Source organism: Micromonospora sp. NPDC004336 (assembly GCF_053602615.1).
The window spans coordinates 1-57474 of the sequence record NZ_JBSGDY010000002.1 but is presented as its reverse complement, the minus strand read 5'-3'; the positions used below and the strand labels follow the sequence as shown (position 1 = coordinate 57474).

General features: G+C 75.2%; 47 protein-coding genes, 1 tRNA gene and 3 pseudogenes (1 of these 51 only partly in view). 18 read left to right on the top strand and 33 right to left on the bottom strand.

The genetic code is table 11. The features are described 5' to 3' along the window. Positions 1–398 carry the 3' portion of a UDP-glucose dehydrogenase family protein gene (locus ACWENR_RS00880; protein WP_452275001.1) on the top strand. 1030 nt of this gene lie to the left of the window's left edge, so only the last 398 of its 1428 coding nucleotides appear in the window; its start codon lies beyond the left edge, outside the window; it ends in the stop codon at positions 396–398. 163 nt (positions 399–561) lie between these two features. Beyond that, a complete protein-coding gene (locus tag ACWENR_RS00875; protein WP_452275000.1) occupies positions 562–5469 on the top strand; it encodes an SCO7613 C-terminal domain-containing membrane protein in 4908 nt (1635 codons plus the stop codon). A 267-nt stretch (positions 5470–5736) separates the two neighbouring features. Here ACWENR_RS00875 and ACWENR_RS00870 read toward each other — a convergent pair whose 3' ends face one another. From ACWENR_RS00870 to ACWENR_RS00855, 4 genes are all read right to left on the bottom strand, one after another. Then, on the bottom strand, positions 5737–6165 hold the full coding sequence (locus ACWENR_RS00870) for a protein-tyrosine phosphatase family protein (protein ID WP_452274999.1): 429 nt from the start codon (positions 6163–6165) through the stop codon (positions 5737–5739). 129 nt (positions 6166–6294) lie between these two features. Next, positions 6295–8556 (bottom strand): MMPL family transporter, encoded by a 2262-nt coding sequence (locus ACWENR_RS00865; RefSeq protein ID WP_452274998.1) that lies wholly within the window; start codon positions 8554–8556, stop codon positions 6295–6297. 397 nt (positions 8557–8953) lie between these two features. After that, a complete protein-coding gene (gene purE / locus ACWENR_RS00860; protein ID WP_452275057.1) occupies positions 8954–9424 on the bottom strand; it encodes a 5-(carboxyamino)imidazole ribonucleotide mutase in 471 nt (156 codons plus the stop codon). A gap of 41 nt (positions 9425–9465) precedes the next feature. Further along, positions 9466–10647: a 5-(carboxyamino)imidazole ribonucleotide synthase gene (locus tag ACWENR_RS00855; protein WP_452274997.1), complete on the bottom strand. Its 1182-nt coding sequence runs from the start codon at positions 10645–10647 to the stop codon at positions 9466–9468. A gap of 88 nt (positions 10648–10735) precedes the next feature. Here ACWENR_RS00855 and ACWENR_RS00850 point away from each other — a divergent pair, with 88 nt between their 5' ends. Then, a complete protein-coding gene (locus tag ACWENR_RS00850) occupies positions 10736–11386 on the top strand; it encodes a pyridoxine/pyridoxamine 5'-phosphate oxidase (protein ID WP_452274996.1) in 651 nt (216 codons plus the stop codon). Between the two features lie 3 nt (positions 11387–11389). Here the strand turns inward: ACWENR_RS00850 and ACWENR_RS00845 are convergent. The 5 genes and pseudogenes from ACWENR_RS00845 to mca form a co-directional block, all read right to left on the bottom strand. Then, positions 11390–12094 (bottom strand): annotated as a pseudogene (locus ACWENR_RS00845) (hypothetical protein); the annotation flags it as partial. 59 nt (positions 12095–12153) lie between these two features. Beyond that, a pseudogene (locus tag ACWENR_RS00840) lies at positions 12154–13441 on the bottom strand (thioredoxin domain-containing protein); the annotation flags it as partial. A gap of 40 nt (positions 13442–13481) precedes the next feature. Beyond that, a complete protein-coding gene (locus ACWENR_RS00835; RefSeq protein WP_452274995.1) occupies positions 13482–16013 on the bottom strand; it encodes a putative bifunctional diguanylate cyclase/phosphodiesterase in 2532 nt (843 codons plus the stop codon). Positions 16014–16191: 178 nt separating this feature from the next. Further along, a complete protein-coding gene (locus ACWENR_RS00830) occupies positions 16192–16485 on the bottom strand; it encodes a hypothetical protein (protein WP_452274994.1) in 294 nt (97 codons plus the stop codon). A 48-nt stretch (positions 16486–16533) separates the two neighbouring features. Next, positions 16534–17415 carry a mycothiol conjugate amidase Mca gene (mca, locus tag ACWENR_RS00825; protein WP_452274993.1) on the bottom strand — a complete coding sequence of 294 codons (882 nt, stop codon included), beginning with the start codon at positions 17413–17415 and terminating at the stop codon, positions 16534–16536. Between the two features lie 192 nt (positions 17416–17607). On the opposite strand from mca, the gene ACWENR_RS00820 reads away from it, so the two are divergent. Beyond that, on the top strand, positions 17608–18039 hold the full coding sequence (locus tag ACWENR_RS00820; RefSeq protein WP_452274992.1) for a DUF4307 domain-containing protein: 432 nt from the start codon (positions 17608–17610) through the stop codon (positions 18037–18039). Positions 18040–18189: 150 nt separating this feature from the next. Further along, entirely contained in the window at positions 18190–18687 is a 498-nt protein-coding gene (greA, locus tag ACWENR_RS00815) for a transcription elongation factor GreA (protein ID WP_091097597.1), read from the top strand. A 69-nt stretch (positions 18688–18756) separates the two neighbouring features. Here greA and ilvA read toward each other — a convergent pair whose 3' ends face one another. The 3 genes from ilvA to ACWENR_RS00800 are packed head-to-tail and all read right to left on the bottom strand — an operon-like array spanning position 18757 to position 22584. Then, a complete protein-coding gene (ilvA, locus tag ACWENR_RS00810) occupies positions 18757–19977 on the bottom strand; it encodes a threonine ammonia-lyase (protein ID WP_452274991.1) in 1221 nt (406 codons plus the stop codon). A 50-nt stretch (positions 19978–20027) separates the two neighbouring features. Next, complete coding sequence (locus tag ACWENR_RS00805) at positions 20028–21425, bottom strand: amidase (protein ID WP_452274990.1); 1398 nt, start codon at positions 21423–21425, stop codon at positions 20028–20030. A 16-nt stretch (positions 21426–21441) separates the two neighbouring features. Further along, positions 21442–22584, bottom strand: a complete 1143-nt coding sequence (locus ACWENR_RS00800) for a cystathionine gamma-synthase (RefSeq protein ID WP_452274989.1) — start codon at positions 22582–22584, stop codon at positions 21442–21444. Between the two features lie 153 nt (positions 22585–22737). Between ACWENR_RS00800 and ACWENR_RS00795 the strand changes: the two genes are divergently transcribed. From ACWENR_RS00795 to ACWENR_RS00765, 7 genes are all read left to right on the top strand, one after another. Further along, complete coding sequence (locus tag ACWENR_RS00795) at positions 22738–23148, top strand: HIT family protein (RefSeq protein WP_452274988.1); 411 nt, start codon at positions 22738–22740, stop codon at positions 23146–23148. Positions 23149–23308: 160 nt separating this feature from the next. After that, on the top strand, positions 23309–23971 hold the full coding sequence (gene msrA / locus ACWENR_RS00790) for a peptide-methionine (S)-S-oxide reductase MsrA (protein WP_452274987.1): 663 nt from the start codon (positions 23309–23311) through the stop codon (positions 23969–23971). Between the two features lie 280 nt (positions 23972–24251). Continuing rightward, complete coding sequence (locus tag ACWENR_RS00785) at positions 24252–26036, top strand: N-acetylglutaminylglutamine amidotransferase (RefSeq protein ID WP_452274986.1); 1785 nt, start codon at positions 24252–24254, stop codon at positions 26034–26036. Between the two features lie 2 nt (positions 26037–26038). Beyond that, the gene (gene ngg / locus ACWENR_RS00780; protein ID WP_452274985.1) at positions 26039–27850 is read left to right on the top strand and encodes an N-acetylglutaminylglutamine synthetase; all 1812 of its coding nucleotides are present in this window, start codon (positions 26039–26041) and stop codon (positions 27848–27850) included. Then, positions 27847–29031 carry an osmoprotectant NAGGN system M42 family peptidase gene (locus tag ACWENR_RS00775; protein WP_452274984.1) on the top strand — a complete coding sequence of 395 codons (1185 nt, stop codon included), beginning with the start codon at positions 27847–27849 and terminating at the stop codon, positions 29029–29031. Before ngg ends, ACWENR_RS00775 begins: the two co-directional genes overlap by 4 nt. A 366-nt stretch (positions 29032–29397) precedes the next feature. Beyond that, the gene (locus ACWENR_RS00770; protein ID WP_452274983.1) at positions 29398–30327 is read left to right on the top strand and encodes a ribonuclease Z; all 930 of its coding nucleotides are present in this window, start codon (positions 29398–29400) and stop codon (positions 30325–30327) included. Next, a complete protein-coding gene (locus ACWENR_RS00765) occupies positions 30324–30833 on the top strand; it encodes an N-acetyltransferase family protein (protein ID WP_452274982.1) in 510 nt (169 codons plus the stop codon). The genes ACWENR_RS00770 and ACWENR_RS00765 overlap by 4 nt, the downstream gene beginning before the upstream one ends. Before the next feature lie 37 nt (positions 30834–30870). On the opposite strand, the gene ACWENR_RS00760 is transcribed toward ACWENR_RS00765, so the two are convergent. From ACWENR_RS00760 to ACWENR_RS00750, 3 genes are all read right to left on the bottom strand, one after another. Then, positions 30871–31932, bottom strand: a complete 1062-nt coding sequence (locus tag ACWENR_RS00760) for a tetratricopeptide repeat protein (protein ID WP_452274981.1) — start codon at positions 31930–31932, stop codon at positions 30871–30873. Positions 31933–32063: 131 nt separating this feature from the next. Beyond that, positions 32064–33434: a cystathionine beta-synthase gene (locus ACWENR_RS00755; RefSeq protein WP_452274980.1), complete on the bottom strand. Its 1371-nt coding sequence runs from the start codon at positions 33432–33434 to the stop codon at positions 32064–32066. A 77-nt stretch (positions 33435–33511) separates the two neighbouring features. Then, positions 33512–33868 (bottom strand): YkvA family protein, encoded by a 357-nt coding sequence (locus tag ACWENR_RS00750; protein WP_452274979.1) that lies wholly within the window; start codon positions 33866–33868, stop codon positions 33512–33514. Between the two features lie 148 nt (positions 33869–34016). On the opposite strand from ACWENR_RS00750, the pseudogene ACWENR_RS00745 reads away from it, so the two are divergent. The 3 genes and pseudogenes from ACWENR_RS00745 to ACWENR_RS00735 all read left to right on the top strand — a co-directional run. Then, positions 34017–35071 (top strand): annotated as a pseudogene (locus ACWENR_RS00745) (SGNH/GDSL hydrolase family protein); the annotation flags it as partial. Beyond that, positions 35060–35863, top strand: coding sequence for an SGNH/GDSL hydrolase family protein (locus tag ACWENR_RS00740; RefSeq protein ID WP_452275056.1), 804 nt, complete (start codon positions 35060–35062; stop codon positions 35861–35863). The pseudogene ACWENR_RS00745 and the gene ACWENR_RS00740, both read left to right, overlap by 12 nt. Before the next feature lie 326 nt (positions 35864–36189). Then, complete coding sequence (locus tag ACWENR_RS00735; protein ID WP_452274978.1) at positions 36190–37452, top strand: acetyl-CoA C-acetyltransferase; 1263 nt, start codon at positions 36190–36192, stop codon at positions 37450–37452. A gap of 49 nt (positions 37453–37501) precedes the next feature. Here ACWENR_RS00735 and ACWENR_RS00730 read toward each other — a convergent pair whose 3' ends face one another. From ACWENR_RS00730 to ACWENR_RS00720, 3 genes are all read right to left on the bottom strand, one after another. Further along, complete coding sequence (locus tag ACWENR_RS00730) at positions 37502–37822, bottom strand: hypothetical protein (protein WP_452274977.1); 321 nt, start codon at positions 37820–37822, stop codon at positions 37502–37504. Positions 37823–38033: 211 nt separating this feature from the next. Continuing rightward, entirely contained in the window at positions 38034–38849 is an 816-nt protein-coding gene (locus ACWENR_RS00725) for a Bax inhibitor-1/YccA family protein (RefSeq protein WP_452274976.1), read from the bottom strand. 112 nt (positions 38850–38961) lie between these two features. Further along, positions 38962–39042, bottom strand: a tRNA-Leu gene (locus ACWENR_RS00720). Positions 39043–39144: 102 nt separating this feature from the next. On the opposite strand from ACWENR_RS00720, the gene ACWENR_RS00715 reads away from it, so the two are divergent. Next, complete coding sequence (locus ACWENR_RS00715; protein ID WP_452274975.1) at positions 39145–41001, top strand: hypothetical protein; 1857 nt, start codon at positions 39145–39147, stop codon at positions 40999–41001. Positions 41002–41084: 83 nt separating this feature from the next. Here the strand turns inward: ACWENR_RS00715 and ACWENR_RS00710 are convergent, their stop codons facing one another. The 11 genes from ACWENR_RS00710 to ACWENR_RS00660 form a co-directional block, all read right to left on the bottom strand. Continuing rightward, positions 41085–42419 carry an NAD(P)/FAD-dependent oxidoreductase gene (locus ACWENR_RS00710; RefSeq protein WP_452274974.1) on the bottom strand — a complete coding sequence of 445 codons (1335 nt, stop codon included), beginning with the start codon at positions 42417–42419 and terminating at the stop codon, positions 41085–41087. A gap of 102 nt (positions 42420–42521) precedes the next feature. Continuing rightward, positions 42522–43082, bottom strand: a complete 561-nt coding sequence (locus ACWENR_RS00705; RefSeq protein WP_452274973.1) for a hypothetical protein — start codon at positions 43080–43082, stop codon at positions 42522–42524. A 37-nt stretch (positions 43083–43119) separates the two neighbouring features. Then, positions 43120–44523 carry a DUF58 domain-containing protein gene (locus ACWENR_RS00700; RefSeq protein ID WP_452274972.1) on the bottom strand — a complete coding sequence of 468 codons (1404 nt, stop codon included), beginning with the start codon at positions 44521–44523 and terminating at the stop codon, positions 43120–43122. Next, on the bottom strand, positions 44523–45530 hold the full coding sequence (locus ACWENR_RS00695) for an AAA family ATPase (protein ID WP_452274971.1): 1008 nt from the start codon (positions 45528–45530) through the stop codon (positions 44523–44525). The genes ACWENR_RS00700 and ACWENR_RS00695 overlap by 1 nt, the downstream gene beginning before the upstream one ends. After that, complete coding sequence (locus ACWENR_RS00690) at positions 45530–46114, bottom strand: hypothetical protein (RefSeq protein ID WP_452274970.1); 585 nt, start codon at positions 46112–46114, stop codon at positions 45530–45532. Before ACWENR_RS00690 ends, ACWENR_RS00695 begins: the two co-directional genes overlap by 1 nt. 67 nt (positions 46115–46181) lie before the next feature. Then, complete coding sequence (locus ACWENR_RS00685) at positions 46182–46925, bottom strand: DUF4129 domain-containing protein (RefSeq protein WP_452274969.1); 744 nt, start codon at positions 46923–46925, stop codon at positions 46182–46184. 79 nt (positions 46926–47004) lie between these two features. Next, positions 47005–47718, bottom strand: a complete 714-nt coding sequence (locus tag ACWENR_RS00680; RefSeq protein ID WP_452275055.1) for a uracil-DNA glycosylase — start codon at positions 47716–47718, stop codon at positions 47005–47007. Positions 47719–47737: 19 nt separating this feature from the next. Beyond that, the gene (locus tag ACWENR_RS00675) at positions 47738–48424 is read right to left on the bottom strand and encodes a dienelactone hydrolase family protein (RefSeq protein WP_452274968.1); all 687 of its coding nucleotides are present in this window, start codon (positions 48422–48424) and stop codon (positions 47738–47740) included. Positions 48425–48620: 196 nt separating this feature from the next. Next, positions 48621–49103, bottom strand: a complete 483-nt coding sequence (locus ACWENR_RS00670; RefSeq protein WP_452274967.1) for an LppU/SCO3897 family protein — start codon at positions 49101–49103, stop codon at positions 48621–48623. A 115-nt stretch (positions 49104–49218) separates the two neighbouring features. Next, positions 49219–50241, bottom strand: a complete 1023-nt coding sequence (locus ACWENR_RS00665) for an HAAS signaling domain-containing protein (RefSeq protein ID WP_452274966.1) — start codon at positions 50239–50241, stop codon at positions 49219–49221. Further along, positions 50238–50570 carry a PadR family transcriptional regulator gene (locus tag ACWENR_RS00660; protein WP_452274965.1) on the bottom strand — a complete coding sequence of 111 codons (333 nt, stop codon included), beginning with the start codon at positions 50568–50570 and terminating at the stop codon, positions 50238–50240. The genes ACWENR_RS00665 and ACWENR_RS00660 overlap by 4 nt, the downstream gene beginning before the upstream one ends. On the opposite strand from ACWENR_RS00660, the gene ACWENR_RS00655 reads away from it, so the two are divergent. Then, a complete protein-coding gene (locus ACWENR_RS00655; protein ID WP_452275054.1) occupies positions 50535–50753 on the top strand; it encodes a DUF397 domain-containing protein in 219 nt (72 codons plus the stop codon). The two genes, ACWENR_RS00660 and ACWENR_RS00655, sit on opposite strands and share 36 nt — an antisense overlap. Here the strand turns inward: ACWENR_RS00655 and ACWENR_RS00650 are convergent. Further along, positions 50750–51340, bottom strand: a complete 591-nt coding sequence (locus ACWENR_RS00650) for a hypothetical protein (RefSeq protein ID WP_452274964.1) — start codon at positions 51338–51340, stop codon at positions 50750–50752. The two genes, ACWENR_RS00655 and ACWENR_RS00650, sit on opposite strands and share 4 nt — an antisense overlap. Positions 51341–51431: 91 nt before the next feature. Beyond that, a complete protein-coding gene (locus tag ACWENR_RS00645; RefSeq protein WP_452274963.1) occupies positions 51432–52298 on the bottom strand; it encodes a sigma-70 family RNA polymerase sigma factor in 867 nt (288 codons plus the stop codon). Between the two features lie 73 nt (positions 52299–52371). Between ACWENR_RS00645 and ACWENR_RS00640 the strand changes: the two genes are divergently transcribed. Next, positions 52372–52764 carry a DoxX family protein gene (locus ACWENR_RS00640; RefSeq protein WP_452274962.1) on the top strand — a complete coding sequence of 131 codons (393 nt, stop codon included), beginning with the start codon at positions 52372–52374 and terminating at the stop codon, positions 52762–52764. 45 nt (positions 52765–52809) lie between these two features. Here ACWENR_RS00640 and ACWENR_RS00635 read toward each other — a convergent pair whose 3' ends face one another. Both ACWENR_RS00635 and ACWENR_RS00630 read right to left on the bottom strand, forming a co-directional pair. Further along, positions 52810–53754 (bottom strand): Ppx/GppA phosphatase family protein, encoded by a 945-nt coding sequence (locus ACWENR_RS00635; protein ID WP_452275053.1) that lies wholly within the window; start codon positions 53752–53754, stop codon positions 52810–52812. Positions 53755–53950: 196 nt separating this feature from the next. Further along, positions 53951–57346 carry a S8 family serine peptidase gene (locus tag ACWENR_RS00630; protein WP_452274961.1) on the bottom strand — a complete coding sequence of 1132 codons (3396 nt, stop codon included), beginning with the start codon at positions 57344–57346 and terminating at the stop codon, positions 53951–53953. Between the last annotated feature and the right edge of the window lie 128 nt (positions 57347–57474).

The following is a 57474-nucleotide window of genomic DNA, read 5'->3' as shown; positions in this document are numbered from 1 at the left end:
GGTCCGGGCCGGCCGGGCCGGACCTCTCCGGCACCCGCGTGGCCGTGCTCGGCGCGACGTTCAAGCCCAACACCGACGACGTACGCGACGCGCCCGCGCTCGCCGTCGCCGCGCTGCTGCGCAAGGCCGGCGCGGACGTGCACGTCTACGACCCGCAGGGCATGGAGCGGGCCCGCGCGGTGGCCCCCGAGCTGGTCTACGAGCCCGGCATCAACGAGGCCGTGACCGGCGCCGACCTGGTCTGCGTGCTCACCGAGTGGGCCGACTTCCGCAACGCCGACCCCGTCGCCCTCGGCGAGCTGGTTGCCGGCCGCAAGGTGGTCGACGGGCGCAACTGCCTGGATTCGGCACTGTGGACGCAGGCCGGCTGGGAATACCGGGGCATGGGCCGCCCCTGACGGACGACGACCGGACGGCCGGCCGTGGAGTACGCTCCGCGACCGGCCGTTCGCCGTCCGCTCCGACGATCTTTGCCCCGGACCCGCCGACAACTGTCGAAATCCGCGCCCGCATTGGGCATGCTGCGATGGTGGAAGTCCACAGTGCGGGTGGAGGGGTGTCGTGGCGAGCTTTCAGTGCTCCTCGTGCGGCCGGGAGATCAAGCCGGCCGTCAGCTGCCCGCACTGCGGCGCGCACCAGCCACAGTGGGTCGAGCACCTGGCGGAGATCGAGCGGTCCATAGCGGAGATGAAGGCCCGCGAGGCCGCCATCGCCAGCGAGCAGCGCCAGATCGCCGCCAAGATGCAGGCGGCGCTCTTCCAGCGCGACATCCTCGCCCACGCCGGCGAGGAACGCCTCAAGCAGGCCACCCGTCCCCGTAAGGTGCTGCGCCGCCGGCCGGGTCGCCGGCCGCCCACCGCCGCCACCGGCGCCCCGCCCCGGGTCCCCCGGCAGGGCACCCCGCCCGCCCCCGACGACCCGCCCCCGCCGCCGGACGCCACCTGGTTGGACGCCGACGACCCCGAACACCCGCCGGAGGCGTCCTCCCGCGAGGTGCAGAACATCCCCCTCGGGCTCGGCGCGCTGCTGCTCGGCGTCGCCGCCGTCGTCTTCGCGGCGGTGGCCACCAGCTCGATGGACGCGCTGGCCCGGCTGGGCATCCTGCTGCTCGCCACCGTGCTGATGCTGCTCGCCCCGCCGGTGCTGGCGCGGCGCGGGCTCACCTCCACCGCCGAGACCATCTCCGCCGTCGGCCTGCTGCTGGTGCCGCTCGCCGGCTACGCGCTGTGGGCGGTGGACCGGATCGGCAACGGCGGCGCCTCGGGCGCGATCTTCGCCGGGGTCGTCTTCGCCCTCACCGCCGGCGTCTCCTTCGGCTACGCCGGCTGGACGGGCCTGCGCGCGCCCCGGTTCGCCACCGTGCTGGCCGCCCAGCCGGTGCTGCCGCTGCTGGCGTACGACCGGATCACCGGCCCGGGCGGCTGGGCGCTGGTGCTGACCGCGGTGGCCCTGCTCGACCTCTGGCTGGCCCGCTCCCCGGTGACCGTGGAGCGGCCGGTACGCCGCGACCTGCCCGAGCCGCCCCCCGCCCCCGCCGCGCCGTCGGCGCCCCGGCAGCGCCGCGCCGAGGGCCGGCCGGAGGGGGCGCCGGAGGAGGCCGGCGAGGTGCTCGACGGCGCGCTGCCGGAGCAGGGGCCGGCCCCGGGTGCCCGTCCGGTGCCGTGGCTGCGCGAGCTGACCTGGGCGCTGCACGGCGTGGCGGTCGCCGTCGCCCTCGCGTACGCCGTCACCGCCCTGCTGCGCGCGACGACCGTGCCGGCCGCGACGGGCGCGGGGCTGGTGCTGCTGCTGGCCGCCGCGGCGGGCCTGGCCGGGACGCTGGCGCTGCGCCGGCCGCCGCTGCCCGACGTCGGCGCCGGGATCTTCACCCTCGCCGTGATCGGCGCCCTGAGCCGGGTCGCCTCGGTGGCGTTGCCCGGCCGGGCGCTGCTGCTGATCGCGGGGGTCATCACGGTCACCGGGCTGGCGGTCCGGGCGGTCCCGGAGGCCGCCCGGCGCGGGCCGCAGCTCGCCTCGGCGGTGGCGCTCACCGTCAGCGGCGTGGTGGTCGCCGGCGGCGCCCTGCGCGCCGGGGTCGCTCCGGTCCGCGCCGCGCTGCCGGCGTGGGCGGCCGACCTGAGCCGCCACCCCGCCGAGCTGTCCGCGGCGGTCGGTCCGGCCGCCTGGCAGCTCGCCGCGAGCGCCTTCCTGCTGACCGTGGCCGCCGTGCTGGCCCTGCCACCGGAGATCCGCCAGGAGTTCGCGGTGGTCGGCGCGGCGCTGACCGCGCTCGCCGTGCCGGCCTCGTTCGGCCTCGGGTGGGCGGTGGCGCCCTGGCCGATGGTGCTGACCGCGATCGGCATCGGGGTGGCCGGGCTCTCCGCGCGGACCGGGCGGGCCGCCGTGGCGCACGCCGCCGCCGCGGCCGGCGTCGGCCTGTTCGGCGCGGGCGCCGCCCTGGCCCGCCCCGCGCTGACCAGCGCGGTCCTGCTCGCCCTCTTCGCCGCCGGGGTGCTGGTCGCCGTGGCGCCCCGGATGCGGCTCGCCCCGGCCTCGGCCGACACCGTCTCGGCCTGGGCGGCCGGCGGCGCGGCGTTCGCGCTGCCGGGCGCGGTCGCGGCCTTCGTCGCGGCCACCGTGCCCGCCGACCCGACGCCCACCCCGGCGAGCCTGCGCGAGGCCACCGTGCCGGTGCTGGCCGCCACCTTCCTGGCGGTATGCGTCACCCTCGGCTACGCCGCCGTCGTGCAGGTCTCGCAGCGGCGCATCGCGGCGCCGCTGGCCGTGGGCACCGCCCTCGGCGCGGTCGTGGTCACCGCCGCCGCGTTCGGCGCGCCGGGCGCCACCGCCGCCGACGCCTGGGTCGGCGGGCTGCTGCTCGTCGCCGCCGCGATGGTGGTCTTCGCCGGCCCCATCGACGCGGGCCGGCGCTCCGACCTCACCCTGGACGGCTCCGACCTCGCCGCCGCGGCCGTCACCGCCGCCCTGATCGCCACCCTGGCCCGGATCGCGGCCGTGCTCACCCCCGGCGGGCAGCTCGCCGTCGCCGCCGGGCTGGTGCTGGTGGTGGCCGTGGCCGCCCGGGCGATGCCCGAGGAGTGGCGGCGCGGGCCGATCCTCGGCCTCGCCGTCGGCGGCGTCCTGATCGGGCTGCTGGCCGGCTGGAGCGCCCTGCGGGGTGGGTGGGGCGTCCTCGCCACCCCGGGCCCCATCTGGGCCGGCGACCTGACCGGCTGGCCCGCCGCGCCGACCGGCGGGTCGACGTGGCAGGCACCCGTCGCGCTGGCCCTGCTCGGGGTCGCCGCCGCGGTCCTGCTGCCGCCACCGTGGAAGTACGACGTGTCGGGCGTCGCCGCCGTGCTCGCCACGATCGGCGCGCCGGCCGCGTTCGACCTGCCGTGGTGGTCGCCGGTCCTGGTCGGCGGCATGGTCGCCACCGTCTTCGGGATGGCCGCCGTGGCCTCGGTCGACCCGCGCGCCGGGTTGTCCCGGGCGGTCGTGGCCGGCGTGGTCGCCCTGCACGCCGCCGGGGCCGGCCTGGTCCGGCCGTGGACGACCGCGCTGGCGCTCGGCAGCATCGCGCTGATCGGCGTGGTGGTGGGGGCGCTGGCCCGGACGCTGGCCGTTCCGCAGGTCGACGACATCGAGGCCGAAGGGATGCCCCCGCACCTGGCCCAGATCGGGGGCGCGGCCGCCGGCGCGGCCCTGCTCGCCGCCCCGGGCGCGGTCGCGGCGTTGGCGGCCGAGTTCGGTCACTCGTCGGAGGTGGTGCTCACCGCCGCGCTGGCCGCGTCCAGCCTGGGCCTGGCGGCGGTCGCGGCCGTCCGGCGGCAGGTCCCGCAGTACCTGCCCTGGGCGAGCGCGGCCGTGGCCGGCGGCGCGACGATCAGCGCGTTGGCCGCCATCCCCACCGGGCTGCCCGTCGGTGTCTACGCCGCCGCCGCTGCCCTGCTCGGGGTGCTCGCCGAGCTGATCCGCGGGGCGACCGAGCCGCCCGCCGACGCGGCCCAGCCGGTGCGGCGCTGGTCCGTGCTGCTCGACGGCGCGCTGCGCCGGCTGCCGGACGACGGCACGCGGCGACGCTGGCGGGTGAGCCCGGCCGCCGGCGCGCTCGCCGTCGCCGCGCTGCCCACCGTCCTGGCGCTGGTGTCGATCGCGCCGGCCCTGGTCGCCGCCCTGGTCGAGCCGCACCGCAGCCTCGCCCGGGTCTGGCAGGGGCCGCCGCCGGACCTGCTCACCCCGCCGCCGGGCGCGGTCGACGCCACGCACGTACTGACCGCGCTGCTGCTCACCGCGACCGCCGCGCTGGCGGCCACCGGGTTCAGCGGCGGTCGGCGCTCCCGGGCGGTGCCGGTGGTGCTGCCCGGCGCGGCCGTGACGCTGCTGATCGCCCCCGTCGCGCTGGGCAACGGCTGGCCGGCGAGCACCCTCGCCGCGCTGGCCGTGTTCACCATCTCGATGCTGGGTCTGGCGCTGACCCCGCCGCCCCCGCTGGTCGAGCGGGCCCGCTCGCTGCGGCTGACCCGCGTACTGGTCTTCGCCATCGGGCTGGCGGCCGGGGGCGCGGGGCTGGCGGGCAGCCTCGCCACCCGGGAGCTGACGCTGTTCACGCTCGGCGGCGCCGTCGGCGTCGGCACGGTGGCGGCCCTCTTCGGCGTCACCCAGCGGGCGCGCATCCTCGGCTGGCTCTTCGCCTCGCTGATGGCGCAGCTGTTCGTGCTCACCGCCGGGCTGGTGGCGGGGCTGGCCGCCGTCTGGTCGGCGTTCGGCGTGCTGGCGGTCGGCGCGGCCCTGCAGGTCTTCGCCGCGACCCTGCCCCGCCTGCGCCGCCCCGAGGCCCAGCGCGAGGCGGCCACCGTGGAGTGGAGCGGGCACGCGGCCGCCCTGATCGCCCTGGCGCTGGCCTTCGACTCGCCGCGGCACATCGCCGCGCTGCTGGCCGCCTGGGGTGCGGTCCTCGGGGTGGCGGCCACCCGGCCCGGCCGCCGGCCGGTGGAGCGGCGCATCCTGTTCTGGGCGGTCGTGGTCTGCGAGATCGCCGCCTGGTGGATCCTGATGCGGGTGGCCGACGTGGCGCTGCCGGAGGCGTACACGCTGCCGTTCGCCGCCCTCGCCCTGCTCGTCGGGGTGCTGGAGCTGCGGCACCGGCCCGACCTGAGCAGCTGGGTCGCGTACGGTCCGGCGCTGGTCGCCGCGTTCGTGCCGACCCTGGCGATCGTGCTGGCCACCGACTCCAGCACGCTGCGTCAGGTGCTGCTGCTGCTCGGGGCGGTGGCGGTGCTCGTCTTCGGGTCCATGAGCCAGCAGCAGGCGCCGGTGATCGTCGGCGCCGGTGTCACCGCGATCGCGGCGGTGCACGCGCTGTTCAGCTTCGGGCCCTGGCTGGCGCTGATCCCGGTCGGGCTCCTGCTGCTGGTGCTGGGCGCGAGCAACGAGCGCCGCCGGCGCGCCCAGGAACGCCTTCAGACGGCCCTACGCGGCATGCGCTGAGGCGCCGGGCCCGGCGGGCGGCACCGGGGCGCGAACCCTGGACCGGGCCGAAGGCCGACGCGGCACCGGAACCGGACCGAAGGCCGACGCGACGCCGGGACCGGGCCGAAGGCCGGCGCGACACCGGAACCGGGCCGAGGGCCGGCGCGACGAACGCCGCCGACGAGCAGCAGGGCTGCTCGTCGGCGGCGTCTGGCGCGGGTCGGGAGCGCACGACGGGTGGCACGATCGCCCCCGCCGCGCCCCCCCCCGGGTCGTCGCAACCGGCTACTGGAACCGGGCGACGTAACGGCGCTGCCAGGGCGTCTCGACGGCCTGTGGCGAGTAGTGCTGCCGAACGTAGGCGACCGCCCGGTCGTTCGGCACCCCGTCGATCACCGCGAGGCAGGCGAGGGCGGTGCCGGTGCGGCCCTTCCCGCCGCCGCAGGCGACCTCGACGCGGCCGTCCTCGGCGCGGGCCCACGCCTCGCGCAACGCGTCGGCGGTCGCGACCCGGTCGGACGGCAGCCAGAAGTCGGGCCAGCGCACCCAGCGGTGCTCCCAGGCCACCTGGGCCGGCGGCTTGCCGAGGAGATAGAGCGCGAAGGTGGGTTCCGCCCCTTCCGGGAGCGGGCGTCGAAGTCCCCGGCCGCGGACGAGTCGGCCGGACGGCAGCCGGAGCACGCCCGGCGCGGTGGGGTCCCATGAAGTGGTCATCTGTCGTCAGGGCCGCGTGCCCTTGCGGGCCCGTGTGCCCGTCCTCCTTCCGGTGAGGTGTGGGTGTCAGGAAAGGATCAGCGGGGACGGCGGCCGGTCACGCCGCGGCGCGCCGGACCGCCGGCCCGGCTATCGGTCGACGGCCGCCACGAGGACCTGAGTGTCGGCGTCGCGGTCGGCGTCCGCGACCCCGGTCCGGGGGCGGCCGGCGAGGAATCGCGGGGCCCACCAGTTGGCCTCGCCGAGCAGTCGCATGAGCGACGGCAGGACGACCGCGCGGATGATGGTGGCGTCGATCAGGATCGCGGCGGCCAGCCCCACGCCGAGTTGCTTGAACTCGACGACCGACAGGGTGGCGAAGATGCAGAACACGGCGACCATGATGATCGCGGCGCTGCTCACCGTGGACGCCGACGAGACGATGCCCCGCTCGATCGCCTGCCGGGTCGGTACGCCCTGCAGGACCGCCTCGCGGATGCGGCTGACGACGAACACGTGGTAGTCCATCGAGAGCCCGAAGAGGATGACGAACAGCATCAGCGGCAGCCAGGACACGATCGCGCCGTTGGAGGTGAACCCGAGCAGGCCCTCCGCCCAGGTGTGCTGGAACACCAGCACCAGCAGCCCGTACGAGGCGGCCACGGAGATCGCGTTGAGCAGGATCGAGGTCATCGCCACCACGACCGAGCGGAACGTGACGAGCATGACCAGGAAGGTCATGGCGAGGACGAACGCGACGACCGCCGGCAGCGCGTCGGCCATGCGGTCGCGGAAGTCGGCGTCGTTGGCGGTACGACCCGCCACCGCCCACTCCGTGTCCGGGACCGTGCCGACCGTCTGCGGCAGCAGCTCGGCGCGCAGCCGGTGCAGCGACTCGGCCGCCACGTCGCTGTCGCTGGTGCCCGTCACCCGTACGGTCGCCAGGAAGACGGTGCCGTCGGCGGACCTGCGTACGGTCGGCGGGCGGTCCTGGGCGAACCGGCCGTCGCCCTTGATCCGCGCGGCGAGGTCGGTGATCTCGCGCTCCACCGCCGCCCCGCCCGCGCGGCCGGTGCGGATCGCGACGAGGTGGCTGGTGCCGAGTTCGTTGCCGGGGAACGCCTGGGCCAGGCGGTCGTAGGTGTGCAGGATCGGGATCGAGCGGGGCAGGTCGGTGAGGGTGGGCCGCTTGAGGTTCATCCCCAGCGCCGGTACGGCGACGACGACCAGCACCCCGACGGAGATCACGAACGTCGCCAGGGGCGCGCGCAGCGCCGGCCGCAGGACCGCCGCCCAGAAGCGGCTGCGCTCCGCCCGCTGGATCCGCCGGCCGAGGAAGGGCACCCGGGGCCGGTCCACCCACCGCCCGAGGACGACCAGGATCGCGGGCAGGACGGTGAGGGACCCGATCATGGCCACCCCGACGACGAGGATGGAGCCGGTCGCCATCGAGCTGAACGTGTTGTCGCCGACCAGGAACAGGCTGGCCATGGCGACCATGACGGCCAGGCCGGAGACCAGCACGGCGTGCCCCGAGGTGCGGGCCGCGATCTCGACCGCGCTGCGGTGGTCGCGCCCGCGGGCCCGTTCCTCCCGCTCGCGGCGCAGGTAGAACAGCGAGTAGTCGACGCCGACCGCCATGCCGATCAGCAGGATGATGCTGTTCACCATCTCCCCCGCCGGGAAGATGTGCGAGGCGAACTGGGCCAGGCCCATCGCGCCGGCCACGGCCGACAGCGCCAGCACGACGGGCACGCCGGCGGCGATCAGGGCGCCGAAGCTGAACAGCAGGATCACCAGCGCCACGGGCACGCTGATCAGTTCCGCCTTGACGAAGTCCGCCGCCAGCGTCTCGGTCAGCGCCTTCGACAGGGAGCCCGAGCCCACCTGTTCCACCCGGAGGTCGGGATGCCGCTGTTGCTCCTGCTCGGTCGCCTCCAGCAGCGGCCCGACCCGTGCGTCGGCGTCGTCCGCCGAGCCGGCCATCTCCACCTCGACCAGCACCGCCTGGCGGCTGGGGGAGACGACCGGCTCCGCCACCTTCGCCACGTCGGGCAGGCCGCGCATGCGCGCCGACAGGTCGGTGGCCACGGCCCGCGCCCGGTCGAGGTCGAGGTCACCGGTCCGCGCCGTGATCAGTACGCTCTCCGCCGCCGGCGGTTCGGGGAAGTTCCCGGCCTGCTCGATGCGGTCCGCACGGGCCAGTTCCCCGTGCAGGCTGTCCTGGCTGGTGGCCTCGACCGTGCCGGCGAGGCTGCCGCCGACCACGCTGGCCAGCACGAAGCACAGCCAGGCCGTGATGGCGAGCCAGGGGTGGTTGGCGCTCCACCGGCCGATCCGCGTGGTGAGGGGCGACCGACCGCCCCGTCGCCCGCGGTGCGCCGGCGCGTGACCGCCGGCACCCGGCGTCATCGGCCGGCCTCCCGCTCCACGAGGTCGGTCACCGTTCCGACCGGTCCGCCCGACAGCGGGTCGGACTCCTGGACGCACGAGCCAGCGTGCGTCGACGCATGCCACAGATGGATCATGCCGACGACGCTATGGATCCACGGCGGCGCGGACCATGAGGTCGACCGCCGAGCGCGACGGGCCGACCCCAACGGCCAGGGTGCGGAAATCCACACCCCCGGCGCGGCGGTCGGCCCCGCCGGCGTGGCCGGCGGGCGGCGGCCCGTTCCGGGAGTCGTCAGGCGGGCGACGCGCGATGGGCGGCGTCAGGCTCCGCCGGGATGCCGGAAGCGGCGGCGTCAGGCGAGACAGGCGCGGAGAGCCGCATCGGGCTCGGCCGGGCCGGCCGGAAGCGACGGCGTCAGGCGAGGGAGGCGCGGAGGGCGGCGTCCTTCTCGGCCACCAGCTGCTCCAGGTCCACCTGGTAGGCCGACATGCGGTCGAGCAGGGCGCGGTCGGCGGCGGCCAGGATGCGGACGGCGAGCAGCCCGGCGTTGCGGGCGTTGCCGATGGACACCGTGGCCACCGGCACGCCGGCCGGCATCTGCACGATGGAGAGCAGCGAGTCCATCCCGTCGAGGTGCTTCAGCGGCACCGGCACGCCGATCACCGGCAGCGGGGTGACCGAGGCGACCATGCCCGGCAGCGCGGCGGCGCCCCCCGCGCCGGCGATGACGACCTTCAGGCCCCGGTCGGCGGCGGCCCGACCATAGTCGATCATCTTGATCGGGGTCCGGTGCGCCGAGACCACCTCGACCTCGTACGGCACCTCGAACTCGTCCAGCACCTCGGCGGCGGCCTTCATCGTCGGCCAGTCCGAGTCGCTGCCCATGATCAGGCCGACGACGGCGCCCGCCCGCTCCCCGTTCGCGCTCACTGGTGCCCCTCCCGCAGCCAGCGGGCGGCCCGGGCGGCCCGCGTCCGTACGTCGTCCAGGTCGTCGCCGAGCACCGTCACGTGCCCGATCTTGCGGCCGGGCCGCACCTGCTTGCCGTAGAGGTGCACCTTGGCGCCCGGCTCGGCCGCGAAGAGGTGGTGCAGCCGCTCGTCGATGGACATCCCGCCCGGCTCGCCGCCGAGCACGTTCGCCATCACCACGACGGGCGCGGCCAGCGAGGTGTCCCCCATCGGGTAGTCGAGGACCGCCCGCAGGTGCTGCTCGAACTGCGACGTGCGCGCGCCCTCGATGGTCCAGTGCCCGGAGTTGTGCGGCCGCATCGCCAGCTCGTTGACCACGACCCGGCTGCCGCCGGGCGCGGCCGGGTCGGCGACCTCGAACAGCTCCACCGCGAGCAGGCCGACCACGCCGAGCGCGGTGGCCAGGTCGATGGCGAGCTGCTGGGCGCCGAGCGCCAACTCCTCGGACAGGCCCGGCGCGGGGGCGAGCACCTCGACGCAGATGCCGTCCCGCTGCACCGTCTCGACCACCGGGTAGGCGGCGACCTGCCCGAACGGCGAGCGGGCCACCTGCACGGCGAGCTCCCGGCGCAGCGCCACCCGCTCCTCGACGATCAGCCGGGTGCCGCCGGCGAGCAACGTCGCGGCCAGCTCGGCGGCCTGCGCCGCGTCGTCGACCAGCCACACGCCCCGGCCGTCGTAGCCGCCGCTGGCCGCCTTGAGCACCACCGGCCAGCCGACCTCGTCGCCGAAGGCCACCAGGTCGGCCGGCTCGGCCACCGGCCGCCACGCCGGGTTGGGCGCGCCGAGCCCGCCGAGCCGCTCGCGCATGGCCCGCTTGTCCTGGGCGTACAGCAGCGCGTCGGCCGGCGGGAAGAGCTTCACGCCCTCGGCGGCCAGCGTCCGGATGTGTTCGTTGGGGACGTGTTCGTGGTCGAACGTCACCACGTCGCAGCCCTTGGCGAAGGTGCGCAGCGCGGCGAGGTCGGTGTGGTCGCCGTACTGGACGTCGGCGGCGACCAGCGCGGCGCCGTCGTCGGGGGCCAGCGCGAGCACGCGCAGCGACTGGCCGAGGGCGATCGCGGACTGGTGGGTCATCCGGGCCAACTGGCCGCCGCCCACCATGCCGACAACGGGCAGACCGGTACGGGAATCCATAGCGGCGTCAGCCTATCGGGGCCGCCGGCGGGCCGCCCCGCCGGATGGCACATCGAACACCGCGCGCCCGCCCTGGAAGGATCACGGCATGACGATCCGCGCCCTGCTCCGTGGCCTGCCGGTGCTCGCGCACGACATGCCGTCGTTCGAGCCCGCCGCCGCACCGGCCGATCCGCTGGCCCTCTTCGTCGAGTGGATCACCGGCGCGATCGACGCCGGCGTCGACGAGCCGCACGCGATGACCGTCGCCACCGTCGACGCCGACGGCATGCCGGACGCCAGGGTGCTGATCCTGAAGGACCTCGACGAGGCCGGCTGGCACTTCGCCACCAGCTCGGCCAGCGCCAAGGGCCGCCAGCTCGCCGCCAACCCGCTCACCGCGCTCAGCTTCCACTGGCGCGAGCAGGGCCGCCAGGTCCGGGTTCGGGGCGTCGCCACCGCGGCGGACCCCGCCGTGTCGCGGGCCGACTTCCTGGCCCGGCCCGACGGGTCCCGGGCGGCCGGCCTGGCCGGCCGGCAGAGCGACGTGCTCGCCGACCCCGCCGAGCTGGACCGTGAGCTGGCCCGGGTCCGGGAACGGCTGGCCGCCGACCCCGGCCTCGTCGCGGGGACGCACACCGTCTACGCCGTCGCGCCGCACAGCGTCGAGTTCTGGCAGGCGGACGCGCAGCGCCGGCACGTCCGGCTGCGCTACCGCCGCGCCGGCGCGGGCTGGGACCGCGAGCTGCTCTGGCCGTGAGCGTCAGCGCCGGCCGAGCTGACCGACCAGGTCGTCCACCGTCGTCACCGGGCGTTCGCAGACGAAACCCCGGCAGGCGTACGCGGTGGGCCGCCCGTCGACCATCGGCCGGTCGGCGAGCAGGGGCACGCCGTCCTGGCCCGGGCGGCCCGCCACGATCACCGCGCCGGGCGGGGCGTGCCGGTGCGCCGCCGCGACCAGCGGGTCGCCGGTCGGCTCGTCGGTGACCACGGCGATCTCGTACGGCCCGGAGAGCAGCGCCTCGCCGACGGTGGCCGCGTAGCCGGTGAACCGGGCGTGCCGGCCGACGATCGGCGCCACCGTCGACAGGGCCGCCTCGGCCGCCTCCCGGTAGCGGGTCTCGCCGGTCAGCGCCGCGTACGCGACGAGCGCCGCGACGATCGCGGAGCGCCCGGACGGGGTGGCGTTGTCGGTGGGGTCGGCCGGGCGGGAGACCAGCCGCTCGGCGTCGTCGGCGGTGTCGTAGAACCCCCCGCCGGGGGCGGCGAAGCGCTCCAGCGCGACGTCGAGCAGGTCACGGGCCAGCGTCAGCCAGCGCCCCTCCCCGGTGAGCTGGTGCAGCGCGCAGAACGCCTCGGCCACGCAGCCGTGGTCCTCCAGCACGCCGGCCGGCTCGCCGACGACGCCCGCCCGGGAGACCCGGCGCAGCCGCCCGTCGACGACGTGCCGGTCGGCGAGCACCTCGCCGACGCGGACGGCCGCGGCGGCGGTGACCGGGTCGCCGGTGAGCGCGCTGTGCTCGACCAGCGCGGTGACCGCGAGCCCGTTCCAGGAGGCGACCACCTTGTCGTCGCGGGCGGGTTGGGGCCGGGCGTCGCGGACCTCGCGCAGCCGGGCCCGGACCCGCTCCCAGCGGGCGGCCACCTCGGGGGCGACGTCGTCCACGTCGCGGGCCAGCCGCAGCACGCTGGTGCGGTGCTCGGCGCCCTCCCCCGCGTCCGGGGCGCCGCCCTGCGGCGCGGCGACGGGATGGAGGGCGAAGTTGCCGGCCTCGGTGACCGCGAACAGGTCGGCGGCGAAGCGGCCGTCCTCCTCCCCCAGCGCCTCGACGAGCTGGGCCGGCGTCCAGGTGTAGGTCAGGCCCTCGACGCCCTCGGTGTCCGCGTCCAGCGCCGACGCGAGGCCGCCCTCGGGCGTGCCCAGGTCGTCGATCATGAAGGCGGCGGTCTCGGCGGCGACCCGGGCGGCGAGCGGGTCGCCGGTCAGCCGCCAGAGCTGGGTGTACGCCCGCAGCAGCAGCGCGTTGTCGTAGAGCATCTTCTCGAAGTGCGGCACGGTCCAGTGCTCGTCGACCGAATAGCGGGCGAAGCCGCCGGCGAGCTGGTCGTAGATGCCGCCGCGGGCCATCGCCTCGCAGGTGTGCCGGGCGATCTCCAGGCTGCGCGCCGAGCCGGTGCGCTGGTGGTGGCGGAGCAGGAAGAGCAGGTTCATGTGCGGCGGGAACTTGGGCGCGCCGCCGAAGCCGCCGTGCGTCTCGTCGTACTCCTCGGCGAGCCGGTCGGCCGCGGCGTCGAGCAGCGCGGCGTCCAGCGGGGCGGTGGGGCCGCCCACGGCCTGGGCGCCGCCGATCGCCTCGACCACGGCGGCGCCCTGCCTGACCACGGCGTCGCGCTGGTCCCGCCAGGCGGCGGCCACCGACTGGAGCAGCCGGACGAAGTTGGGTCGGGGGAAGTAGGTGCCGCAGAAGAACGGGGTGCCGTCGGGCGTGGCGAAGACGGTCATCGGCCAGCCGCCCTGCCCGGTCATCGCCTGGGTGGCGGTCATGTAGACGGCGTCGACGTCGGGGCGCTCCTCGCGGTCCACCTTGATCGACACGAAGTCGTCGTTCATCAGGGCGCCGACCTGCTCGTTCTCGAACGACTCGTGGGCCATCACGTGACACCAGTGGCAGGCGGCGTAGCCGACCGAGATGATCACCGGCACGTCGCGCCGCTTCGCCTCGGCGAACGCCTCGTCGCACCACGGCCACCAGTCGACCGGGTTGTCGGCGTGCTGGAGCAGGTAGGGCGAGGTGGCGTCCGCGAGTCGGTTCACCCGACGACCATAACCACCCCCGGGCGCGCCCGCCGGACGGTCAGGAGGCCCCGTCGGCGCGCAGCGGGAAGACGTTGGGGCGGGCCTCGTCGAGCAGGGTGCCGAGCACCGCGCCGATCTTGTCCGCCGGCATCGGCTTGAAGAAGTGGTATCCCTGGGCGGCGGTGCAGCCCAGCTCGGCCAGGGCCGACCGCTGCTCGGCGGTCTCCACGCCCTCGGCGACCACCCGCAGCCCCAGCTCGTGGGCCAGCCCGACGGTGGTCCGCACGATCGCCGCCGCCTCCGGCGAGTCGGCCATCCGGATCACGAAGGAGCGGTCCACCTTGAGCTCGTCCACGGCGATCCGGGTGAGGAACGTCAGCGAGGAGAAGCCGGTGCCGAAGTCGTCGACGGCGAGCTGCACGCCCATCGACCGCAGCGTGGCGAGCACCTCGTCGATGACCTCCAGCTCGCTCATCACCACCGTCTCGGTGATCTCCAGGACCAGCCGGTCCGGCGGCACCCCGTGCCGCCGCAGCGCCTCGCCGATGTCGGCGGGCAGGCGGGGGTCGAGCAGGCTGCGCGCCGAGAGGTTGACCGAGATCGGCACGTCCAGCCCGTCGCGGGCCCAGCCGGCCGCCACGGCGAGCGCCTTGTCCAGCACGTAGCGGGTGAACGTGCCGAGCTGCTCGCTGTTCTCCACCGGGCGGATGAAGTCGTGCGGGCCGAGCCAGCCCCGGCGCGGGTGCCGCCAGCGGATCAGCGCCTCCACCCCGGTCGGCGCGCCGGTGGCCAGGTCGACCGCCGGCTGCAACGCCAGCACCAGCTGGTCGTCGGTCTTGAGCGCCTCGCGCAGCTCGGCCAGCAGGGCCAGCTGGTCGGTGCTCGCGGCGTCCCGGGTGGCGTCGTACGCGGCGACGCTGCCGCCGCCCTCCTTGGCCTGGTACATCGCGATGTCGGCCCGGCGCAGCAGCTCGGTCAGGTCGGCGGTGCCGGCGTCGGCGACCACCACCCCGACGGAGACCTCGACGGACATCCGCACCCCGGCCACCTCGGTCGGCGCGGCCAGCCGCTCGGCGATCTCCCGGGCCTGCCGCAGCGCGTACGCCATCGGGGCCGTCCGGTCGCCGAGCACCGGGACCGACGTGAGCAGCAACGCGAACTCGTCGCCGCCGAGCCGGGCGAGCAGCTCGCCGGGGCGGGCGAGGGTGCCGAGCCGGTTCGCGGTCAGCCGCAGCAGCTGGTCGCCGGCGGCGTGCCCGAGGGTGTCGTTGACCTCCTTGAACTGGTCGATGTCGAGCAGCAGCAGCGCCACCGGGTGGTCGTGGGCGAGCTGCCGCAGCGCCTGGTCGCCCTTGCTGAGCAGGGCCGACCGGTTCACCAGCCCGGTGAGCTGGTCGTGCACCGCCTCGTACGACGAGCGGGCGGTGACCAGTCGCAGCTCCCGGTGGGTGGCGGCGTCGTGCAGGGCGGCGGCGAGGGCGTCGCCGTACGCGGCCACCGCGTCGCGTTCGCGGGCGCTCGGCGGCGCGGAGCGCGGGAAGCGCACCCGCAGCTCGCCGACCCGCGCGGCGCCAACGGTCAGGGTGCGGACCAGCTCGTGCTCCTCCGGGTCGGGCGGGCCCGGCGGCGCGACCTCCCGATCGACCAGGTGGCCGCCCGGGTCGCCCCGGTAGCGCCGCCACCGGCCGTCGCCCCGGGCGACGTCGACGTCGACGAGTTCGGCGTTGAACAACGCCAGCGCTCCGGTCACCGCCGCGGTGGCGACCCCCCGCTCGTCGAGCTGGTTGAGCGCGGCGGTGGCCTCGGCGAAGGCCCGCCAGGTGCGGCGCTCCTGGTCGGCGCGGAGCCGGTGCCGGTAGGTCTGCTGGAGCAGCCAGAGCGGCGGTGGGAGGAGCAGCAGCCAGTACGCGTCGAGCCCGAGCAGCGCCACCACGACCAGCCCGACGGCCACGTTGCCGACGAACATCGGCAGCTTGCCGCGGAGGGCGGCGAACAGCGGGGGGACGACCGGGATGCCGTGCCGCAGCGCCAGGGTGGCCCCGCCCAGCCAGGCGGTGGCGAGCAGGTAGGCCACCGACCCGGCGACCAGAGCCAGGGCGAGCGCCGGCGTCGGCGCGGCGAGCAGCGGCTCGCCGAGCGCGGTGGTGACCGCGACGGCCAGCGCGGTGGCGGCGGTCAGCGAGCCGGTGATCCGGACGACCTCCAGCACCGGCCGGCGGTCGCCCAGCAGCGACATCGCCGTCCAGGCGAGCCCGGCGCCGAGCAGCGCGGCGGAGGGCAGCCAGCCGCCGGGCGCGAGGTGGAGGCAGACGATCAGCGCGGCCTCGCCCCAGGTGATGCTCACCATGCCGGCGGCGGTGCGGAACCGCAGCCGGGCGAGCTGGGCGACGGCGATCACGATCACGGCGACGCCGAAGCGGGCCGGCCCCCCGAGGGGGTCGTCGTCGGGCAGGCGCGCCGGCAGGGTCCAGCCGACCGCGGCGACGACCAGGGCGGTCAGCGCGACGGCGGCGGTGAGCAGGAGCAGCCGTGGCGGGGTGCCACGGCCTTCGAGCCGGTCGGACGACTCGCCGGCCCTGCCGGAGGTCACCGATCCCCTCCGCCCGCGGGCCGGCCGCCGATACGCCGGGTGGCCGCTGCTGTGGTGGTCATCGGCGCCCCCTCCCGCGCACGGCTCGGGAACTCTTGGTCCCCCGGCGGAAGGCTAAGGCAAACCCGGTGGCCGCAACAGGGGGCGGCGACCGGGTTCGACGTGAATCATGCGTGGACTACCCGTTGCGGCGCTGCTGACGCCCGTCGGGAGCGCCGGCGGATGAATCCTGCGGCCCGGTCCCGTCTGTCGGATCGACGACTGTCGCGTCGGCCCGGCGCGGGTCGCCGGGCGCTCCCTGCGGGGGGAACCGGTCGGGCAGCCGCCGCAGCCGGGCGTTCATGTTGCGGATCAAAAGGACGGTGGCGGTCGCCAGAACCAGGATGAGGAAGAGGCCCATCGGCCCGGCCAGGCCACCCGTGCGGGTGTCCCCGAAGTTGTTCTGGGCGAGCACCTGTGCGGCGGTCAGCATGGCGTTCCTCCGGTGTGCGGTTGGTGACCAGGGTATCCCGCGGCCGGGTCAGCGGGCATGGACCGTCTCGCGCACGCCCGCGAAGAGGTCGGACTCGGGCAGCGGGCTGTCGACCAGCGACCGGACGAGCTCGAAGTCCTCCGTGGGCCAGGCGCGCCGCTGCACCTCCATCGGCACGTGGAACCAGAAGCCGTCCGGGTCGATCTGGGTGGCGTGGGCGCGCAGCGCGTCGTCGCGGACCGGGAAGTAGTCGGCGCACTCGACCCGGGTGGTGATCCGGGGGCCCTTGTCGGGCCGGTCGTCCCAGCGCTTGAGCCAGTCCTCGTAGGGCGACTCCAGGCCGGCGGCGAGCATCGCCTCGTGCAGCGCCATGATCTTGCCCTTGGAGAAGCCGATGTCGTAGTAGAGCTTGAGCGGCTGCCACGGCTCGCCCAGCTCCGGGTAGCGCCCCGGGTCGCCGGCCGCGTCGAAGGCGGCCACGCTGATCTTGTGGGTCATGATGTGGTCGGGGTGCGGGTAGCCGCCCTGCTCGTCGTAGGTGGTGACGACGTGCGGGCGGAACTGGCGCATCAGCCGCACCAGCGGGCCGGCCGCCACCTCGACCTCCTGCAGGGCGAAGCAGCCCTCCGGCAGCGGCGGCAGCGGGTCGCCCTCGGGCAGGCCGGAGTCGACGAAGCCGAGCCACGCCTGCTCGACGCCGAGGATGGCCCGCGCGGCGTCCATCTCGGCGCGGCGGATCTCGGCGATGTTGGCCCAGACGTCGGGGCGGTCCATCTTCGGGTTGAGCACGCTGCCGCGCTCACCGCCGGTGCACGTGACCACCAGGACGTCCACGCCCTCGGCCACGTATTTCGCGGTGGTGGCGGCACCCTTGCTCGACTCGTCGTCTGGGTGCGCGTGAACGGCCATCAGTCGCAGTCGCTCTGCCAACGTCGGCGCTCCTCGTCTCTGCCTCCCGGCGGACCCCCCGCGGGACCGCCCGGCTGACCTGCCGGAATCCTCCCCCCGCGCCGAGACCTGCCGGTGTCGACGTGTCATTCTTGACGACGGGACGGGCTGGGAGGATGGAACTCTGCCATTCTTGCCGATGCCGCCGACAACAACGCCAGGAGATACCCGCCGGTGACCGAGACGCACGCCACACCCACCACCGGCGCGCCGGTCTTCCCGCCCGGCCGCTACGGCCGCCGCCGGGAGTCCGGCCGCCGCCCGCTGCTGGCGGCGCTGCTGGCGGTCGCCCTCGTCGCGGCCCTCAGCCTGGTCGCGGTGCGGCTCTACCGGCAGTACGGCGACCCGAACTACGACGCCCAGGTGATCACCTACACCGAGATCACCGACAGCCAGGTGCTCGTCGACTTCCGGGTGACCGTGCCCGAGGGCGGCTCGGCGGTGTGCCTGCTGCGCGCCCGCGACCGCGCCGGCGCGGAGGTGGGCCGGGAGGAGGTCACGGTGACCGCCCCGGCCGGCCGGCGGCAGGTGACCACCCGGCACCGGCTGACCACCGACGCCCGGCCCTTCATCGGCGAGGTGGTGCGCTGCCGGCCCCCGGCCTGACCAGCCAGGACGCGGGCCGGGCGCGCCGGCACCACGAGCCGGCGGCGCCGAACGCGGCCCCGCCGGTGATCGTCCACACCCCGTGTCGTACCGCACTGGTAACTTGGAGTTTCACCTGTCAGCCAGCACGCACATCTGAGGAGATCGCCTGTGTCCACTGGCAACGAGGCGCCCGCCACCTGGCTGTCCCAGGACGCGTACGACCGGCTCCAGGCCGAGCTCGACGAGCTGATCGCCAACCGGCCGGTCATCGCCGCCGAGATCAACGCCCGGCGCGAGGAGGGCGACCTGCGGGAGAACGGTGGCTACCACGCTGCCCGCGAGGAGCAGGGCAAGGCCGAGGGGCGCATCCTCTATCTCAAGGAGCTGCTCCGCACCGCGCAGGTCGGCGAGGCGCCGACCGCCGACGTGGTGTCCCCCGGCATGGTCGTCACGATCTACTTCGACGACGACAAGGACGACACCGAGACGTTCCTGCTCGGCTCCCGGGAGATCGCCTCGACCACCGAGCTGACGGTCTACAGCCCCGAGTCGGCGCTGGGCAAGGCGATCCTGGGCGGGCGCGCCGGTCAGACCTGCACCTACACCGCCCCCAGCGGCGCCGACATCAAGGTGACCGTGGTCAGCTTCGAGCCGTTCTCCGGCTGACCCGCGTCGCCCGGGCCGAGCCCGGGCGACGACCCGCACGACCCCGCTGAGGCGTGGCACCCACCGGTGTCACGCCTCAGCCGCGAAGACCACCTGGTAGCCGCTGGCCCGCAGCGCGCTGATCAGCGTGTCGGAGTGCTCGACGCCGCGCGTCTCCACCGACAGCGCCACCTCCACCTCGCCCAGGCGCAGGTGCGGGTTGGCCCGCTGGTGCTCCACGTCCACCACGTTCGCCCGGTGCTCGGCGATCTCGCTGAGCAGGGAGGCGAGCTGCCCCGGGCGGTCCGAGCAGCGCACCGTCACCCGCAGGTAGCGGCCCGCCGCCGCGAGCCCGTGCTCGATCACCCGCAGCATCAGCAGCGGGTCGATGTTGCCGCCGGAGAGCACCGCCACCACGGGCGCCTGCACCTCGACCACGCCCGCGAGCAGCGCCGCCACGCCCACCGCGCCCGCCGGCTCCACCACCTGCTTGCCGCGCTCCAGCAGCATCAGCAGCGCCCGGGAGATGTCCTCCTCCGAGACCGTGACGATCTCGTCGACCAGCTTCCGGACGTGGGTGAAGGTCAGCTCCCCCGGCCGGCCGACGGCGATGCCGTCCGCGATCGTGCTGAACGACGGCAGGCGTACCGGCTCGCCGGCCACCAGGCTCGGCGGGAAGGCCGCCGCGCTGGCCGCCTGGACTCCGACGATCCGCACGTCGGGCCGCAGCGCCTTGGCCGCCACCGCCATGCCGGAGACCAGCCCGCCGCCGCCCACCCCCGTGATGATCGTCCTGACCTCGGGGCACTGTTCGAGGATCTCCAGGGCCACCGTGCCCTGGCCGGCGATCACGTCCCGGTGGTCGAACGGGTGGATCAGCGTCGCCCCCGTCCGCTCGGCGAAGCTCTGCGCCGCCACCAGGGACTCGTCGACGGTGTTGCCGACCAGTTCGACCTGGGCGCCGTAGCCCTTGGTGGCGGCGACCTTCGGCAGCGGCGCGTTCACCGGCATGAAGACCGTGGCGTGCGTGCCGACCAGGCCGGCGGCGAGCGCCACCCCCTGGGCGTGGTTGCCGGCGCTCGCCGCGACCACGCCGTTGGCCCGCTCCGCCGCCGACAGCCGGGAGATCCGCACGTACGCGCCGCGCACCTTGTAGGAGCCGGCGCGTTGCAGGTTCTCGCACTTGAGCCACGTCGGCCCGCCCAGCGCCGCGCTGAGCGGGCGGGAGGGCTCCAGCGGGGTGGTGCGGACGACGCCGGCGAGCAGTTCCCGCGCGGCCCGTACGTCGGCGAGACCGACCAGTTCCGTCATGCCCCTGATCGTGCCACCCGCCGCCCCAGCCGACGCGCGCACGCCACCCGTCAGACGGTGGCGGGAATGCGCGGGTAGCCGGGGGCGTGGCGGGACCAGGGGGCCTGCATCTCGAACTGCCCGGCGACGCCGAGCAGCAGCAGCTCCGAGCCGGGCGGGCCGATCAGCTGCACACCGACCGGCAGCCCGTCCGGGCGGCGGCCGACCGGCACCACCAGGGCGGGCAGGCCGGCGATGTTCCAGGGCGCGGCGAACGGGGCGTACCGGATGTTGGTCAGCATGTTGGCCCGCCAGGACCGGCCGGACCAGCTCTCGGCCGGCGGCGGCACGGTGGCCAGGGCGGGGGTGAGCAGCAGGTCGACCGAGTGGTCGGTGAAGAACCCGACCGAGCGCTCCCGCCAGGCGGCCCGGTCGGCCTCCCGGACGTACCCGCGCCGCTGCGCCCACTCGCCGAGGGCGACGTGCCGGCGGCTGCGCCGCTGGAGGCCGCGCCGGTCGAGCCCGGCGGCGCGGACGTCGGCGGCCGCCGCGGCGAACCAGGTCGCGATCCCCTGCAGGCCCAGCGCCGTCGGGTAGACCGGGTCGGCCGGCACGGTGTCGTGACCGGCGGCGGCCAGCAGCCGGCCGGCGGCGGCGACCGCGTCCCGGTTGGGGACGTCGGCGTGCACGCCGCGTACCGGCGAGCGGAGCGAGACGCCCACCCGCAGCCGCTGCGGCGGGACCAGCTTCTCCGGCCGGCGGCCGGCCAGCACCGAGAAGCCGACGGCCGCGTCGGCGACCGTGCTGGTGAGCATGCCGTGCTCGGTGAGGCCGAACCAGTCGTCCGCGCCGAGCTGGCAGGGGACCACGCCCCGGCCCGGCTTGAGCCCGACCAGGCCACAGCAGGCCGCCGGGATGCGGATCGACCCGAGGCCGTCGTTGCCGTGGGCGATCGGCACCAGCCCGGCGGCGACCGCGGCGGCGGCCCCGCCGGACGAGCCGCCGGGGGTGCGCCCGGTGTCCCAGGGGTTACGGGTGACGGCGGTCTCGTCGTCGGTGATGCCCCAGAGGCCGAGCTCCGGCATCCGGGTCACCCCGAGGATCACCGCGCCGGCGCCGCGCAGCCGGCGGACCACCTCGTGGTCGGCCTCCGCCACCGGCGTACGCACCGCGGCCGACCCGTTCCAGGTGGGCAGGCCGGCGACCGGGGTGTTCTCCTTGACCGCCACCGGCACCCCGGCCAGCGGCAGGTTGGCCAGGTCCTCCTGCTCGTCGACCTTCTCGGCCTCGGTGATCGCCTCCCCGCCGCGTACCGTGCGGAACGCGGCGAGGTCGGCGTCGACCCGGGCGATATGGTCCAGGTGGTCGGCGACGACCTGGGTGGCCGTGACGTCGCCCCGGCGTACGCCCCGGGCGATCTGCTTGGCGGTCGCCCCCACCCAGGTCGGCATGATGTCCTGCACGGCCACCCTCCCTCACCAGCGGTCAGCCCAGCGCCTGCTCCAGATCGGCGAGCAGGTCGTCGACCGTCTCGATGCCGACAGACAGTCGCACGAGATCGCCGGGAACTTCAAGCGGCGAGCCGGCAGCACTTGCGTGTGTCATCCGGCCCGGGTGCTCGATCAGGGATTCCACGCCGCCGAGCGACTCGGCGAGCACGAAGAGCTTGGCCCGGTTGCAGATCTCCACGGCGTGCTCCTCGCCGCCGGCGGCCCGGAACGAGATCATCCCGCCGAACCGGCGCATCTGCTTGGCGGCCACCTCGTGGCCCGGGTGCGAGGGCAGCCCCGGGTAGATGACCTGGCCGACCTTGGCGTGTCCGTCCAGGTAGGCCGCGATCCGCTCGGCGTTGTCGCAGTGCCGGTCCATGCGTACGCCCAGGGTCTTGATGCCCCGCAGGGTGAGCCACGCGTCGAAGGGGCCGTTGATCGCGCCCATCGCGTTCTGGTGGTAGCGCAGTTCCTCGCCGAGCCCGGCGTCGGCCGCGACCAGCGCCCCGCCGACCACGTCGGAGTGGCCGCCGACGTACTTGGTGGTGGAGTGCACCACCACGTCGGCGCCGTGCGCGATGGGCTGCTGGAGGTACGGCGAGGCGAAGGTGTTGTCGACCACCAGCAGGGCGCCCGCGTCGTGCGCGACGGCGGCCAGCGCGGCGATGTCGGCGATGCCGAGCAGCGGGTTGGTCGGGGTCTCCACCCAGACGATCTTCGTGCTGCCGGGGCGGACCGCGGCCCGGATCGCGTCCGGGTCGGAGACCTTGGCCGGGGTGAAGTCCAGCCCCCACCGCTCGGCGACCCGGGCGAAGAGCCGGTACGTGCCGCCGTACGCGTCGTCCGGGATCACCACGTGGTCGCCCGGCTTGCAGACGGTCCGCAGCAGGGTGTCCTCGGCGGCCAGGCCGCTGGCGAAGGCGAGCCCGACCGGGCCGCCCTCCAGCGCGGCGAGGCACTCCTGGAGCGCGTCGCGGGTCGGGTTGCCGGAGCGGCTGTACTCGTAGCCGAGCCGGGGCGCGCCGACGGCGTCCTGGGCGTAGGTGCTGGTCTGGTAGATCGGTGGGATCACCGCGCCGGTGCGGGCCTCGGGGTCCTGACCGGCGTGGATGGCGAGCGTCTCGAAGCCGTGACTCATTCCCGAGACGTTAGTCCGCGGTTCCGCCCGACGGGCACGGACGTGGCACCGCGCGCACTTCCCACCGTTGCTCCCCGGATTGTCCGGACGGCGTACGCCGGGGGGTCGGACTGGTGCAACGCGCCGGGCGGGGATCCGCTCTAACCTGACCGGATGAGCGGGTGCGTGTTCTGCGGCATCGTGGCGGGCGGGACCACCGCGTTCCGGGTGGCGGACGAGCCGGCCGGGGTGGCGTTCCTGGACACCCGGCCGGTCTTCCGGGGCCACGTGCTGGTGGTACCCCGCCAGCACGTGGTCACCCTGGCCGACCTGCCGGCCGAGGAGATCGGCCGCTACTTCGGGCTGGTCCGCCGGATGGCCGTCGCCGTCGAGACCGGTCTGGGTGCCGGCGGCACGTTCGTCGCGATGAACAACAGGGTCTCCCAGTCGGTTCCGCACCTGCACACCCACGTCGTGCCCCGGACCAGAGGCGACGGGCTGCGTGGCTTCTTCTGGCCGCGCACCCGCTACGCCGACGACGCCGAGGCCCGGGAATACGCCGATCGGATAGCCGCCGCGGGGTGAGCCGCACCTGACGCCCCCGCTTCCGGCAGCCGGTCCCCCGGCGGTCACGCCTGTCCCGTGCGCCCCACCATGCCTGGCGGGTCTGTCCCGGCCGACGGCGGGTAAGGAAGGCGGGTCCGGCGGTGTTGCACGCTGGGAGAGGTACGAGAGGAGTCCCACCGTGTTCCTGCGCCGTATGAAGGCCGAGCTGCCCACCCCCGACCAGGCCCTGCCGGGCCGTCCGATCGCGATGCCCGTCGCGGACCGGCACGAGGTGCTGGGCACCCCGCTCAAGGGCCCGTTCCCGGAGGGCTCGCAGGTGGCCGTGTTCGGCATGGGCTGCTTCTGGGGCGCCGAGCGGCTGTTCTGGACCCTGCCGGGCGTGCTCACCACGTCCGCCGGTTACGCGGGCGGCAGCACGCCGAACCCGACGTACGAGGAGGTGTGCTCGGGCATGACGGGGCACGCCGAGGTGGTCCAGGTGGTCTACGACCCCGACGTGATCAGCTACGAGGACCTGCTCAAGGTCTTCTGGGAGAACCACGACCCGACCCAGGGCATGCGCCAGGGCAACGACGTGGGCACCCAGTACCGGTCGACGATCTACGCCACCACCGACGAGCAGCTCGCCACCGCGCGGGCGTCGCGGGACGCGTTCGCGCCGATCGTGGCGCGCGCCGGCAAGGGCGAGATCACCACGGAGATCGACCGGCTCGGCGACTACTACTTCGCCGAGGACCACCACCAGCAGTACCTCGCCCCGACGAAGAACCCGAACGGCTACTGCAACCACGGCCCGAACGGGCTGAGCTGCCCGGTCGGCATCGCCCGCACCGCCGGCTGAGCCAGGCACCGCCGGCCAGGCCCCGCACCGCCGGCCGAGCCGGGCACCGCCGGTCGAGCGCCGGCCGCCCGGCTTGGCCGGCCCGCGCCCCAGGAACGGGTCTGCGGTCTTTGTCACACCGCGGGCCCGTTTCCGATTCGGGCAACGGGCGGGGCCAGGCCGGAAAGTCCCGGGGTCGCGCGGGCCCGGCGCGTGCGGGCGCGCATCTTAACAACCACGCACACTCCCTGGCATCAGCTCAACGGGCGAACCCCACCGGCCTCTGGCAGCATTGCCTCGCATGTGCGGACTTGCGGGAGAGTTCCGCCGTGACGGCTCGCGCGCCGACGTGTCGGCGGTGGAGCGCATGGCGGCCACGATGAGCGACCGGGGGCCCGACGACAGCGGCGTCTGGGCCCAGGGCCCGACGGCCCTCGGACACCGACGCCTGAAGATCATCGACCTGTCCGCGGCGAGCGGGCAGCCGCTCGTCGATCCCGGCGCGGGACTGACGGGCGTCTTCAACGGGTGCATCTACAACTACCGTGAGCTGCGCGCGGAACTCCAGGCCAAGGGCCACCGCTTCTTCTCCTCGGGCGACAGCGAGGTCGTGCTCAAGGCGTACGCCGAGTGGGGGCTCGACTTCGTCGACCACCTGGTCGGCATGTTCGCCGTGGCGATCAGCGAGCGGGACACGGGCCGGCTGGTGCTGGCCCGGGACCGGCTCGGCATCAAGCCGCTCTACGTGGCCGAGACGCCGGGCGTGGTGCGCTTCGCCAGCACCCTGCCCGCGCTGTTGGCCGGCGGCGGCGTCGACACCGGCATCGACCCGGTCGCGCTGGCGCACTACCTGAGCTTCCACAGCATCGTGCCGCCGCCGCGCACCATCCTGCGCGGCGTCGCCAAGCTGCCCCCGGCGACCGTACGCGTCTACGAGGCCGACGGGCGCACCTCCGAGCGGGTCTACTGGGACCCGTCCTTCACCCGCTCCGCCGAGCGGGCCGGCTGGTCCGAGCGGGACTGGCAGGACGCCCTGCTGGAGTCGCTCACCACCGCCGTGCGCCGGCGGATGGTCGCCGACGTGCCGGTCGGCGTGCTGCTCTCCGGCGGGCTGGACTCCAGCCTGGTGGTCGCCCTGCTCGCCGGCGAGGGCCAGCGCGGGCTCTCCACCTTCTCCATCGGCTTCGACTCCGTCGGCGGCCGGGAGGGCGACGAGTTCCGCTACTCCGACCTCGTCGCGAAGACGTTCGACACCGACCACCACCAGATCCGGGTGGCCGCCGCCGACCTCGTGCCGCCCCTGGAGGCGGCCGTCGCCGCGATGTCCGAGCCGATGGTCAGCCACGACTGCGTGGCGTTCTACCTGCTCAGCGAGGAGGTCGCCAGGCACGTCAAGGTGGTCCAGTCCGGCCAGGGCGCGGACGAGATCCTCGGCGGCTACCACTGGTACCCGCCGCTGGCCCGGGTCGGCCGGGACGAGGCGCTCGACACGTACGCCCGGGCGTTCTTCGACCGGGACGCGGCCGGGCTGGCCCGGGTGCTGAACCCGGCGTGGCTGGCCGACGGCGACCCGGCCCGGGAGTTCGTGGCCGCGCACCTCGGCCGGGCCGGCGCCCAGACGGCCGTCGACGCCGGGCTGCGGATCGACACCCAGGTCATGCTGACCGACGACCCGGTCAAGCGGGTGGACAACATGACGATGGCGCACGGGCTGGAGGCCCGGGTGCCGTTCCTCGACCACGAGTTCGTCGAGCTGGCCGCGAGCTGCCCGCCGGAGCTGAAGCTGGCGCAGGGCGGCAAGGGGGTGCTCAAGGAGATCGGCCGCCGGGTGCTGCCGCACGAGGTCATCGACCGGCCGAAGGGCTACTTCCCCGTGCCGGGCCTCACCCACCTGGAGGGCAAGCTCCTCGACCGGGTACGCGACGCGCTCTCCGCGCCCGAGGCCCGCCGCCGCGACCTGTTCCGCGCCGACTACGTCGACGCGCTGCTCGCCGACCCGAACGCCGAACTGACCCCGTTGAACGGAAACAAGCTGTGGCAACTCGGACTCCTGGAAATGTGGCTCCAGAGCCACGGAATCGACTGACCGTGACCGACACCCTGGCGACCGGCGCGGCCCGGTCCGACCGGATGCGCAACGGCCGGCGACGGGAGCGGGTCGGCCCCGGCGGCGACCCGGTGGCACCGGGACCGGCGGAGGCCCCGACCCGCGAGGGCGACACCGACGTCGTGCTGGACTGCGGCTGGGGGCGGCTCGTCTTCGGCCAGACCTTCGCCGACCAGGCCGCCGTCGCCGCCGTGCTGCGCTCCGAGGCGGCCGGCTCGCGGGACATCTGCATCTACCTGCGCGACCCGCACGTGCTGGTGTCCCGGCTGCCCGACGAGCTCTTCATCGACCCGTCGCTGACCTACCGGCTGCCGCTCACCGGCGACCGGCCGGCCGACGAGGACGTGCCGGGGCTGACGATCCGCCCGCTGGCCACCGCCGCGGACGCCGACGCGGTGAACCGGATCTACGCCCGCAACGGCATGGTCACCGCCCCGGTCGACGTGCTCGTCGCCAACGCGCGCACCGAGCGCTTCCTGCACCTCGTCGCCGAGGACGCCACCGGCGAGGTCGTCGGCACCATCACCGGCGTGGACCACGTCGCGGTCTTCGACGACCCCGACAACGGGGCCAGCCTGTGGTGCCTGACCGTCGACTTCAACACCGCGCCGCCCGGCACCGGCCAGGCGCTGATCACCGCGCTCGCCGCGCGGCTGGTCGCGCGCGGCCGGGCGTACGTGGACCTGTCGGTGCTCGCCGAGAACGGCGGGGCGATCCGCCTCTACGAGCGGCTCGGCTTCTACCGGACGTCGACGCTCTGCGTGAAGCGGAAGAACCCGATCAACGAGCGGCTCTTCCTGCCCGCCATGCCGGAGGGGTACGACCAGCTCAACCCGTACGCGAAGATCGTCGCCGACGAGGCGATGCGGCGCGGCATCCGGGTGGAGGTGACCGACCCGGCCTTTGGCGAGCTGCGGCTCTCCAGCGGCGGGCGGACCGTGCTGACCCGCGAGTCGCTGTCGGAGCTGACCTCGGCGGTGGCGATGAGCCGCTGCGACGACAAGCGGGTGACCCGCCGGATCCTCGCCGAGGCCGGCCTGGCCGTGCCGCGCGGGCGCACCGCCACGGGCGACGAGGGCGACGCCGCCTTCCTCGCCGAGGTCGGCCGAGTGGTGGTCAAGCCGGCGCGGGGCGAGCAGGGCAACGGCATCACGGTGGGGGTACGGACCCCCGAGGCGCTGGCCGCCGCCGTCGAGCTGGCCGCCCGGTTCTGCCCCGACGTGCTGATCGAGGAGATGCGCGCCGGGGAGGACCTGCGGGTGGTCGTCATCGACCACGAGGTGGTGGCCGCCGCGGTCCGCCGCCCCGCCTCGGTCACCGGCGACGGGGTGCACGACATCGCCGAGCTGATCGAGCGGCAGAGCCGCCGCCGGGCCGCCGCCACCGGCGGCGAGTCCACCATCCCGCTGGACGACATGACCCGGGACGTGCTCGCCGAGGCCGGCCACGAGCTGCACGACGTGCTGCCCGAGGGCCAGGTGCTGGCCGTACGCAGGACCGCCAACCTGCACACCGGCGGCACCATCCACGACGTCACCGCGGAGCTGCACCCGGCGATCGCCGAGGCGTGCGTGGCGGCCAGCCGCGCGCTGGACATCCCGGTCACCGGGCTGGACCTGCTGGTGCCCGCGCCGGACGGCCCCGAGCACGTCTTCATCGAGGCCAACGAGCGGCCCGGCCTGGCCAACCACGAGCCCCAGCCGACCGCCGAACGCTTCGTCGACCTGCTCTTCCCGGGCACCCGCGCCCCGCAGCGGCTCTGGTCCCCGGTCGGCCCGGGAGGCGCCGCGTGAGCCCGCGACCCCTGGAGATCGACCTGGACTACCTGCGCCAGGTGCTGGTGGAGCTGCTGGAGATCCCGAGCCCGTCGGGGCGCACCGACCACGTGCAGCAGTACGTCGGCGAGCGGCTCTCCGCGCTCGGCATCGGCTCGACGCTGACCCGGCGCGGCGCGCTGAGCGCCTGCCTGCCCGGCCCCCGGTCCACCGGGGCCGACCGGGCGATCGTCGTGCACACCGACACCATCGGCGGCATGGTCAAGCGGCTGAAGGAGAACGGCCGGCTGGAGCTGAAGCCGATCGGCACGCACAGCGCCCGGTTCGCCGAGGGCGCGCACGTGCGGATCTTCACCGACGACCTGGACCGGGTGATCACCGGCCAGGTGCTCCCCCTCAAGGCCAGCGGCCACCGCTACAACGAGGCCGTCGACTCCCAGGGCATCGGCTGGGAGCAGGTCGAGGTGCGCGTCGACGAGCCGGTCGACGACATCGCCGGGCTGCGCGCGCTCGGCGTCGACGCCGGGGACTTCGTCGCGTTCCTGCCGAACCCGACGGTCACCCCGGCCGGGTACGTCAAGTCCCGGCACCTCGACGACAAGGCGGGCGTGGCGGCGGTGCTGACCGCGTTCAAGGCGATGGTCGACGCCGGCGTGCGCCCGGCCGTCACCGCGCACCTGCTGGTCACGGTGACCGAGGAGATCGGGCACGGCGCCTCGCACGGCCTCGACCCCGACGTGGCGGAGATCGTCTCGGTGGACGCGGCGGTGGTCGCCCCCGGCCAGCAGTCCCGCGAGGACGCGGCCACCCTGGCGATGGGCGACGGGGTGGGACCGTTCGACTACCACCTGACCCGCAACCTGGCCTCGATCGCCGCGGAGCACGGGGTGGACCTCGTCCGCGACGTCTTCGACTACTACCGCTCCGACGTGGCGGCGGCGGTGGAGGCCGGGGCGCACGCCCGGGTGGCGCTGCTCGGCTTCGGCGTCGACGCCACCCACGGCCACGAGCGCACCCACCTCGACGGGCTGCGCCAGCTCACCCAGCTGCTCTGCCTCTACCTCCAGAGCGACCTGGTCTTCCCCGAGTGGGACGCCGAGCCGGAGGGCGACCTGGCCGACTTCCCGTCGCTGGCGGTGCAGCCGGCCAGCGAGGAGGGCCCGCGCGAGGGGCCGATCGGCATCGCCGAGCACCCGTGACCGCCCGGTCGGTCGGGCCGGCCGGCGGGCGCGCTATTCCCGCGGGCCCTGTGATCGAAATCCGTTGCCCGGGGCGCGAGGGCTGGATAGCGTGGCCGTACACGGGAAAGGAGGTGGTCCAGACTTGTATAGCAATCGGACTCGTGAGGTGGCTGTCCGCTAGCCGCTGTCCTCGACAGTAAACTCGTCCGCCGCGAGGCGGGCACAGCACCATCGTCGAGACCGTGTGGCAGCGGTGCGGCGAAACCACGACAGCCACCCGACCCCCGGGGTGCCGGCCCAGTCCAGCCGGCCCGCGCGCGAGCGCGGAAGCCCCGGGGGTCGACCCTTTTCCGCCCCGTCCGCAGGGCGCAGCCGGAGGTCACCGTGTCGATGCGCGAGCTGGTGGTGCTCGGGACGGCCAGCCAGGCGCCGACCCGGCAGCGCAACCACAACGGGTACGTGCTGCGCTGGGACGACGAGGTGATCCTCTTCGACCCGGGCGAGGGCAGCCAGCGGCAGCTCCTGCACACCACGGTCACCGCCACCGACCTCACCCGGATCTGCGTCACCCACTTCCACGGCGACCACTGCCTCGGCCTGCCCGGCACCATCCAGCGGCTCTCGCTGGACCGGGTGCCGCACCCGGTGGCGGTGCACTTCCCGGCCGGCGGCGCCGAATACTTCGCCCGGCTGCGGCACGCCAGCTCCTTCCACGAGACCGCCGAGCTGCGCGTCGAGCCGATCGACGCCGACGGGCAGCGGATCACCATGGGCGTGGGCACGCTGGAGGCCCGCCGGCTGCGGCACCCGATCGAGACGTACGGCTACCGGCTCGTCGAGCCGGACGGCTGCCGGATGCTGCCGGAGCGGCTGGCCGCGTACGGCATCGCCGGGCCGGCCGTCGGCGAGCTGATCCGCGTCGGCCACCTCGACGTCGGCGGGCGCCGCGTCACCCGCGAGGAGGTGAGCGTGCCGAGGCCGGGGCAGCGCTTCGCCTTCGTCATGGACACGGGCCTCTGCGACGGGGTCTACGCCCTCGCCGAGCACGCCGACCTGCTGGTCATCGAGTCGACGTTCCTCGACTCGGAGGCCGCGCTCGCCGCCGAGGTCGGCCACCTCACGGCGGGCCAGGCCGCGCGGGTGGCGGCCGAGTCGGGCGTACGCCGACTCGTGCTCACCCACTTCTCCCAGCGGTACGCCGACGCGAGCCGCTTCGCCGACGAGGCCCGGGCGCACTTCGACGGCGACCTGGTGATCGCCGAGGACCTGACGACCGTGCAGGTGCCGCCCCGGCGGGTAGCCTCGGCCCGGTGACGGTCACCCTCCGCCCCGCCACCGAGGCCGACCTGATGCCGGTCGGCGCCCTGCACCAGCGGTCCCGGGCGGCGGCGTACGCGTCGTTCCTGCCGCCGGAGGCGCTGGCCGAGCCGGGGCCGGAGGCGATGGGACGCTACTGGGCCGAGCGGTGGGGCTGGGAACGCGACGAGCACCGGATGACCGTCGCCGAGCGCGGCGGCCGGCTGGTCGGCTTCAGCTACCTCGGGCCCGACGACGAGGGCGACCCGGCGACGGGCCTGCTCAACGCCATCCACCTCGACCCGGCCGAACGCGGCCGGGGCACCGGCCGCGCGCTGATGGTCGACGCGCTGGCCGCCATGCGTGCGCGCGGCTGGTCCCGGGCGGTGCTCTGGGTGCTGGCGGCCAACGACCACGCCCGGCGCTTCTACGAGCGCGGCGGCTGGGCACCCACCGGCGTCACCCACGACGAGCACATCGGCCCGGCGCTCGTGGCCCAGCTCCGCTACGCCCGGCGGCTCTGACCGTCGCCACCCCGCACTGCCGCCTTCCCACCGACGTTCAGCGGGGCAGGGGAAGGTCGAGCTTTTCCCGCAACTCCGCCAGCCCTCGTGTGTGTTTCTCGTTGCGCGTGTCCTCGACGATGCCGTGGAGCGCGAGCACGAGCCTGCGGCCACGCTCGTACCGTTCGTCGCTCCAGGTCTTCAGGCGCTCCAGCCCCGCGTGCACCGGCCCGAAGTCCGCCGTGTGGGGAAACAGATGGAAACCGACGTCGACGAGCGCGGGACGGCTTACCTCCGTGCGATGGAGGACGGACTCGAAGGGCTCCCGCACCACCGCGCCCTCGCTCACGCCGCTGTTCTCCACCTGCTCCCAGACGACGTCCAGCCACGGCTCGCCCGCGACCAGCTCACCGAACCGGAGGGCGACCCAGGGATGCAGCCCCTCGCTCCCACTCCTGGTCGGGTGGGACTCGCCGTGCGCGTGTTCGAGGACCCCGCCGGCCGCCTCCGGGTCGCCCCGCCCGACGAGCAGATGGCCCTCGAGGTGGCCCGCGTAGCCCGCGAACAGGCCGTCCCACGTCCGTCGTACGTGGCGCAGCGGCTGGAGGGCCGCGGCCGGCTCGCCGCTCTGGAGCAGGAGGTTGCCGAGGAGGAGGCCGGCGAGGTCACCGCTGTCGGTGTCCCGGTGCCGGTCGGCGGCCTGCTCGAACCCGTTCCGGGCCGCCTCCGGGTCCCCGGTGAGCTGGGCCGCGAGGCTCTGGAGGAGCAGCCGACCCGAGGCCGAGGACGTGTACGAGTGGAAGCCCGGGGCGAGCATCACGGCGGCCAGGGGGCCCAGCCAGGGGTCCTCTCCCGCGGCCACCTGCGCCAGCCATTGCCGGCAGGGACCACCGGGCCCGCTCTCGCCGAGTTCGACGCCCGCCAGCGCCATGGCCGCGTGCCCGGACTCGGCGGTGCGTCCCGTGCCGGCGATCGTGGTCAGCAGGGCCCGCGCCTGCGGCACGTCACCCGCCCGGTACGCCGCCAGCGCGTGCTCGACCTCGGCCGGCACCGGACTCAGGGGATCGGGGGGAAGCGGAAGGGCCCGCCCCTCGGAGTCCAGCAAAGGTTGGTCGCTCATGTCACCACTCTCCGTGCGAGGGTCCGCGCTTGCGTGCGGAGGTTCGCGCGAGTGTGGCACGGGCGTCCGACACCGATCACCAGACGAAGGAAGGGCCCCCTGTCGTCGGGGGCCCTTCCTTCGTCACAGCGTCAGCGGGCGCCGAGGTGGGCCAGCAGGTCCTGGCGGGTGAGGACGCCCCTGGGCTTGCCGTCGACCAGCACCAGCGCGGCGTCGGACTTCTCCAGCAGGCCCACCGCCTCGCTCACCGGCTGCCCGCCACCGATCATCGGCAGCGGCTCGGCCATGTGCCGCTCGATGGTGTCGTGCAGGTGCGCCTGCCCGGTGAAGAGCGCGTCGAGCAGGTCCCGCTCGGCGATCGAGCCGGCCACCTCGCCGGTGACCACCGGCGGCTCGGCCTTGAGCACCGGCAGCTGCGAGACGCCGTACTCGCGCATGTAGTCGATGGCGTCGCGGACCGTCTCGGTCGGGTGCACGTGCACCAGCTCGGGCAGGCCGCCCGGCTTGCTCGCCAGCGCGTCGGCGACGGTCGGCTCGGTGCCGGAGTTGTCCAGGAAGCCGTACCGGGCCATCCAGTCGTCGTTGAAGATCTTGGACAGGTAGCCCTTGCCGCTGTCGGGCAGCAGCACCACGACGACGTCGTCCGGGCCGGCCTTGCGGGCCACCTCAAGGGCGGCCACCACGGCCATGCCGCAGGAGCCGCCGACCAGCAGCCCCTCCTCGCGGGCCAGCCGCCGGGTCATCTCGAACGACGCCTTGTCGGAGACCTCGATGATCTCGTCGGCGACGCCCCGGTCGTACGTCTCCGGCCAGAAGTCCTCGCCGACGCCCTCGACCAGGTAGGGCCGGCCGGTGCCGCCGGAGTAGACCGAGCCCTCCGGGTCGGCGCCGATCACCCTGACCCGACCCTCCGACGCCTCCTTGAGGTAGCGGCCGATGCCGGAGATGGTGCCGCCGGTGCCGACGCCCGCCACGAAGTGGGTGAGCCCGCCCCCGGTCTGCTCCCACAGCTCGGGGCCGGTGGTCTCGTAGTGCGAGCGCGGGTTGGCCGGGTTGCTGTACTGGTTGGGCTTCCAGGCGCCGGGGATCTCCCGGGCCAGCCGGTCGGAGACGTTGTAGTAGGAGCGCGGGTCCTCCGGCGCCACGGCGGTCGGGCAGACCACCACCTCCGCGCCGTACGCCCGCAGCACGTCCTGCTTGTCCTGGCTGACCTTGTCGGGGCAGACGAAGACGCACCGGTAGCCCTTGAGCTGGGCCACCAGGGCCAGGCCGACGCCCGTGTTGCCGCTGGTCGGCTCGACGATCGTGCCGCCGGGCTGGAGGATGCCGGCCTTCTCCGCGTCCTCCACCATCCGCAGCGCGATCCGGTCCTTCACCGAACCGCCGGGGTTGAGGTACTCCACCTTCGCCAGCACGGTGGCCTGGATGCCGGCCGTGACGTTGCGCAGCCGTACCAGCGGGGTGTTGCCGATCAGCTCGACGACGTTGTCGTAGTACCGCACCTCGTTGTGCCCTTCTCCTCCGGCGCCGCCGGCGGCGGCCGGGCAGACGTGTTCTCGACGCCCCAGCGTACGTGGGTTCAGGAGACCACGTGCCCGGGGATGGTGGAGCTGCGACGAGCCTCCCACTCCAGGAACCGCTCGGTCTCGGCGAGCACGCTGCCGGCCAGCCAGGTCACCATGACCGCGTCGTCGGCGAGCCCGAAGACCGCCAGCGGGATCTCCGGCAGCAGGTCGATCGGCGAGACGATGTACGCCGTCGCGGCGGTCATCAGCGCCAGCCGCAGGCCGCCGTCGTACTCCCCCCGGGCGGTCGCCCGGATCATCCGGGGCAGCGCCGCCAGCCGCGCCCCGAGCGACGGGCCGCCCCGCGACCCGGCCGCGAGCGCCCTCGCCAGCGCGCTGAACGCGGCGCTCCGCTTCAATGTCTTCCCCATGTTCGGCCCCTCTCCGCGTGCCAGCGTGACGTGCCGGCGCAACTGCCGCCCGGACAACCGGACAGGTACCCAGGACCGCCCCCTTCCAGCCACCCGCGAGCCGACACGACGACGGCGGCGTGTCGTGCCGGCGCGATAATGTCGCTGTATGGGGGTCGCTGGTTCCGTCGTCCCGGTTCGTTCGCGCTGGCAGCGCGCTCGGCAGATCGCCCGCCTGGCGGCGATCGGCACGGGCGCGGCCACGGCGGCCGCCGTGGCGACCGGCGGCGTGCTCCTCGGCCAGGCCCGGCAGGCGCGACGCACCATCCCGATGGCGGAGGCGCCGCCGCCGCGCTGCGACGGGGTCTACGGCGCGAAGCTGCCCGGCCCGCCGGTCACCGTGGTCGTGCTCGGCGACTCGTCGGCCGCCGGCTACGGCGTGCACCGCCGCCGGGAGACGCCGGGCGCGCTGCTCGCCACCGGCCTGTCCCGCCGCCTGCAGCGGCCCGTCCGGCTGCACCGCTTCGCCGTGGTCGGCGCCATCTCCTCCGGGCTGCGGCACCAGGTGGAGGCGGCGCTGGAGTGCCGCCCCGACGTCGCGGTGATCCTGATCGGCGGCAACGACGTCACCAACCGCACGCCGCTCGGCCTGGCGGTGCGCTACCTGGTCGAGGCGGTCCGCGCGCTGCGCGCCGCCGGCTGCGAGGTGGTCGTCGGCACGTGCCCCGACCTGGGCGCCATCCGGCCGATCCAGCCGCCGCTGCGCTGGCTGGCCCGGCGCTGGAGCCGGCAGCTCGCCGCCGCCCAGACGGTCGCCGTGGTCGAGGCCGGCGGCTGGACGGTCTCCCTCGGCGACCTGCTCGGCCCCCGGTTCACCGCCGAGCCGACCCGGATGTTCGCCTGGGACCGGTTCCACCCCTCGGCGGAGGGCTACGCGGTGGCCGCCGCCGCGCTGCTGCCGACCGTGCTCTCCGCACTCGGCACCGGGCAGGAACGGCGCCCGGCCCGGGACGAGGGCGTGACCTCGCTGCCCGCCGCCGCGCAGGAGGCGGCCCGGCAGCCGGGCACCGAGGTCAGCGGCACGCGGGTGCGGGGGCGCGAACGCGGCCCCGCCGGCCGGTGGGCGCAGCTGCGCCGCCGGGCGTTCTTCGGCGTCGGCGCGGTGCCGCAACCCGGTCCCGCCGCCGACTCACCCACACTGGAAGGACTGGCATGAGCGAGCGCTTCATCCCCTCGGGGCTCGCCGGCCGACTGGGTCGGGCCGCGACGCTCTCCCTGATCGCCGGCACGGTGGGCGGCGCCGCCGTCCTCGCCGGCCAGGCGTTCGCCGCGCGGCACCGCCAGTACGCCCAGCCGGAGCTGGGGCTGGCGCTGCGCGCCACGGTGGGCCGCGCCGGCGCCCCGCCGCTGCGGCTGGTGCTGCTCGGCGACTCGTCCGCCCTCGGCGTCGGGGTCGAACGCCTCGACGACACCATCGGCGGTCAGCTCGCCAACCTGCTCGCGGAGGGCCCCAGCGGCCGGCGGGTGCACCTGTCCAGCGTCGGCGTCTCCGGTTCCCGCTCGACCGACCTGGCCACGCAGGTGGCCCGGGCGCTGCTCGGCGAGCGGCCCGACGTGGCGGTCGTCCTGATCGGGGCCAACGACGCGACCACCCTGCGTCGGCCGGCCGACGCCGCCGCCTACCTCGGCGCGGCCGTGCACCGGCTCCGCGAGGCCGGGGTGGAGGTGGTCGTCGGCACCTGCCCCGACCTCGGCGCCGTACGCGCGATCGCGCCGCCGCTGCGACACGTGGTCGGCTGGTCGGGGCGGCGGGTCGCCCGCGCCCAGACGGCGGCGGTGCTCGACGCGGGCGGCACCGTGGTCGACCTGGCCGCCGAGACGGGCCCGGTGTTCCGGGCCGACGCCGGCACGCTGTGCCACGACGGCTACCACCCCTCCGCCGACGGCTACCGGGTCTGGGCGCACGCCCTGCTGCCGGCCGTCGCCGCGGCGGCCGCGGTCGCCTCCCGCCACTGACGCCGCGTCCCCCGCCACCGGCTGGTGGGCGCGGAGCCGCCACCGACGCCGCACCGCCCGCGACCCCGGGGGGCGCGGAGCCGACACGCACCCGCGTCGCCCGCCACCGACGGGCGGGCGCGGAGCCGGCGTCGACGCCGCGGCGCCCGTCGCCCCGGTGGGCACCGGCTCCGCGCGTCGTCCGCGTCGACGCCGCGGCGCCCGTCGCCCCGGTGGCCACCGGCTCCGCGCGTCGTCCGCCTCGCCCCCGCGCCCGTGCCGGACGTGACATTTCCCGGCGCGCGGGCAACTTCCGCGTGAAGTTACCGGCGGGTTAACGTTGGTTCATGCCGACTGAGTCGTCCCGCGACGCCGTCATCGTCGCCACCGCCCGCTCCCCCATCGGCCGGGCGCACAAGGGGTCCCTGCGCGACGTCCGCCCGGACGACCTCGCCGCGACCATCGTGCGGGCCGCCCTGGACAAGATCCCCCAGCTCGACCCGACCGAGATCGACGACCTCTACCTGGGCTGCGGCCTGCCCGGCGGCGAGCAGGGCTTCAACATGGCCCGGGTGGTCGCCACCCTGATGGGGCTGGACACCCTGCCCGGCGCGACCCTCACCCGCTACTGCGCGTCCTCACTCCAGACCACCCGGATGGCGATGCACGCGATCCGGGCCGGCGAGGGTGACGTCTTCATCTCCGCCGGCGTCGAGACCGTCTCCCGGTACGCCCGCGGCAACTCCGACGGCCTCCCGCCGGAGGCGCAGGCGCTGGTCGGCGGCGGCTGGGAGAACCCGCGCTTCGCGGCGGCGGCCGAGCGCTCGAAGGCCCGCGCCCAGGGCGGCGCGCCGGTCTGGACCGACCCGCGCGAGGCCGGCGAGCTGCCGGACATCTACCTGACCATGGGGCAGACCGCCGAGAACCTGGCCCAGGTCCACGACGTGACCCGCGCCGACATGGACGAGTTCGGCGTACGCAGCCAGAACCTCGCCGAGAAGGCGATCGCCGACGGCTTCTGGGCCCGGGAGATCACCCCGGTCACCACGCCGGACGGCACCGTGGTCGGCGCCGACGACGGTCCGCGCCCCGGGGTCACCCTGGAGGCGGTCTCCGGCCTCAAGCCGGTGTTCCGCCCGGACGGCCGGATCACCGCCGGCAACTGCTGCCCACTCAACGACGGCGCGGCCGCCGTGGTAATCATGAGCGCCCAGCGGGCGAAGGACCTCGGGATCACCCCGCTGGCCCGGATCGTCTCCACCGGCGTGACCGCCCTGTCGCCGGAGATCATGGGTCTCGGCCCGGTCGAGGCCACCCGGCAGGCGCTCGGGCGGGCCGGCATGACCATCGACGACGTCGACCTGGTGGAGATCAACGAGGCGTTCGCCGCCCAGGTGATCCCGTCGTACCGGCAGCTCGACATCCCGCTGGAGAAGTTGAACGTGATGGGCGGCGCGATCGCCGTCGGTCACCCGTTCGGCATGACCGGCGCCCGGATCACCGGCACCCTGCTCAACGCCCTGGACTGGCACGACAAGACCATCGGCCTGGAGACCATGTGCGTCGGCGGCGGCCAGGGCATGGCCATGGTCGTCGAGCGCCTGAGCTGACGCCGGAGCCCGGCCCGCCCACCGGTGGGCCGGGACCGGGCAGCCGCGCCTAGAGCGCGTCGCGGGTCGCCGTCACCCCGGCGGCGGCCCGCGCCAGCACCTCGGGCGGCGGGGCCGCCGCGACCAGGTCGGCGGCCACCACCCGGAGCTGGTCGGGCAGCGCGAGGTCGTTGTCGAGCCGGGGCACCCCCCGCCGGGGCCCGCCCTCCGCGTCGGCGGCGAGGTCGGCGATCTCCTGCACCAGCCGGTGCACCAGGTCGGCCCGCGACACGTCGCCGTCGGCGGTTGGGGCCGCCCACCGGGGCTGCTGCCAGTGCCCGACCTGACGGACCAGCAGTCCCACCGCCCGGTCCAGCTCCGCTGCGCTCATCGCCGTCGAGTCTACGAACCCGGCTGGGCCCACCGGCGCCACGGGTGCGCCGGGGGCCGGCGGCGCAGGCGGGCGGGCAGCGCGTACCCCCGCAGGCACCCTGCTTCAGACGGCCGCGCGCCGGCGGGAACCCCCGGGACCGGCGCGGGCCGGAAGACGACGGCGCCCGCCCCCGACGGGGCGGGCGCCGGTCGGTCCTGGGCGCAGACGGTCAGTCGTCGCCCTGGAAGTAGCTCAGCAGGCGCAGGATCTCGATGTAGAGCCAGACCAGGCTGACCAGGATGCCGAAGGCGGCGACCCAGGAGTAGCGCTGGGGCAGGCCCATCCGGACGCCGTCCTCGACCTCCTTGAAGCTGAGCACGAAGCTCAGCGAGGCCACCACGATGCAGACCAGGCTGAAGCCGATCGCCAGCGGGCTGCCGTCGCGCAGGCCGGTGTTGATGTCGAAGAGCGCGAGCACGAAGTTGATCAGCATGACGGCGAAGAGGCCCGCCATCACGGCGATCATGCCCTTGACGAACTTCGGGGTCGCCCGGATGACCTTCGCCTTGTAGAGCATGGCCATCACGAAGAAGACACCGAACGTGGCGGTGACCGCCTGGAGCACGATGCCGTCGTAGAGCGAGTCGAAGAACTTGCTCACCATGCCGACGAAGACGCCCTCGACGACGGCGTACGCGACGACCAGCGCCGGGTTGGCCATCCGGGAGAACGAGATGATCAGGCCGAGGACCAGGCCGACCACCGCCGCGCCGATCCAGGCGGCGCCGAGCAGCGCGTCGGGCACCAGGACCCAGGCGGCCGCGGCGGAGACGCCGAGGATGCCGAGGAGCGTGACGGTCTTGACCACCACGTCGTCGATCGACATGGTGTTGACGGCCGGCGGGGCCGCCGGGTAGCCGGCCTCCGTCGGGTACTGCTGGGGATAGCCGGGCTGTCCGTACGGCCCGGTCGGGGCGTACCCGGCGGAGCGCTCCCGCTCGGCCGCCTGGCCGAGCCGGGCGAGCACCGGGTTCGAAGTCTTCACTGTCAGGCCTCCCTCAGGGGGTCGTTGCACGTGAACGTGCGCTCTCAAGAGTAAACGCCCAGGGCAGCCGGGTGGAGATCACCAAGCTGAGCGGATGCTGAGAGTGCTGCGGTGCCCGGGGCGGGGGTCGAACCCGCACGCCTTGCGGCAGCCGCTTTTAAGGCGGCCGTGTCTGCCGTTCCACCACCCGGGCGGGTGGCACCGGGCGCGTCGACACGCCTGGTGCAGTGTCACGGTAGCGGGTCGGCGGCCTCCCGGCGTACCCCGACGGCCTCGTCGCACTAGGGTCGACACCGTGAGCAGCGCAGCCCCCACGGCCCCCGACGCCGCCCCTGATCAGGACGTCCTCGTCGCCGAACGGCTGCCGCGCCGGCTCTCGGCGGCCCGGCTGCGCGGGGCGGTCGCCCGGCACCGGGCGGACGTCGCGGTGGGGCTCCTCTTCGTCGCGCTGGCCGGCTGGCTCACCCACGGGCTCTGGCCGGACCCGGCGGGCCGCGTGCTCGCGTTGAACGCGGCGGACCAGACGCTCTACGAGTGGTTCCTCGCCGTCGACGCGCGGGCGCTGCTCGGCGACTTCGGCCTGCTCACCCACCGGCTCAACGCGCCGGACGGGGTGAACCTGATGGCCAACACCACGGTCATCGCGCTCGGCATCCTGCTCGCCCCGGTCACCCTGCTGCTCGGCGCCCCGGTCACCTTCGCCCTGCTGGCCGCGGCGAACCTGGCCGGCACCGCGGTCGCCTGGTACCTGCTCTACACCCGGACGCTGGGCGCCCACCGGATCGCCGCCGCGCTGGGCGCCGGCCTCTGCGGCTTCGGCCCGGGGATGGTCTCGCAGACCAACAGCCACCTGCACATGACGGCGCAGTGGCTGGTCCCGGTGATCGTCTGGCTGGTCGTCCGGCTGCTGCGCGCCGCCGACCCCGCCGCCCACGCGGGAGGCGACCGCCGGCGCCCCGCCCACGGGCCGGACTGGCGGCGGCTGGTCAGCTCCGCCGTCGGCCTGGCGGCGGCGGTCACGGCGCAGGTCTTCATCGGCGAGGAGGTCCTTTTCCTCTGCGCGCTGGCGCTGCTGGTGCTGACCGTCACGTACGCGGTGACCGACCGTGCCCTGGTCCGTCGCGCGCTGCCCGGCTTCGCCGGCGGGATGGCGCTCGCCACCGGCCTGGCCCTGCTCGTGCTGGCCTGGCCGCTGTGGTTCCAGTTCGCCGGCCCGCAGGGCGTCGCGGACGGCATGTTCAGCCCGGACTACTTCTCGGCGGACCTGCACAGCTGGTGGGCGGTGTCGCCGCTGTCGATCCTCGGCACCGACGGGGCCGCCCGGCTCACCACCGGCCCGGCCGAGTACAACACCTTCCTCGGGTGGCCCCTGCTGCTGGTCGCCGCCGCCTGCGCGCTCTGGCTGGGCCGGCGGCCGCTGGCCGTCGCGTGCACCGTCGGGACGCTGGTGATGGGGGCGCTGTCGCTCGGCCCCCGGATCGTGGTCGACGGCGACCGCACGGCGCTGCCGGGGCCGTACACGCTGCTCTCGGGGCTGCCGGTGGTGGACGGCGCGCTGCCGATGCGGTTCGCCCTCGCGACGCTTCCGCTGATCGCCACGCTGCTGGTGCTCGCGGCCGACCGGGCGCTGCGCGGCACAGGGCGGGCGCGCCGGCTGGTCCCGGCGGCGGTCGGCGTCGCCCTGCTGCCGCTGCTGCCGGCCCCGCTGCCCACCGCCGAGCGCCCGCCGGTGCCCGAGTTCGTCACCGGCGGTCACTGGCGCCAGTGCGTCGAGCCGGGCGGGGTGCTGGTGCCGGTGCCGCTGGCCACCCCCCAGGATCCGTGGCCGATGCGCTGGGCCACCGCCGCCGACGCCGCGTTCGGCATGCCCGAGGGCTTCTTCATCGGCTCGTACGGCCGGGACGGCACGGCGGCGATGGGCACCTGGAAGCTGCCCACGTCGGCGCTGCTGGCGGGGGTCGCCGAGCGGGGCGGGCAGCCGGTGGTCCGGGACGAGCAGCGCCGGCAGGCCGCGAAGGACGCCGACTTCTGGGGCGCCTCCTGCGTCGTGCTGGCCGTCGACACCGCGCACGCCGAGAGCCTGCGCGGCACGCTGGAGCAGCTCTACGGCCCCTCGACCCGGATCGCCGACGCCTGGATCTGGCGCGTCTGACCGCCCGGCCCCCGGGGACGGGCGCGCCCACGAGCGACGAAGGCCCCTCCGCTCGCGCGGAGGGGCCTTTCGCGGTGGCTCGGTCAGGCCGCCCGGCCGGCGCCGACGGGCTGCGAGGCCTCGGCGAACTCCTCGCGCGGGTCGTGCAGCTGACCCAGGGCGACCACCTCGCGCTTGAGGAAGAACGCCAGCGTCCAGTCGACCACGACCCGGACCTTGCGGTTGAACGAGGGAATCCGGCTCATGTGGTACGTCCGGTGCATGAACCAGGCCGGCCAGCCGGTCATCTTGATGCCGTACACCTGGGCGACGCCCTTGTGCAGGCCGAGGCTGGCGACGCTGCCGGCGTGCTTGTGCTTGTATTCCACCGGCTGCCGGCCGCGGACGACGTTGGCGATGTTGTCGGCCATCCGGGCGGCCTGCCGGACCGCGTGCTGCGCGCTCGGCGAGCAGTAGTTGCCGGGCTCCTTGGTGAGGTCCGGCACCGCCGCGCAGTCGCCGGCGCTCCAGGCGCCCTCGACGACCCGGTCGCCGTCGACGATCTGGAGGGTCGGCAGGCAGGTGACCCGGCGCCGCTCGTCGCGGGGGAAGTCGGTCGCGTCCAGCATCGGCGACGGCTTGACGCCGGCCGTCCAGACGATGGTGTCGGAGCGGAAGCTGTCGCCGTCGGAGAGCTTCACCACCCCGCCGACGCAGGACTCCAGGCGGGTGTCCAGCCGGATGTCCATGTTCCGCTTGAGCAGCTGCTGGACGGTGTAGGCGCCCATGTCCCGGTCGACCTCGGGCAGCACCCGCTGGGTGGCCTCGACCAGCACCCAGCGCATGTCCTCCGGCTTCAGCTCGGGGTAGTACTTCAGGGCGTCCCGGGCCATGTCCTCCATCTCGGCGAGCGCCTCGATGCCGGCGTAGCCACCGCCGACGAAGGTGAAGGTCAGCGCGCTGCGGCGGACCTCCGGGTCCGGCGTGGCGGCCGCCACGTCGAGCCGGTCCAGCACGTGGTTGCGCAGGTAGATGGCCTCACCGATGGTCTTGAAGCCGATGCCGTGCTCGTGCAGGCCGGGAATCGGCAGCGTCCGCGAGACCGAGCCGGGGGCGACGACCACGTGGTCGTAGGGGATCTCCCGGGTCGGGCCGCTGATCGGCTGCACCACGGCGGTCTTGCGGTCGTGGTCGATCCGCGTCACCGCGCCGGCCACCACCTTGCACCGCCGCAACTCCCGTCGCAGCGGCACCACGGAGTGCCGGGGCGAGATGTTGCCGGCCGCGGCCTCGGGCAGGAACGGCTGGTAGGTCATGTGGGGCTGAGGGTCCACCACGACGACCTCAGCCTCCCGGGAGCTGAGCTTCTTCGACAGGCGCAGGGCCGCGTAGAGACCGACGTGCCCGGCACCCACCACAAGGATCCGCTTCGGATTCACGTCATCTATCTTTCCCCGCGCGGCCCGCCTAATCCCGATCGCGCCCCTCTTCTGTGACGGAGCACAACCCCTGTGACCTGCACAACTGTTGTTACCGGTCGGTTAACGACGGCGCAGCAGCCACCCCAGCAGGGCCGTCAGCGCGACCGCCACGAGCAGCCCGGCCACCGTCGCCACCTGGGACCCGGCGTCCCCGCCGGACCCGCCGACCTCCAGCAGGAGCACGCCCAGCACGAAGGTGCCGAGCAGCACCGCGCCCGCCCGCGCCAGCCAGCGCGCGACCACGTCCGGGTCGACCACCGCGTCGTACGGCAGGACGGCGGCCAGGGCGCAGAGGGTGTGCGTGAGGTAGAGCATGGCCGCCACGGCGAGCAGCCGCCACAGCGCGATCGGCCGCCCGTACCCGTCCGTGGCGACCAGCCAACCGCCGACGGTGACCAGCGCGGCGAAGGTCGGCCAGACCCGGCGCGGCCCGACCGCCGGCAGCAGCGCCACCACGACCAGCCCGAGCAGCGGACGGCCGGAGAGCGCCTCCGACGGGTACGCCAGCGCCAACCCGGCCAGCGTGGTCAGGAGGATGCCGGCGCGCACCAGCAGCGGCGTCGGGCTGACCCGGGCCACGGCGTACCGCGCCGCCCGGACCCGCTCGATGACCGGGTTCATCGGCCGTGCCTCCCGTCCGCCGAACCGTGCCGGGCGCTCACCGCACGCCCACCCTCGGCGCGGTGGCCAGGCGCGCCACGTCCCGCAGCACCTGGTCGAGGCTGCCCGCGCCGGCCCAGCCCACCACCGGCACGCCGTGCTCCCGCAACTGCCCGATCATGGTGTCCCGGTCGAGCCGCCACAGCCGGTAGGCGACCTCGGCCCAGTTTCCGTCCTTCGGCGGGGCGAGATCCGTCGGCAGGGTGTCCACCGCGACCACGAACCGCCCGGAGCGGGCCAGCCGGGCCAGCATCTGCGCCGACCGCTCGTCCAGCAGCGGGGTGAGGACCACCACCAGCGCGTCCGCGGAGAGCAGCTGCGGCCCGAAGACCTGGTCGTACGGCTCGTGCGGGGAGGACTCGGCGCGCACGTCGAGCAGCCACTCCAGCACGGTCAGGTACTGCCGGCGGCCGGTGGCCGGGCGCAGCCGGCGGGCGGCCGGTCCGTACTCCAGCATCGACACCCGGTCGCCCCGGTGCAGGTAGTGCTCGGCGATCGCGGCGGCGGCCCGGACCGTGGTGTCCAGCACGGAGGCCGCGCCCGAGACGCCGCCCGAGCGGCCCGCCTCGGCGAGCACGTCGAGCAGCACCACGACCTCGGCGTCCCGGTCGGAGAGCGTGGCCGCGACGTGCAGCTGCCGGGCCCGCAGCGAGACCCGCCAGTCGATCCGGCGCAGCCGGTCGCCCGGGGCGAAGACCCGCACGCCGGCCAGCTCCCCGCCCTCGCCGGGCCGGCGCGAGTGGTGCGCGCCGACGAGGCCGGCGGCCCGGGGCATCGCCTCGACGGCGTCGAACGGCTCGGTCCTCGGGTAGACGCGGACGTGGGACGGCTCGGTGATCACGGCGCGGGAGACCAGCAGGCCCTGCGCGGCGGCGACCCGGGCGCCGGCCGGACCGATCGGGTGCCGACCCCAGCGCAACGCCGTGCCGGCCAGCTCCAGGTCGACGGCGGCGGCGGTCGGTACGGCGGTCACGAACGGCCGGTCGGCGACGGACGGGACGACGGCCGAGGGGGTGCCGGCGGCCGTGGCGCCGGCGATCGTCGCCCGCTCCACCCGCAGCCAGGGCGAGACCCGGCTGCGGACCACGGCCACGTCGTAGTCGAGCAGGTCGGGGTTGCCGACGGTGACGGTGCCGGTCAGCTCGCCGCCCTCCACCAGGTGGCCCTCGTCCGCGGCGATCCAGACCTGCGGCAGGGCGGTCGGCCGCCGGCGCAGCGCGTACGCGGTGCCGAGCGCGAACGGGGCGGCCAGCACGATCAGGTCGACCCGGCCGAGCAGCACCCCCGCGATCAGCAGCACGCCGGTGAGCAGCACCGCCCGGCCGAGCGCCCAGGTGGGCACCCAGCCGGTCGCGGGCAGCGGCCGCGACCCGTCCCGGGGCGGTACGGGGGGCGCGTCCATCAGTGCCCGGGCCGGCCGGCGGCGTAGCTGGGCAGCGCCCCGCTGGCCGGCGCCGGCGTCCCCTCCAGCACCTCGCCGACCACGAAGGACGGGTCGACGCGGCGCAGCCACATCTCCGGACGCAGCGTGATGCGGTGCGCCAGCGCGGGCACCGCCACCTCCTTGACGTCCTCCGGCACCACGTAGTCGCGGCCGGCCATCACGGCCCGCACCCGGGCCAGCAGCAGCAGCGCCAGCGAGCCGCGCGGCGAGGCCCCGACCAGCACCGAGGGGTGCTCGCGGGTCGCGGCGGTCAGCGCGACGATGTAGCGGCCGATGGAGTCCTCGACCACCACGTCCTCCAGCGCGCCCTGCATGGCGCGCAGGGTGGCCGCGTCCACCACCGGCTTGATGTCCGCCTCCTCGCGGCGTCGGGCCATCCGCCGGCGCAGCACCTCCCACTCCTCCTCGTGCTCGGGGTAGCCGAAGGAGACCCGGAGCAGGAACCGGTCGAGCTGCGCCTCGGGCAGCGGGTAGGTGCCCTCGTACTCGATGGGGTTGGCGGTGGCCAGCACGTGGAACGGCTCGTCCAGCTTGTACGTCACGCCCTCGACCGAGACCTGCTTCTCCTGCATCGCCTCCAGCAGGGCCGACTGGGTCTTCGGCGGGGTCCGGTTGATCTCGTCGGCGAGGAGCAGGTTGGTGAAGACCGGCCCGGCCCGGAACGCGAACTCGCCGCTGCGCTGGTCGTACAGGAACGAGCCGGTCACGTCGGCGGGCAGCAGGTCGGGGGTGAACTGGAGCCGGCGGAAGTCCAGCCCGAGCGCCTGCGCGAAGGAGCGCGCGGTCAGCGTCTTGCCCAGGCCGGGCAGGTCCTCCAGCAGCACGTGCCCGCCGGCCAGGATCCCGGCGAGGACGAGTTCCAGCGCGTCCCGCTTGCCGACCACGACCTGGCCGACCGCCTCCAGCACCGACCGGGCCAGGTGGCCGACCTCGGCGGCGGGCATGCTGCGGTCCACGTCGTTCATCACAGTTTCTCCAGTTCGGCGACGATCGCCGCGAGGTCGCGCGGCGACGGGGTGCGGCGAGGCGGGGTCTCCAGGAATGTCCACAGCCGGTCGCCCAGCAGGGCGCGGGCCCGGCCCGGGTCCGACTCGCGGGTCACGCCGTGCCGCTGGCGCAGCCGCTCGTCGGCCAACTCGCCGAGCCGGGGCAGGACCACCCTGGTGAAGCGTTCGGGCCGGGAGGTCGACCAGTCCAGCGGCGTCTCCCAGCCGTTGATCGCGGTGCGGAGCGCGTCCCGGGCGCCCCAGTTCCAGGTGCCGTCGTCGTCGCGCGGGACGGAGGGACGCGACCCGGCCGGGGGTGGCGAGGAGGCCAGCGCGGCGACGACCCGGCGCACCGCGAACAGCGCGACCACGCCGGCGACCAGGATCAGCAGCGGGACCCGCAGGCCGACCGCCCGCAGCCCCGCGACCAGCACGACCACGACCGCCGCCATGCCGGCCAGGGCCCGCAGCACCTGACCGAGCCGGCCGCGCCGCTCCGGTTCCTCCCGCCGGGGCCGCTCCTCCTCGAAGCTGAGCAGGTCGTCGATGCTGGTGCTGCTCACCGCGCCACCCCGCCCCGCCGCGGTGCGGCCCCGGCGACGGCGGGACGGACCCCGGCCACGCTCCCGCTCACGCCGGCACCTCCGGCCCGTCGGCGACCGCGGCGGAGAGCTCGCCGCGCAGCCGGCGCAGCGCCGCGCGGGCCTGGTCGCGGGTGTGCTCGTCGACGGGTCGGGTGGCGTACCGGGCCTCGCGGTAGACGTGCGCGAACTCGGCCAGCACGTCGGCGCTGGCGATCGCCGGGACCCCGGCCGACGGGTCGCCCCGCAGCAGGCGGGTGACCAGGTCGGTGGGGGTGTCGCCGGCCAGCCGTGGCACGCCGGCCCCGGCGGCGGCCTGCTCCAGCCGCACCCAGCAGGCGATCACGGCGGTGCGCGGGTCGGTGTCCCGGTCGTCCAGCTCCTCCAGGCCGGCGTCGAGGGCGGCGGCCACCTCGCGGGCGGTGCCCTCGGGCGTGGCGCGGGGCCGCCGCTGCGGCAGCGCCCGGGTGGTGCGGCGCAGCGCGCCCCGGAGCAGCGTCCACGTGAGGTAGCCGAACACGGCGAGCAGAGCCAGCCCCAGCAGCACGATCGCGACGGTGCCGAGCCACTCCGGGATGCTCGCCCGGGTGGCCTCGCCGGCCTCGCGCGGCTCCACGGGAATCGGGGACGGCGGCTCGGCGGTCGGATATTCCGAGACGAAGGGGATGTCCTTGGCGGCGGGCGGAATCCGGCTGGCGCCGATCGACGAGTGGGCGGAGGCCAGCGCGGCGACGGCGAGCAGGACGCCCACCGCGGCGACGGGCCACCACCTGCGCAGCGCGTTCAGGTCCATCCGGGCTACCTTCGGGCCGCCCGGGAGTGCGCCGCGGGCCGACGCGTTCCGTCCGTCATCGCCACCGCCCCCGCGCGCCTCAGTCCACCCCGGCCAGCTGCTTCGCCCGGGCGAACACGTCGTCCAGCATCCCTGGTGTCAGCCGCCCCGTGAAGGTGTTCTGCTGGCTGACGTGGTAGCAGCCCAGCAGCTCCGGCGCGGCCATGCCGGACCAGTGTGCCCCATGACCGAACGCCGGTCGCGGGCTGGGCGGGCGCTGGCCGTACACCGCGCGCAGCACCGGCCACCACGCGGCCCAGGCGAACGCGCCCAGCGCGACCACGACGCGCAGGGTGGGCCGGATCAGCGCGACCTCGCGGTGCAGCCACGGCGCGCACGTGTCCCGCTCGTCGGGGGTGGGCTTGTTGTCCGGCGGCGCGCAGCGCACGGCGGAGAAGACGCGGATGTCCCGCAGGGACAGTCCGTCGTCGGCGGCGACGCTGGTCGGCTGGTTGGCGAGGCCCGCGCGGTGCAGCGCGGCGAAGAGCACGTCCCCCGAGCGGTCGCCGGTGAAGATCCGCCCGGTGCGGTTCCCGCCGTGCGCGGCGGGCGCCAGCCCGAGGATGGCGATGCGCGCGTCGGGGGCGCCGAAGCCGGGCACCGGCCGGCCCCAGTATTCCTGGTCGCGGAAGGCCGCCCGGCGCGTGCGGGCCACCTCCTCGCGCCACCGCACCAGGCGCGGGCAGGCGAAACAGTCGGAGACGGCCGCGTCGAGGCCGGTCAGGTCCGTCGCCCGCGCGGCGCGGGCGACCACCTCGTCGGGCGTACGCGGCTCAGCCAAGCTTGGCCCGGAAGAGTTCCAGGGTGCGCGCCCAGGCGGTGGCGGCGGCGCGCTGGTCGAAGTTCTCCGGCCGGTCCTCGTTGAAGAAGGCGTGCGCGGTGCCCGGGTAGTCGTAGGTCTGGCAGGTGCCGCCGGCGGTCTCGATGGCGCTGCGGACGGTCTGCACGCCGTCGGCGGCGGAGGTGCCGTCCGCCTCCGAGCAGTGGATGAGGGCGGCCTTGCCCGCGTAGTCGGACCACTCGGGGCGCATCCCGTCCCAGGGCAGCCGGGGGTAGAAGGCGGCGGTGGCGACGATCCGCTCGGAGCGGCTGGCCGCCCAGAGGGCCAGGCTCGCGCCGGCGCAGAAGCCCGCGCAGCCCACCTTGCCCGTGACCTCGGGCCGCCCGGCGAGGAACTCCGCCGCGACGGCGATGTCGGCGGCGGCCTCGTCCATCTGCGGGCTGTTCAGCATCTGGCGGGGCTCGTCGGGCCTGCTGGCCGGGCCGCCGTGGCGGAAGTCCGGGGCGAGGGCGACGAACCCGGCCTCGGCGAACCGGTCGACGACCGAGGTGATGTGGGGCACGAGGCCCCACCAGTCCTGGATGACGATGACCGCGGAGCTGGCCGCACCGCCGGACGGTATCGCGAGATACCCCTCGCGCGCACCACCGTTGCTGGTGAAGCTCACCATTTCGCCCATCGGCCCGTCCTCCTAGCGGTCAGTCATCGTTGGCTGGTCGCCCAGTGGTCCTACGTGCCGGTAGCCTGCCACGCCGTGACCCCGCCGGGAAGACGCCGGAACAGTGGCATTCACCTCCTGTTCCCCGGCCGGTACCCGGACACACCGACGGCGGCACGGACGTCGTCCGCGCCGCCGTCGGTGTGGCGGTGGAGGGTCAGGCCTTCTTCGTCAGGCAGAGCAGGTAGCCCTTCTTGCCCGGCTCGATGCTGTAGAAGACGTAACCGTCCTGGTCCTCCTTGATGTACTGCTCGCACGCCTCACCGGTGCGGGCCTGCGCCTCGGTCTGGCCGTCGACCCGGCCGACCACGTTGTACACGGCGTCGGTGGAGGTGCACTGGACGACCTTCGCGCCGTCGACCTTCTCCTCCTTGGTGCCGGTCACCTCGGGCAGCTCGGCGATGCAGTCGCCGACCTTGGCGTCGGCGGTCTCGTCCTTGTTGAGGAAGTTGCCGATCGCCGAGCCGACGCCGAACTTGAGCCCCGCGACGACCAGGAACGCGACGACCGCGCCCACGATGCCGAGCGCCTTCTTGGAGCCGGACTTCTTCGTCGGCTCCGCCGGAGGCGGCGCGGGGACGGCCGACGGGGGCTGCGCGGCGGCGTCCGGCGCGGGGGGCGGTGCGACCTGCTCTGACACGGGTTTTCCTTCCGAGGGGTGAATGAGCAGACGACACCGTAGCGACCAGGGACGACAGTCGTTGTCCCGTCGGCCTCATCCGTTCAGCTATTTCCCAGCTTCCGGGGCGCGGGGGTCACGTCCGGCTCGGCGCCGGGGAGGCGGTCGCCGCCGGAGCGGTCGCCACCGTCGGGTCGGCCGTCGCCGCCGGGTCGGCCGTGGGGGCCGGGGCGGACGGGCCGTCCGTCGCGGTGGGCCCCGGCAGCGGAGGCAGGTCGGTCGCCGAGGTCGTGGCCGTCGGGCGCGGCCCGAACGGCGCCCCCTCCGGGCAGTACGGGTACGGGCGCAGCACCGGGTTGCCGAGCCCGTTCGGGTCCTGCAGGTCGGGGCACTCCGGGTGGCCGAGGCGGATCGGGTCGCCGTTCTGGTCGAAGAGCCGGGCGTCGCGCACCAGCCGGCCCTCGCTGTCGTAGACGTAGACGTCCCGGACGTGGGAGTAGCGCTCGTCCACCGAGATCTGGTGGTAGTCGAGGTCGCCCGAGCCGGCACGGCTGTTGAGGTCGGCCAGGCCGACCAGCCCGAAGACCACCAGCACGGCGGTGCCGGCGTGCAGCAGCCGCCGCTTGGGGCGGGTCAGGCGCGGCGTGTGGTGGCCGAGCCAGACCGAGCCGAGCACGCTGCCGGCGAGCAGCACCAGGCCGGCCAGCCCGCTGCCGTTGAGGCTGGGCAGCAGGCCGAACCCGCCGCCGGTGGTGAGCGCCGTGACGAGCATGGCGGCCAGGTAGCCCCGCAGCACCCACCAGGCCGGCCGGAGCAGCCGGAGGAACTCGCTGGCCGAGGCGTACCCGAGGGGTGGTCCGAGTTGGACGTCCCAGCGCCGCGCCCGCGCCCGCAGCCGGTCCACGGCGACGCCCAGGCGGCGGTCGAGGCGGCGCCCGCCGGCCACGGCGCCGGCCCCCGCGGCGGCGCGCAGCTCGGCCGCGTACGCCTCGGGCTCGCCGAGCAGCTCGACCAGGGTGCCGCCGGTGTCGGCGGCCACCTCGGCGAGGTGCTCCGGCAGGTCCTCGGTCAACTCGTCGCGGTGCGCCGGCGGCAGGTCGGCCAGTGCGGCCCGCACCCGTGCGACGTACTCCGTGATCTCCTGCCCCGTGACGGTCATGCCGCCATCCCCCGATCGTCGAGCAGCGCGTCCATGGTGGTGGCGAACGAGCGCCAGAGCTTGCCGTAGCGGGTGAGCTGGTCCCGGCCGGCGGCGTTGAGCGAGTAGTACTTGCGGTGCGGGCCGGATTCGCTCGGCACCACGTAGGTGGTCAGCAGGCCACCGGCGTAGAGCCGGCGCAGCGTGCCGTAGACGGAGGCGTCGCCGACCTCCTCCAGGCCGGCCTCGCGCAGCCGGCGCAGGATGTCGTAGCCGTAGCCGTCCTCCTCGCGCAGGACGGCGAGCACCGCCAGATCCAGCACGCCCTTCAACAGCTGGGTGGTATCCACGCACCGCACACTAGTGCGCATTGCGCAATAGCGTCAACGGAACGCGCCGCACGACTCGGCGACAACCTGCCCGGCGTGGTGCCGATCCGCGACAGCAAGGACCGCTCGGGCCCGACGCTCTCCTTCGACCCGGTTGCCTGGTCCCGCTTCGTCACCGGCCTCGCGGAGCGTCACCCGCGCTAGTCGGTGAGCAGGTTGACCACGATGCCCGCCGGGATGGACACGGCGACACCGGCGAAGAAGAACCACAGTTGGGCGCGCTGTCCGCGTTCGTTGGTCGTCCGCACCAGGGTCTCCAGGTTCGCCAGGTCCCGGTGCACGTCGACCGGCTCGCCTGGCGGGCTGGGAGGCGCCTCCGCCTGGGCCCGGAACTGACGCCGCACCCTGCTTGTGGACGAGACGGCATCGGCGACGGTGGAACTGGGCCAACGGCGCCGTCGCCTGGACAGCGGCACCACCGGAGCGCCGGATGACGCCGGTGGGGTGGCCTGCTGCGGCGCACCGTGCGCGCCCGGCTCCCCGCGTTGGGGGTATCCGCCGCCCGGGCCGTCGACGGTCCACCGTGGGTACCCGGGCAGCTCGGCCACGACCTCCCGCCGAGCCGACGACGGTTCCGGACCACGCCTGGCGCGGAGCCACCACGCGCCGGCCAGCCCGACCAGGAGCAGGTCCGCCACCGCCGCCACGAACGACCACGGCTGCGGAAGCCCGTACGCCGCGACGCCCGTCACGCCCGCCGCCGTGACCAACACCTTGGGCGCTCTGCTCATACCCGCCATCTAAGCCCCTCTCCGCCGAGCTGTCCTGCCCCTGGGCGCGCCGACCGGGACATGCCCCGGCCGGACGGGGCGCCGCACGCCGTCAGGCGAGTGCGGGACAGGGCGAGACGTGGTCGGTCCGCCGGTAGCGGGCGATCGAGATGCGGGCGATCGCGCCTTGACGGATGTCGAACCGGATGACCGCCAGCGGGTGGCCTCCCGGCGCGATGAGGGCTCCGGGGCCGCCGTCGACGACCATCGGGACGCTCGCGTGGACCCGGTCGGCGAAGTGCCGGGTCTCCTCCGCCACGGTCCGGTCGCCGTGGGCCGCGGCCGCGGCGCCCTCAGGCAGCACGTCCAGGTCGACGGTCCGCACGACGTCGGGCGCCATCAGCGCGACGAGGCGGTCGATGTCGCCGCCGCGAGCGGCGGCGAGGAAGGCGTCGACGACCCGCGCGTGGTCGACGAGCGACGGCTCCGGACCGGGGTTCCTCTCCCGCAGGCGGATCCGCGCCCGGCTGGCCAGCTTCTTCGCGGCGGCCGGCGAGGCGCCCAGCACGGCGGCGATCCGGTCGAACGGCACGGCGAACAGGTCGTGCAGCACGTAGGCCACCCGTTGGGTGGGCGTGAGCTGGCCCAGCAGCACCAGGAGGGCACGCGAGACGTCCTCGCGGCGGAGGAACTCCTCGTCGGCGGCGATCTGCTCATCCGGGACGGCCTCGGCGAGCAGTGGGAGTTCGCCACGACGGTCCCGCGCGCGCAGCTGGTCGAGACACAGCCGTGCGGTCACGGTGGTGAACCAGCCGTCCGGGTTGTCCAGCTTGCCCGGGTGGGCGGTCTGGGTTCGGAGCCAGGCGGTCTGGACGGCGTCCTCGGCGTCGTGGACGGAGCCCACGATGCGATGAGCGAGCGAGAGCAGTCGGGGCCGGGCCGCTTCGAACTCGTCGAGCAGGTCCACGTCGTCGGTCACCTTTCGTGCGGGCGGAGCGTCAGGACGGCCGAGCAACCGGAATCCGACGAACCCGTGCCCACAGGAGGCGCCCATGAGCCTACAGATCGCCCTGTCCCGCACCGACCCGCAACTGACCACCCTGACCATCGTCACCGCGTTGTGCATCGCCGCCAACGCGTTCATCGTCGTCGCCGACCTGGCGAAGGCACGGTTCGTCCTGGCGAACTCGGCCGAGGTGGGGCTGCGGCCGACCGCGATTCCCTACCTCGCCGCGCTCAAGGGCGCCGGCGCGGTCGGTCTCGCGATCGGGCTCGCCGGGATCCCCGCGCTGGGGTTGGCCGCCGGCGTCGGTCTGGTCGCCTTCTTCGTCGGCGCGGTGGTGGCGCACCTCCGGGCGCGGGTCCTCCACAACATCGGGTTCCCGCTGTGCTTCCTCGCCCTGGCCGTCGGCGCACTCACCCACTTCGCGTCGGTGACCTTCTGACCGCCGGCGCCACCGGGACGGCGCGGCCGACGCGGGCCGCCGACGTCACTGCCCGGCGGGCTGCGCGAGGCTCCAGGCGATGCCGTCGAGGATGTCGTGCTCGGAGGCGACGACCGACTCCATGCCGGCCCGCTCCATGATCACCCGGAGCACCAGGGCGCCCGCGCCGATCACGTCGGCCCGGCCCGGGTGCATCACCGGGATCGCCAGCCGCCGCTCCCGGCTCCTGCCGAGCAGGTCGGCCGTCACGTCCGCCACCGCCTCGTACGACACCCGGGCGTGGTGGATGCGGCCCGGGTCGTACTCCTGGAGGCCCTGGGCGATGGCGACCACGGTGGTGACCGACCCGGCGAGCCCGACCAGCGTGGCGGCCTGCCGGCCCGGCACGGCCGCCAGCGCCCGGTCGACCGCGACGGCGATGTCGGCCTGGGCGGCGGCGACCTCGTCCAGGCCCGGCGGGTCGCCGTGCAGGTGCCGCTCGGTCATCCGGACGCAGCCGATGTCCATCGAGACGGCCGCCTCGACGCCGCCGGCGCGGGTGCCCACGACGAACTCCGTCGAGCCGCCACCGATGTCGACGACCAGGTAGGGCTCGCGCGCGTCGGCGGGCAGGCCGCGCACCGCCCCGGTGAAGGAGAGCCGCGCCTCCTCGTCGCCGGTCACCACCTCGGGCGCCACGCCGAGGGTCCGCTCGACCATCTCCCGGAAGTCGGCGGCGTTGGAGGCGTCCCGCGACGCCGACGTGGCGCACATCCGGACCCGCTCCGCACCGAGCTTCTCGATCTCGGCGGCGTAGGAGGCGAGCGCGACGCGGGTGCGCTCGATCGCCTCCGGGGCCAGCCGGCCCGTCCGGTCGACGCCCTGGCCGAGGCGGACGATCTCCATCCGCCGGCTCAGGTCGACCAGCGGCGCCTCCGGCCCGGCCGAGGCGTCGGGCAGGTCGGCGACCAGCAGTCGGATCGAGTTGGTCCCGCAGTCGATGGCGGCCACACGCGTCGTCACGGCAGCAACCCTACGTCAGCGCCGCCCGTGCCCGGCGGGTTGTCGTCGGGCCGACGGCTACTGCGGCGGGCAGCGCCGACCGCCCGCGCCGAACGGCCCCGAGGGGCGCTCGGCGGGGGTCGCGGGTGCGGGGTGCGGTGCGGACCGGCCGACGCAAGCCGCCGGTCCGCACCGCACCCGAGCGCTAACGGAGCAGGTAGGCCCGGATGACGGTCTGCTCGACCCGGCCGCCCCGGCTGTCCGTGGCGGTGGCCCGCAGCGACACGTGTCCGGCGTCGGCCGGATGCGTCACCGCCGCCGTCCAGCTCCCGCCGGAGCCGACGACCGGCGCGGCCCGCCAGGTCGCCCCGTCGTCGTACGACACCTGCACGGTCAGGCCGGTGACCGTGCCGGCGGCCGAACCGGGCTGGTGCTCGACCCGGATCGGGATCAGGAACGGCTTCCCGGCCGGGGCGGTGCGGCCCGCCTCCAGGGCGGGGGCGTACCGCACCGCGAGCAGCGGCAGGAACACCGGCAGGGTGCTCGCCTGGTGCCGGGAGCGGAAGGTCCACGCCGACGAGACCTTCGTCGAGACGTCCGCGTAGCTGGACCGGTCCATCGCCGCCTCCAGCCGGTACGTCGCCTCCTCCGGCGGCACGTCGGCGCGCAGCCAGCCGTACCGGTCTTGCTCGGCGACCAGCTCGCCGTCGCGGTAGAGCGCGGTGCGGCCGCTGTCCTGCCGCATCTTCGCCCCCGACAGGCTCATCCGCCCGGGTGACGGGTCGACGAGCAGGCCGTCGTCGACGATCACCTGGCCCGTGGCGGTACGCCGTGCCCCCTGGAGGATCTCCGCCGGCCGGTCGCCGAAGGCCGGAGCCAGGACCGCGCCGTTCCAGGCGTCGCGATAGGTCCTGCCCGGCCGGTAGCCGTCCGCGAAGTCCGCCAGCGTGAGCTCCGTGCGCCGCTGGTCGTCGAACTGCACCAGGAACCGGGACCAGGTCGTGTCGCCGTTGCCGTGGTAGTGGTCGACGCGCCTGCCCGGCAGTCGCAGGTCCTGGGTGACGATGAACCCGGTGGCGCCCCGCGCCCCCGAGCCGGTCGCCCCGAAGCGACCCGCCGGCCCGTGGTAGGTGTTCACGACCGTCGCCACGTCCGCCGGGCCGATGCGGCGGGTCAGGCCCGTCGGCACGGCGCCGGGGGTGATCCAGCCCAGGTGGTACGCGTACGGGCTGTCCGCGAAGCCGCCGTCGGCGTTGGCCCTGGCCCAGCCGGCGGAGATGTCGGACTGGAAGGTGTCGCCGGTCGTCGCCGGCCCGACCTGCGCCGTGAACAGGTTGTCGAAGCCCCGGCGCAGGCTCGTCCAGCCGACCGTGGTCTCCTCGACGGGGTAGGGGGCGTCGACCCGGTAGCCGATGTCCGCGTGGGTGAAGCTGGCGGTCGGTTCCGGGACGGTGGCCGTGACCGGCCGGCCCGCGCGGGCGTCGAGCACGAGGCGGGTGTCCCTGGCCAGGCGCAGCTTCGGCTGGGCGAGCAGGGTGATGGTCTCCGAGTCCTGGTACGGGTCGGTGAAGACCAGCGCGCCCACCGTGTAGTCGCCGGCCGGCAGCCGGGTGGTGTGCTCGCCGGGGGTCCACTCGACGACGCTGGAGTGGTCGGCCCACGAGGTGACCACTGTGGTGTGGTCGGTGGCGTCCGCGCCGTGGCGGTCCAGCGCCCGCGTGGTCAGCGCGTACCGTTCGACGTCGCGCAGCACCGACAGCAGCGTGGCGACGGCCGGCCCGCCCTGCGCAGTGGCGGTGACCCGCCCGGCGTACCGGCCGTCCGGCGCGCTGACCGAGGTGTCCACGGTGACGGTCGCCGCCGCCGTCCCGCCAGCCGGCACGGTGATCCGCTGCGGGCTGACGGCGACCATCCGCTCCGGCGCGGGCGACCCGTCCGGCCCGGCCAGCGTGACCGCCAGGTCCAGCGTCACCGGCGCGGCCCCGTCGTTGCGGTAGGTCAGCGTCCGGGTCACGGGGGCGTCGTCCTCGTGCGGCCACTCCTGCGCCCCGAGGTTGAGGCTGCCGGAGTCCGGCACCACGCTCGCCGCGAGCGCCGTACGGAGGTCGACCCGGCCCGCCCCCTGCGCGGTGGCGTCCACGCCGGGAAGCCCCGTGGCGGTGGCGACGAGCGCCGCCTTGAGCTGCGGGCCGGTCCAGTCGGGGTGCCGCTGGGCCAGCAGCGCCGCCGCCCCGGCGACGTGCGGCGCGGCCATCGACGTGCCGCTCGACCGGGCGTACCGGTCGCCGACGGGATCGGACGCCTCCGGCGGCGCCTGGCCGGAGCGGGCGGCCACGATGTCGACGCCGGGGGCGGCGATCTCCGGCTTGGTCCCGCCGTCACCGAGCCGGGGACCGCGGCTGGAGGAGTCGGCCACCGCGTCGTCCCAGGTGCTGGCGGCCACCGACAGGGCCGCCTCGGCGGTGGAGGGCGTGCCGACCGAACCCGCGCCGAGGACGCCCTCGTTGCCGGCCGCCGCCACGAAGAGCGTGCCGTGCTGCGCGGTGAGCCGGTTGACCGCCTCCTCGAGCAGGTCCACCTCGGCGGTGTCCGTGCCGCTGATGCTCATGTTGACCACGTCGGCGCCCCGCTCGGCCGCCCACTGCATGCCGGCCAGCATGGCCGACTCGGGGCACGACCGGTCGGCGCAGACCTTCCCGACGAGCAGCTCGGCGTCCGGGGCGACGCCCCGGTACCGGCCGTCCGAGGCCGCGCCGCTGCCGGCGATCGTGGACGCGACGTGGGTGCCGTGCCCGATCACGTCGCCGTCCTCGGCGACATCGGTGAAGTTGCGGCTCTCCCGGATCCTGCCGGCGAGGTCGGGGTGCCCGGCGTCGGCGCCGGTGTCCAGGACGGCGACCGTCACCCCCCGCCCGGTGAGCCCGGCCTGCCAGGCCGCCGGCGCGCCGATCTGGGCCGTGCTCCGGTCCAGGCTGAGGGTGAGCCGGCCGTCCAGCCGGATCGACTCGATGCCGCCGGCCAGGACCACCGGCCTGCCGCCGTCCGCCCTGCGAGCGGAGCCGACCAGGGCCGACCACCAGGCGCCGGCGTCCCGCTTGGCGGTCCGGGCGGCCAGGGCGTTGACCGCCGTCGCCTCGCCGGTCAGCCGCGCCCGGTGCCGCCGCACCCAGTCGCGGGTGCCGGCGCGGGCCGCCTTGTCGCGGTAGCGCACGAGCAGCGGGATGTCGTCGTGCCGCGCGTCGTCGTAGCCGGCGGCGAGCAGCGTGGTCACGTCGAACAGCCGCCGGTCCAGCCGGCCGGCGGCGAGCAGGCCGACGGCGTCGCCGGGGACGACCAGGTCGTGCCCGTTGACCCGCTGGCGGAGGAAGCCGACCCGTTCCCGCCCGGCGCCGGGCCGGACCGAGACGGCCCCTCCGCCGTGGATCTCGACGCGGTCGCCGGTGACGAGCGTGACCGAGCGTGGTGCGGCCTCCGCCGCCGGCGCTGCGGCCGTCCGGGTCGCGGCGGTCGTCCCTCCGGTCGCGGCGGCCGGGGTCTGTGGGTTGACGGTTGACACGACGGCGAGGCAGGCGGCGAGCGCCAGCCACCGTGGACGTTTCACGGGATCTCCTCAAGAGGGCGGCCACCGGCCACGTCGGACGCCGGTGGGGATCGGCCGGCGACCTGGTCTGCGTCACCGGCGCCACCCGCAGCCAGGTGTGGGCGGACAACGCGGCGGCTCCGAGCCGC

Excerpts from the sequence above, each read along its gene's own strand:
- ACWENR_RS00870 (WP_452274999.1), bottom strand. The coding sequence starts at position 6,165 with ATGACCACTTCATGGGACCCCACCGCGCCGGGCGTGCTCCGGCTGCCG.
- ACWENR_RS00865 (WP_452274998.1), bottom strand. The coding sequence starts at position 8,556 with ATGACGCCGGGTGCCGGCGGTCACGCGCCGGCGCACCGCGGGCGACGG.
- purE (WP_452275057.1), bottom strand. The coding sequence starts at position 9,424 with ATGGGCAGCGACTCGGACTGGCCGACGATGAAGGCCGCCGCCGAGGTG.
- ACWENR_RS00855 (WP_452274997.1), bottom strand. The coding sequence starts at position 10,647 with ATGGATTCCCGTACCGGTCTGCCCGTTGTCGGCATGGTGGGCGGCGGC.
- ACWENR_RS00850 (WP_452274996.1), top strand. The coding sequence starts at position 10,736 with ATGACGATCCGCGCCCTGCTCCGTGGCCTGCCGGTGCTCGCGCACGAC.
- ACWENR_RS00830 (WP_452274994.1), bottom strand. The coding sequence starts at position 16,485 with ATGCTGACCGCCGCACAGGTGCTCGCCCAGAACAACTTCGGGGACACC.
- ilvA (WP_452274991.1), bottom strand. The coding sequence starts at position 19,977 with ATGACGGAACTGGTCGGTCTCGCCGACGTACGGGCCGCGCGGGAACTG.
- ACWENR_RS00800 (WP_452274989.1), bottom strand. The coding sequence starts at position 22,584 with ATGAGTCACGGCTTCGAGACGCTCGCCATCCACGCCGGTCAGGACCCC.
- ACWENR_RS00795 (WP_452274988.1), top strand. The coding sequence starts at position 22,738 with ATGAGCGGGTGCGTGTTCTGCGGCATCGTGGCGGGCGGGACCACCGCG.
- ACWENR_RS00785 (WP_452274986.1), top strand. The coding sequence starts at position 24,252 with ATGTGCGGACTTGCGGGAGAGTTCCGCCGTGACGGCTCGCGCGCCGAC.
- ACWENR_RS00760 (WP_452274981.1), bottom strand. The coding sequence starts at position 31,932 with ATGAGCGACCAACCTTTGCTGGACTCCGAGGGGCGGGCCCTTCCGCTT.
- ACWENR_RS00750 (WP_452274979.1), bottom strand. The coding sequence starts at position 33,868 with ATGGGGAAGACATTGAAGCGGAGCGCCGCGTTCAGCGCGCTGGCGAGG.
- ACWENR_RS00740 (WP_452275056.1), top strand. The coding sequence starts at position 35,060 with ATGAGCGAGCGCTTCATCCCCTCGGGGCTCGCCGGCCGACTGGGTCGG.
- ACWENR_RS00735 (WP_452274978.1), top strand. The coding sequence starts at position 36,190 with ATGCCGACTGAGTCGTCCCGCGACGCCGTCATCGTCGCCACCGCCCGC.
- ACWENR_RS00730 (WP_452274977.1), bottom strand. The coding sequence starts at position 37,822 with ATGAGCGCAGCGGAGCTGGACCGGGCGGTGGGACTGCTGGTCCGTCAG.
- ACWENR_RS00705 (WP_452274973.1), bottom strand. The coding sequence starts at position 43,082 with ATGAACCCGGTCATCGAGCGGGTCCGGGCGGCGCGGTACGCCGTGGCC.
- ACWENR_RS00700 (WP_452274972.1), bottom strand. The coding sequence starts at position 44,523 with ATGGACGCGCCCCCCGTACCGCCCCGGGACGGGTCGCGGCCGCTGCCC.
- ACWENR_RS00695 (WP_452274971.1), bottom strand. The coding sequence starts at position 45,530 with ATGAACGACGTGGACCGCAGCATGCCCGCCGCCGAGGTCGGCCACCTG.
- ACWENR_RS00685 (WP_452274969.1), bottom strand. The coding sequence starts at position 46,925 with ATGGACCTGAACGCGCTGCGCAGGTGGTGGCCCGTCGCCGCGGTGGGC.
- ACWENR_RS00675 (WP_452274968.1), bottom strand. The coding sequence starts at position 48,424 with ATGGGCGAAATGGTGAGCTTCACCAGCAACGGTGGTGCGCGCGAGGGG.
- ACWENR_RS00665 (WP_452274966.1), bottom strand. The coding sequence starts at position 50,241 with ATGACCGTCACGGGGCAGGAGATCACGGAGTACGTCGCACGGGTGCGG.
- ACWENR_RS00650 (WP_452274964.1), bottom strand. The coding sequence starts at position 51,340 with ATGAGCAGAGCGCCCAAGGTGTTGGTCACGGCGGCGGGCGTGACGGGC.
- ACWENR_RS00640 (WP_452274962.1), top strand. The coding sequence starts at position 52,372 with ATGAGCCTACAGATCGCCCTGTCCCGCACCGACCCGCAACTGACCACC.